Source organism: Weizmannia acidilactici, from assembly GCF_008974225.1.
Lineage (GTDB): Bacteria > Bacillota > Bacilli > Bacillales > Bacillaceae_C > Weizmannia > Weizmannia acidilactici.
The window spans coordinates 1-57,671 of record NZ_BKZR01000016.1 but is presented as its reverse complement, the minus strand read 5'-3'; the positions used below and the strand labels follow the sequence as shown (position 1 = coordinate 57,671).

The following is a 57,671-nucleotide window of genomic DNA, read 5'->3' as shown; positions in this document are numbered from 1 at the left end:
AGGGTTGAACCGCGCGGCGTCTGGGGCCTTCCTGGCGGGTTGATGGAGCTGGGTGAGTCGGCGGAGGAAACCGCATTAAGGGAAGTGTATGAAGAAACCGGGCTCCGATTAAACGATTTAACCCTTTTCAATTTATATTCTGGAAAAAATTATTTTGTGCGGCTTAAAAATGGCGACCAGTTTTTTTCGGTTACTGCGGCATTTATTTCCCGATCATACAGCGGCGAGCCAAGCGTGAACTTGAAGGAAGGCATGGATATCGGATTTTTCCCTTTAGACCAATTGCCTGCAAAACTTGTCGGCAGCCACCGGCGGATGATCGAAGAATATAAGCAGGCAAAAAACCCCCATCCGCCTTCAAAATAGGCAGTTGGGGGTTTCCTTAAGCCAGATAAATAAAGTAAGCGATAAAGGCAACAAATAATACATACATGAGCGGGTGGATCTGTTTTGCTTTCCCGCACACGAGCATGGCAATGGGATATAAAATAAACCCGAGGGCGATCCCGGTTGCGACGCTGTAGGTGAGCGGCATCATCATGATAATCACAAAAGACGGGATCGCAATTTCAAGCCGGCTCCAGTTGATCGATCTCACCTGCATCGCCATCATCGCCCCGACAATTATGAGCGCAGGGGAAGTGACTTCCGTCGAAATCACCGATAACAGTGGAGAAAAGAACAGGGCAACTGTAAATCCGGCAGCGATAATGATTGAAGTAAATCCTGTCCGGCCGCCTGCTGCAATGCCGGAGCTCGATTCCACCATTGTTGCCGGGGTGGACGTCCCGAGGATGCTGCCGATCACGCCGGCTAGCGAATCAGCCAAAAGGGCACGGCCTGCATTCGGGATTTCATTATTTTTCATGAGCCCTGCCTGTCCGGCGACAGCAATCAATGTACCGGCTGTATCAAAGAAAGCAACAAATAAAAATGTAAAAATAACGGCAAGCATATCCGGGTTCCACAAGTCATCCAAATGGAAGAACACTTTCCCGAAAGTCGGGCCGAGGCTTGGAATGGATCCGACAATGGCATGCGGCACCGGCACAAGTCCGAAAATCATGCCGATGATGGTCGCGATGACGATGCCGAAGAAAATCCCGGCCTGGACGCCGCGTACAAGCAAAAGCATCATCACGATAAAACTGAATACCGCAAGCAATACTTTTGGAGAAGTAATATTTCCGAGCGCAACAAACGTATCCGGGTTGGAAATGATTATGCCGGTATTTTTTAAGCCGATAAAAGCAACAAAAAAACCGATTCCGGCTACAATTGCGTGCTTTAAATCTTCCGGTATCATATTAATGATTTTTTCGCGTATTTTTAACAGGCTCAAGATCACGAATAATACGCCGGAAACAAAAACCCCCGCCAATGCAACAGGCCATGGAATATGCATGCCGAGGCAGACGGAAAAGGTGAAAAAGGCGTTCAGTCCCATGCTCGGCGCAATCCCGATCGGGAAATTGGCGAGCAGGCCAATCAAAAGCGTCCCGATGATTGACGCCAACGCCGTCGCGGTAAAAACGGCGCCTTTATCCATCCCCGACTGGCTTAACACCAGCGGGTTGACGATCAAAATATACGCCATCGACAAAAAAGTGGTGACCCCGGCAATGGTTTCCTGGCTGTAAGAAGTGCCGCGCGAATGAAATTGAAAAAATCTCTGCATCATTTTCCCTCACTATTCCAGTTGAAAAATCATAGGATGAATCCGCCCGTGTTTTTCTTTGGTCTTTGTCCAGTTTTCCCTTTTCTTTTCCCCAATATCAAAAAATCGGGCAATCCGCAAGTGAAAAAGGCAAAAAGTCCCTCCAAACACTGCGGAAATGCCCGGGTGTATGTATGAATGGCAAGCATGACGGAATGTCTTAGGTTTACCATTGTAGTCAAGCTTTTTACGGCAGCTTGGTAGAGACGTTTAGGCCATATTTCTAAACTTATACAAGGTACACGGTATAAAAACGAATGGTTACTATTATACAAGAATTGCATTCCAAAATCAATAGATTTCGTAATGGATATAATGTGGGCAACTTTAGCGTAAATCGCGTATAATTTGGTTGAAAAGCTCTATTGCGGACAATACACGGGTTTTCTGCAGCAGAGCCGGTTGAAAAAAGGAAGGCGGTTATGTCTATGAAAATCGGCGTTATTGGTATCGGGGATATTGCAAAGAAGGCTTACTTACCTGTTTATGCCCATACGAAAGAAGCGGAATTCCATTTTTTTACGAGAAATCAGGAAAGTTTGCGGTATGTCAAAGACCATTACCGGTTTGAACATCTGTATCCAAGCCTGGAAGCGTTAATGGAGAGCGGCATTCAGGCGGCTTTTGTACATACTGCAACAGAATCCCACTACGAAATTGTCCAAAAACTTTTATCAAACGGCATCCATGTTTATGTGGACAAGCCGGTGACTTATCATTATGGACAGACAAAAGCATTGGCGGATTTGGCAAAAGAGAAAAATATGCATCTTTTCACAGGCTTTAACCGGCGCTTTTCCCCCGTCTATCAAAGATGCCGGGAACTTAAAAAACCAAATCTGATTTTGATGCAAAAAAACCGGTTCAAGCATCCGGAAAATGTCCGTACATTTGTATACGACGATTTCATCCACGTCATCGATACTTTGTTGTATTTGGCAGATGAACCGTATGAAAAAGTGGTTGTAAATGGGAGGAAAGAAGGCGATTTACTGTACCATGCAAATGTCCAGTTAATTTTTCCTTCAGGCGTTGTCGCAATCGGTATCATGAACCGGGACAGCGGTACATCGGAAGAAATCCTTGAAGTAATGGGTACGGATGAAAAACGGACCGCCCGCCAGGTTTCAAGCCTCACAATCCAACAAAATAAAACGATTACGCAAATTGCCGCAAATGATTGGGAACCGACATTGTGCAAAAGGGGATTCGAACAAATTGTTTCCCATTTTATCGATGTCGCATCCGGCAAAGCACAACCGAAAATCACGTTGGACGATGCCCTTAGGACCCACGATCTGTGTGAATATATTGTCAAAAATCTTGAAGGGTAAAATTCTGATAGTTTCATCTCTCATTTTGCATGCTCCGGGGGGATTTGTCCTTTGCAATTTTTTCACCCTCTCATACTTTATATTAGTGACCATTGGGGGGGTGAAAAAATGTCCGGAGGCGGTGGAAACAACAATATGTTTCCGTTAATTGTTATACTGTTTATTTTGCTGATTATTGTCGGGTCTGCATATGTCTATTAAGGCAGCGTAGAAAAAATAGAAGCACTTTGAAACGGAGCGTTTTTTTCCAAGCCGGAAAGTTTACGGGTGAACGTTTCGGGGGGGGCCGGGAAAGCCGGTTTATATGCGCTTAAATATGGACGCGGTATTGGACGGTGTATCACAGCGGGGTCCAACCATCCCCGTTTGGACGATCGAAATGGAGCCGTGGGAGGCAGAAATGCTGCGCTTTGCATACAAAAATATCAGTTCAAAAAAATAGAAAAGGATGTTGACTTTGCCGGCTTTTTTAGGAGACGTGAAAATATGGAATGTGGCAGGCACCGCAACTGTTATTTTTGGAGATGCGGCAGCGATTTCCCCAATGAATGTTTCAAAGACTACGCATGGATCAGGAAGCGGAAGCAATGGTGCGTTTATGATGAACAACAACTATTTTAGCATGAATACCACCGGAACCATAAGCATGGCAGATCAGCCATATGTGGTCAGGTAATAAAAGCAGCCTTCCAATGTCCGAGAGAGGCTGCTTTTTTCAATTGGCTCTGTTCAATTTTTGTTGATAATGTCTAATTTTTGAGACTCCTGCGGGATAGCGGGCAAGTAGAGCTCCCCGTGCTGAGGTATCGAGCGAGAAGGCGCATGGATGCTTCATGAGAGAAGTGGATTTCGCGATCATCAACATGAATCACAAACATATCCTTTCATGAAATGAATGAATGGACCAGAAGAAATATATTTAAGCAGATCACAAATCCTGCGACCATCCATGCAACAACACTCGTTACTTTATGATTTACGAGCTCGCCCATGATTTCCTTGTTGCTCGTGAACAAAATCAGGGGAATGAGCGCGAAAATAATCCCGAACGAAAGGATAACCTGACTGATGACGAGCGCGCTTGTCGGGTTGACGCCCGATATAATGATTAAAAGCGGGGGCACCATCGTGATAGCCCGGCGCAGGTAAAGATTGATCCGTTTGTTGATGAACCCCTGCATGACGACATCCCCGGATAACGTGCCGACAGATGAACTCGAAAGCCCTGCTATCAGCAGGCCCAGCCCGAAAGATAGCGCGGCGGCTGGTCCGAGATGTTCATGGAACCGGCGGAATGCCACGCTGAGGTCTTCGACAACCATGCCGTTTTTGAAAAATACGGCAGAAGCGATCACGAGCATGCTGATGTTGATAGCGCCGGCAATGACCATCGCGATAACGATATCGATCAATTCAAATTTGAAAATTTCTCTTTTTTCCCGCTCATTTCTGCCGATAATTCTGCTTTGCGTTAATGAAGAGTGCAAATAAATGGCGTGGGGCATGACGGTTGCACCAAGAATACCGGCAGCAAGTAAGATGCTTTCGATACCGTTGAATTTCGGTGTGAGCATCCCGCCGAATACTGCGCTCATATCGGGTTTTGCCAAAAAAGTCTGAAAGGCAAAAGCAAGCACGACAATCATAACGAGGGCGGAAATGGCGGCCTCAAACGAACGGTAACCGCGGCGCTGCAGCTCAAGGATGGCAAAAGACCCCGCGGCCGTGATCAGTGCAGCCGGCAGCATCGTAATCCCGAAAATTAAATACAGCCCTAAAGCAGCCCCGATAAATTCTGCCAAATCTGTCGCGATAATCACGATCTCGCTTTGTATCCACAAAAAAATGGAGGCAGCCTTTGGAAACCGTTCGTGGGCAACTTCCGGCAGATTTTGCCCCGTCGCAATGCCGAGTTTAGCGGAAAGGGATTGGATCAAAACGGCCATTAAATTCGAAAATACGATTACCCAAAGAAGCATATAGCCGTATTTTGACCCCGCCGTTATGTTTGTAGCAAAGTTGCCGGGATCAATATAGGCAACGCCCGCAATAAATGCCGGCCCCAAAAAAGGCAGAATTTTTTTTAATCCCTTCACGTCCCCCCTCAGCACTGCCTGGGCGCTTAACGTATTCGAAGGTGTATGATTTACCATTTTTTTGCTGATTGTTTTATCGCTCATATAAATGTTTCCCCCTCCTTGGATTTTAAACCTGAATCAAAAAAGTTTCCATAGGGAAAATTCTATCTGGTATTATTGTATTCAATGAACACAAAAAAGTAAACTATTTAAAATGCATTTTTCACTAAATATTTTGTTGAAAACGTTATTTTAGTTATTCGCTTTTTTCAGCCGACACAGCCGGAAAGATTAGCGGAAACTTAGGGGCATTAATATACATGCAGGGAGGCAATTTTTTCCGCGTTATGCTGAAAACTATGGTATATATAATAGTAAAGAAATAAACGGCTTTACCATGCCGGAAATGTTGCCGGCACGGATACAAAAAGGGGGGAATGCTTTGGATGAAGAAAAGATTTTGGCGAAATTTAAGAACCGGCAGCCATCTGTATTGGGGATGGAGCGTTTATCCCGGTTTGCAGTACTGCTGCCGCTTATCAAGATGGGCGACGGGCTCCATGTTTTATTTGAAGTAAGGGCGGAACATTTAAAAAAACAACCGGGGGAAATTTGTTTTCCCGGCGGCAGGATTGAAAGGACTGATAAAGATGCGCAGGCGGCCGCCATCCGGGAAACAGCCGAAGAACTGCGGATTGATGGGTCGATGATCCGGGATGTGGTGCCGCTTGACTATGTCGTCTCATCTTACGGGAACCGCGTCGTTTTCCCGTATGCAGGATTTTTACCCCATACGGAATTTCATCCGAACTCGGACGAAGTGAAAAAATTATTCACTGTACCGCTTTCGTATTTGGCAGAAACGGAGCCGGAGTGCTACCGTCTCCAATTCAAGGTGGAACCGGACCAGGATTTTCCATTTCATCTTATCCGGGGCGGAAAAGCGTATAAATGGAATACGCATAAGATGGATGAATATTTTTATTATTATAAAGATTATGTCATATGGGGGTTGACCGCAAGCATCCTGAAAAATTTCTTGGATACGGTAAAGCGGTAAGCCTTCACGGAAAATTAATTCTGTTCTTTTCAGGTAATTTATTATAGAATGGTGTTTATAGCCGGCCCCTCATAGATCCAACCTGCTTGCGGCGGGGCCGTGCTTTATTTCAGTTGAGAGGTTTTTGGGCTATGATACATAACAGCATCGTCAGAAACGCGGATGTCCGGGATTTGCCAGCGATTTTAGACATATATAATGCATACATCGGAAACGGCATTATCACTGCCGATACAGTTCCGGTAACAGTGGAAGAAAGAATGCCGTGGTTTAAGCAGCATAACCCGGATGCCCGGCCGCTTTGGGTGATGGAATTGGGCGGCGAAATTGCAGCATGGATCAGTTTAAGCGATTTTTACGGAAGGCCCGCTTATAGGTCAACTGCCGAAGTGAGCATTTATATCGCCGAAAAATATAGGGGAAAAGGAATCGGAAAATTTTTGATGAAAAAAATGGTGAATGCCTGCCCCAAGTTACAGGTTGAAACATTGCTCGGCTTTATTTTCAGGGAAAACCAAGCCAGTTTAAAACTGTTTGCCCATTTTGGTTTTGAAGAATGGGGAAGTCTCCCGAAAGTCGCAGAACTCGGCGGGCGCATGCATGATTTGTTGATTGCTGGTAAAAAAGTATAAATCTGGTAATAAAAGAGGCAATAAAGGGAGCAATGGAGATATGAAAGTTGAATTATGGTCGGATTTTTCTTCCCGGGACTGTTATCTTGCTTTCTTAAGGCTGGGACAGGCACTGGAACAATTTGGCCATCAGGAAAAAGTACAGTTTGAAATCCGCAGTTCCATATCCATCTTGGATGGGGAAAAAGAGAGAAGCAGGCATATCATGGACAGCCTCAGGCTTTTGCATTTTGCACAAGAAAATGGAAAGCAATTTGAAATGGCGAGGGCCTTATTCGAAGTATATGCCGGACATCCTGCGCCAAACAGGGGATTTTTGGTAGAAGTTCTCCAAAAATCCGGCTTCGATCAGGCTGGAATGGTACAGTTATTAAACTCGGACGCATACATGGAGAACATGAAACAAGATGAATCGGAAGCAAACATGCTCGGTATCGACAGTGCACCGGTCATTGTCATTAACCGGAAGTATGCCATTTCAGGAGTGCGTACCGTTGACATTATTCTTCAGTCCCTTTACCAGGCGTGGAGGGAAGAAACTTACGTGCCGGCTCTTGAAAAGCAGGCTTAACGTGTATTGCAGAACAAAAAAGCGCCCGATCCGGGGCGCTTTTTTAAACATTCGATGCGGCGGCAAAGACTGCACTCCACATTATGCACCCTGTAACAGGGCCTTGCCGGCTTACGCATTTCAGCTCATCGCTTCACTACTATATCATGACAAACAAAGAAAAACAAGGGGACAAATTAAAAAACCGGATTTTTCCGTCCCAAACAAAAAAGCCGGGCAAACCACCCGGCTTTTTTTGTATCCTCACCAGCGATGCGCTTTTGCATTGCTCCTCAAGATGATCGTGTTTTGGGTGACTTCCGTTTGTCCGTTCACCTGGGATTTTGTATGCTTGCGCCGCGTCCAATTATGGTGGAACAACTCGGAATGCGGGTCCAGCTGATCTTTGTAGCTCATACCATCACCTCTTGGAAGGATTTGGATACCCTATTGATATTCTTTAACGAATATCAAATTTAGGTTGTACAGATGTGAGAAAAATTACACATCTTACTAATCACAATGTGCAAAATAACAATCATCTTACACATTGCGCTAAAAGAGAATTATCACACTAAACTCTTGGTACAAAACACGTCATCATACTTATAACACAATGTGCTGATAACACACATATATATATATATAACAGTTAAGGATAAAGGCGAAATGAAAGAACATTGATACGGAATACGGTTTTCATTCCCCAGACGTTGAATGAAATCAAGGAAACACACATAAAAATTGCTACGGAATTGGCACAAAATCGGGCCCGATTAGGCATTCAAAATAATCATCCAATAAGTTCAAACATAATATATAGAAAAAAACAGCCGGTTTAAAGGAAGGGAAGTACCTCGACATCGACACCTTTTCCGGCGGACTGATGGGTGAAAAGAGGTATGGCGGAAAAAATTCTTATTTTTGAAAGCGCTTTACATAGGGGGAGTGACGCAGATTTTGAAATGGTTATAAATGGTAACTTTCTTGCCAACACTAATGGTATGGATCAACTTTTGGAGGTGAAAAACAGTGAACATCGAGAAAGCCGTTAAGGTCATTGAACGCATGCGACTGCCGAACGGCGCCTTTACCGCCAGCCTGTCTCCGGAATACCATTATGTGTGGATCAGAGATGTTGTTTATACCGTACTGCCTTTTTTAGCTACGCCATCCCCGTATTATGAAAAAGCTTACCATGCATTGCTGGATATGTTTATCCGCTACGAATGGAAACTCGATATCCATACGAAGAAAAAACCGCGTTATTTGTTCGAATATATCCATGCACGCTATTCCACAGACCTTGAGGAACTCCCGCAGGAATGGGGCCATGCGCAAAACGATGCGGTCGGCGCTTTCCTTTGGGGGGTGGGCGAGGGCATCCACCACGGCCAGAAAATCATCCGCAGCCAAAAAGACCTGGATGTGATCCAAAAACTTGTCGATTATTTGGAATGCCTGCAGTATTGGCAGGCAGAAGACAATGGTATGTGGGAAGAAAACATGGAAGTCCATGCTTCGAGTGTCGGGGCATGTGTAGCCGGTTTAAAAGCTGTTAAAATGCTTGTTAATGTGAAAGACGAACTGATCGAAAAAGGGGAAGAAACGCTCGAAAAGCTGTTGCCGCGGGAAAGCGCCACTAAACCGACCGACCTGGCCTTATTGTCCTTGATCTATCCTTACCGGCTTGTTGACCGGCAAATGGCGCTCAGGATACTGGAAGATATTACAACGACGCTTGAACGCAAATACGGCTGCATACGCTATGTGAATGACAAATATTACAACGAAGGCAGCGAAGCCGAGTGGTGCTTCGGATTTCCATGGCTCGGTTTGTGCTTCTACGAATTGGGTATGTATGATAAAGCGAATGAATATGTGGAAAAAACGAAAAGCGTCATTACGGAAAATTGGGAAGTGCCGGAGTTGTACATTGGCGGAAAATACGAACCGAATGCGAACAACCCGCTCGCCTGGTCGGTTTCGTTAGCGTATCAGTTTTTAAAAACAATGAATGTTAACTAAAAAAAAACCACAATTCCGGGAAAAATAAAAAAGCTGTTTTAAAAGTGCCTGCATATTCTTTTACATTGAAAATGCGGCGCGGAATTTAAAACAGCTTTTTTATTTTTCCCAACAATCCCCCAAAAAAATGTGAAAACGGAAATATTTGAATAAATTTGTAAATATCATGAATTCGACAAAACTAGACTGCTTTTTTTTGCAGGATTCATAAAATTCCTAACGAATATAAACAAATATGCTGATTAGGCGGAGGTGTGACATTGGTAAAGACAGTGAAAGATTCGCAACAAATCGCTCCTACTGATTTTGAGCTTTATTTGTTTCATGAAGGAACACTTTATGAAAGTTACCACATGCTTGGTGCGCATGTGGCGGAAGTGGGCGGAGAAAAAGGCGTACGGTTTGCAGTCTGGGCCCCGCATGCGAAAGCTGTGTCCGTTGCCGGTGATTTTAACGACTGGGACGGCAGCAAGCACCGGATGCAGAAAGTAAAGGATTCGGGTATTTGGGTATTGTTTGTTCCCGGGCTCCGGGCGGGCGAACTGTATAAATATGAAATCACCGGGCCAAAAGGGGAGAAATTTTTAAAAGCCGACCCGTATGCTTTTTATTCAGAAGTCCGTCCGCGCACCGCTTCCATTGTTCACGACCTTGGAAAGTATAAATGGCACGACCACAGGTGGATGGCCCATAAAGCGAAATACGATCCGTACCATGAACCGATGTTGATTTACGAAATGCATTTCGGCTCATGGAAAAAGAAGGAAAACGGCGATTTTTACACCTACCGCGAAATAGCGGACATGTTAATTGGCTATGTTGCGGATCACGGCTACACACATATTGAACTCATGCCGATCATGGAACATCCTTTTGACCGTTCCTGGGGTTACCAAATCACGGGGTTCTATGCGCCTACAAGCCGCTACGGGAAACCGGATGATTTCATGTATTTCATCGACAAATGCCATCAAAACGGCATTGGTGTGATTTTGGATTGGGTTCCTGTCCATTTTTGCAAAGATGCACACGGCTTGGGGCGTTTTGACGGGACGCCGCTTTATGAGCCCGCTGATCCCGATAAAGCGGAAAGGCCGATTTGGGGTACATATAACTTCGATTTTCAAAAACCCGAAATATCCAGCTTCTTAATTTCAAATGCCATTTTTTGGATGGATGTTTACCATATTGATGGATTTCGGGTGGATGCTGTTTCGTCTCTTATTTATTTAAACCATGACAGGGGGGACGCGAAAAAAATCACCAACCAATGCGGCGGCGATGTAAATTTAGAAGCTGTCGCTTTTTTGAAAAAATTAAACGAAGCCGTTTTTAAGAAATTCCCCCACGCGCTGATGATGGCGGAAGAAGCGACGGCCTGGCCGCTCGTCACAGCGCCTACATACGCAGGCGGCCTCGGCTTTAATTTTAAATGGAATATGGGCTGGGTCCATGATGTGCTCCGCTATATGCAGACGGCGGAGGAAAAACGGCAGGAAGTCCATGACTTTTTGACATTTTCCATGCATTACGCTTTTTCCGAAAACTATGTGCTGCCTTTTTCGCACGATGAAGTGGTTTACGGGAAAAGATCGCTGCTAAACAAGATGCCAGGAGATTTTTCGCAAAAATTTGCAAACTTGCGCCTATTATACGCTTACTTTATGACGCATCCGGGAAAAAAATTACTATTCATGGGCAGTGAGTTCGGCCAGTTTGATGAATGGAAAGACTTGACGCAATTGGATTGGAACTTGTTTGAATTCGAAACCCATCAGAAATTTTTCCGGTTTACAAAAGATTTTAATGATTTTTATAAAGAAATGAGAAGTTTGTGGCGGCTGGACCACGAGCAGGAAAGCTTTGAATGGATAGACCCGAATAATAGCCGGCAAAGCATCATAGTTTTTATTAGGAGAGGGAAACGAAAAGGTGACTATTGCATTGTTTTATGTAATTTTTCAAAAGTAGCATATGAAAAATTCAGGATCGGCGTCCCTTCGTATGGAAAATATATTGAAATTTTTAGCACGGATGACGAACGGTTTGGTGGCGGGGGGCTGCTAAATAAAAATGCAATTCAAGTGGATAAAAAGCCTTTCCACAATCAGCCTTACAGCATGGAAATCAGCATTCCCCCATTAAGTGCGGTCATATTCAAAAAACTAACAGCAAAACGGCGAAGGGGTGGCAAAAAATAATGGAAAAGAAATGGATGGCAATGTTACTAGCAGGCGGGCAGGGGACAAGGCTTGGCGATTTGACTTCCCAGCTTGCAAAACCTGCAGTACCTTTTGGAGGAAAATATAGAATTATAGATTTTTCGTTAAGCAACTGCATGCACTCAGGTATTGACACGGTCGGGGTGCTGACGCAGTATGAACCACATATTTTAAATTCCTATGTCGGGAACGGCAGGGCATGGGATTTGGATCGGAATTACGGCGGGGCAGCCGTATTGCCCCCGTATGTGGGAAAAGACGGCGGAAAATGGTATAAAGGCACGGCCAATGCGGTTTACCAAAATATCCATTATATTGACCATTACAACCCGGAATTCGTGCTGATCCTTTCCGGCGACCATATATATAAAATGGATTACCGTAAATTATTGAAATACCATATTGAAAAAGGGGCACAGGTGAGCATCGCTGTCATCGAAGTCCCTTGGCAGGAAGCTGGCCGCTTTGGCATTATGGTGACCAACTCCGAAGGAAAAATCGTAGAGTTTGAGGAAAAACCGCAGTTCCCAAAAAGTAATCTCGCTTCTATGGGCGTCTATTTATTTAATTGGAAGCTTTTGCGCCAATATTTGGTCCAGGACGAGAAAAACAGTGGTTCATCTAATGATTTCGGAAAAGATATTATTCCAAAAATGCTGAAAGATAAAAATAAAATATATGCATATCAGTTCAGCGGCTACTGGAAAGATGTCGGCACAGTACAAAGCTTCTGGGAAGCCCATATGGATTTATTGGAAGACGAGCCGGCTTTTGAACTGGACGACCCGGATTGGAGGATTTTTACCGGGGATGCGAACCATCCGCCCCAGTATATTGCGCCGGAAGCGAATATCAAAAATTCTTTAATCAACGAGGGCAGCTGGATATACGGAAATATATGCCACTCGGTGATCTCGCACATTGTTTATGTCGGAAAAAACAGCTTTATTAAAGACTCGGTGATTATGCCGAATGTCACAATCGGAAATAATGTCACAATAGAGCATGCCATTATCGCAAGCAATACGATTATCGAAAGCGGAAAAAAAATCGCGCCGTTAAAAGCAAACGAAGTACGGCTCTACAGCTGCCCGCAAACGATGGAAGAAACAGACATAAAAGAAGTTTTATAAGAAAAGGGACGATGGATATGACGAATGTGCTAGGGGTTATCAACTTAATCAACGAAAAACCGATTTTAAAAGAATTGACGCTTCACCGCTGCCTCGCTTCCGTTCCTTTTGGGGGGCGCTACCGTTTCATTGATTTTGTGCTTTCCAATTTTATTCATGCCGAAATTTCGCAAGTTGCCGTTTTTACGAAAGATAACGGCAGATCGGTCTTGGACCATCTCGGTTCAGGGAAAGAATGGGATCTGGACCGGCATAATGGCGGGCTGTTTATTTTGCCGCCCGTTTCAGATGATGCCAAACTAAGGGGCGATATCCAAGGGTTTTATGACCACAGGGAATTTTTTGAACGGACATCGGCAGATCTTGTCATTATTTCTCCAGGGCACCAAGTCAGCAAACTGGATGTAGCCGCTTTACTAGAGTTTCATGAAAAAACGCAGGCGGATATCACGATCGTCTACAGGGAATATGACGGGGATCCGATCCAAAAGCCGAATTACCACCAGGTTACTGTGGACAAGAAAGGGAACATCCTGGATATTGATATGTTCACGGCGCCGCAAAAAGGCGACTGTGTTTGCCTCGAGACATATGTGCTGCCGAAATCATTGCTCATGGACTTGATCCAAACCTGCTATGAAAACGGCGAAGTCGACTTTTTAAAAGACGCGATTAAAGCGAATGTCCATAAATACAACATAAAAGCTTTTAATCATAAAGGAAATATGATTTTCATCCACTCGATGAACAGTTTCCATGCCGCTAACATGGCCCTGCTCAATCCGGATACGATCCGCGCTTTCTTTTATGAAGATTGGGAAGTGTATACAAAAATTAAACATGAACCGCCGACAAAATACGGACAAGCTGCCCGTGTCACAAATTCTTTTATCGCGAACGGCAGCGATATTGAAGGGACCGTGGAAAACAGCATCATATTCCGCGGCGTAAAAATCAAAAAAGGTGCGGTTGTCAAAAACAGCATCGTCATGCAAAAAACAGAAGTGGAGGATGACGCAGTGCTGGAAAATGTCATCGCCGACAAACAGGTGGCCGTCACCCAGCATAAAGTTGTTGTCGGAACACCGTCGCACCCTAAAGTTTTGAGAAAAAAAGAAATCATTTGACGGAGGATCAGCCATGAACGTATTGTTTGCAGCATCAGAATGCGCACCATTTATTAAAACAGGGGGGTTGGGCGATGTGATTCACGCATTGCCTAAATCCCTGAAAAAACTCGGCGTGAACACATCTGTCATCCTGCCGAAATACGAAGATCTAAAACCGGAAGTGAAAGAACGCCTCTCTTTCATGACCAGCATCACGGTCCCAGTCGGCTGGCGGAACCAGTATTGCGGCATTGAAACGCTGGAAGAAGGCGGGATCCGTTATTATTTTTTGGATAACGAGTATTATTTTAAAAGGCACGGCAGTTACGGATTTTTTGATGACGGCGAACGGTTTGCATTTTTTTCACGGGCGGTGCTTGAAGCCCTTCCGTATCTGCAGCAAAAACCGGATATCATCCATTGCCATGACTGGCAGGCGGGGCCGATTCCCGTCCTGTTAAAAGCACATTTCAACAGCCACCCTTTTTATAAAGGAATCAAAACGATGTTTACAATCCTTAATTTGCGCTACCAGGGTGTATTTCCGAAAAGTGTGCTGTCTGATCTGCTTGATTTGAGCGAGTTGTATTTCCATGTTGACGGGCTCGAGTTTTACGGCAATGCAAGCTATTTAAAAGCAGGGCTTGCCTATTCGGACTATATTACGACCGTCAGTCCGGCATATGCTTCCGAAATCCAGATGCCGTATTACGGGGAGCATCTTGACGGCTTTTTGCGGATGAAAAGCAACCGGCTGAAAGGGATCGTAAACGGAATCGATACGGATACATACAATCCGGCAACCGATCCGGCGTTGTTTTCTACATACAATGATTATACGGGCAAATTGGAGAATAAAAAAGCACTGCAGGAAGCGCTACATTTGCCGGTTGATGCCAATATCCCCGTTGTATCAATGGTTACGAGGCTCGTGGAACAAAAAGGGATTGACCTGGTGCTGCGCGTCATCCATGAAATATTGGGGCAGAACGTCCAGTTTGTGCTCCTCGGCACTGGGGAATGGCATTATGAAGAAGCATTCCGGCATCTTGCCGGCGAGTATCCGGATCAAGTGTCCGTACATATTTATTTTGATGAACCGTTATCCCATAAAATTTATGCAGGCAGTGATTTGTTTTTAATGCCTTCCAAATTTTAACCGTGCGGCATCGGGCAATTACTCGCGATGCGATACGGCACTTTGCCGCTCGTGCGCGAAACGGGGGGGCTAAAAGATACCGTTCAGCCTTACAACGAATTTACGGACGAAGGCTATGGTTTTTCATTTGCGAATTATAACGCCCACGATATGCTGTATACGGTCGAAAGGGCGGTCTGGTTTTTCCGTTACCAGCCGAAAAGATGGCGTTCGCTTTCGGAAAGGGCGATGAGCCTTGATTTCAGCTGGAAAGCGTCCGCAAATGAGTATGTTCAGCTGTATCAAGAAATACTTTCATAAGCATGGGAAAAGACGCCCAGTTCTAAAGGCGCCTTTTACTGTTTTCTCAGCATATTTCTCCGGCTGATTGCTTTTATAATTGACATCATATCTTAAAAAGTTAACATTTTCCAGCTTCCTGCTTTGATTATTATCATGATCACTCCCAATAGGATGATTTATGGTGGCGTTACCGTAATTGCATCTGGATAGTACCACTTTTTCCTATTTACAAACACGGAAAACATCTACAAAAATTGCGTATTTCTTGCCCTCTTTTTCTGCAAACATTAGAATAAGAAAGGAATATTCCCCGAAGCATGCTGTTTTGGGGCCAATCGTGTCCATATTTGGAGGTTTTTGAAATGAAAATTGGCTGGATCGGACTGGGCCATATGGGAAGCCCAATGGCCAAACGTATTTTAAATGCAAAGTTCGAGTTATTTGTATACAACCGCACGCAATCCAAAACGGAAGAGCTGGCTTCATCTGGGGCAACGGTATGTACGTCACCGCAAGAAATTGCAGAAAAAGCGGATGTCATTGTGACAATGCTGACGGATAATGCGGCGGTGGAAGAAGTGTTGCGGGCAGAAAACGGTATTCTTTCCGGTTTATCGGAAGGAAAAACGGTGATCGATATGAGCACTGTTAGCCCCGACGATTCCGTTCGTTTTGCCGAATGGGTTAAAGCAAAAGGCGGCCACTTCATGGATGCGCCTGTTTCGGGCTCTGTCCAGCCGGCGAAAGAAGGTAACCTCGTGATTCTCGTCGGCGGCGAAAAAGAACAAGTAGATGTTTGCCGCCCGATTTTTGATGTACTTGGAAAAACGGTCATTCATTTTGGAGAAAACGGGAAAGGCAGCGCCGCGAAATTATCGATCAATTTGTTGCTCGGGCTGATTATCCAGGGCGCATCTGAAGCGCTCCTGCTCGGGGAAAAACTCGGGCTGAAAAAAGAAAATATCATTGAAATGATTTCGGCTTCCGCATGCAACACGCCGATTTTCCAAATGAAGAAGAATGCTTTCCTTAACGAAACGTTCCCTGCCACTTTCATGCTGGAACTGATGTCAAAAGACCTTGGCCTTGCCAAGGCGGAAATAGAAAAAAACGCCATGTCGCTTCCGCTTGCCGGTGCAGTTGAAGAAACATACCGTAATGCAAAAGCTAACGGCGCCGGAAAAGAAGATGTTGCTGCTGTTTACCGGGAATTAAAACACCTTAATTTTTAAAAACAGGAGGGAGTTTATTGGGAGTGGTGCCGGATTATATCTCCAAAAATTTAGATATTTTATTCGTCGGATTCAACCCAAGTTTAAAATTGGGGAAAAACGGCCACCATTACGCCAACCCGAATAACCGTTTCTGGAAAATCCTCTATTATTCCGGGTTGATGCCGAAACAATACAAACTGGAAGAAGATGCTGGGCTTCTCGAGTTGGAATACGGCTTAACGAATATCGTTGCACGCCCGACGAAAGCTGCTGATGAAATTACTAAGAAAGAATATGAAGAAGGCCGCAGCATCTTGAAAAAGAAAATTGAACAGTACCAGCCTAAAATCGTCTGCTATGTCGAAAAAGGCGTTTACCAGCAGTTCAGCAAAAAAAGGCGGCGGGCTGGGGGGCCAAAATCCGCTCGTTGTGCCGGGAACGATCGATTTTGTCGCCCCTTCATCAAGCGGCCTCGTCCGGATGAAATTAGAGGAAATGGTTAAGATATACCGGCCGCTTGTACAATTAAAAAACAGATAAAGAAGGGGAGAAACAGGGGATGAAACTTATTTCATGGAATGTGAACGGGCTGCGCGCCTGCGTCAAAAAAGGGTTTCTAGACTTTTTTGAACAGGCGGATGCCGATATTTTTTGCGTACAGGAAACGAAGTTGCAGGAAGGGCAGATCAGCCTTGATTTGAATGGATATTTTCAATATTGGAATTACGCTGAACGGAAAGGCTACTCGGGGATAGCTGTTTTTACAAAAAAACAACCGCTGTCAGTGCATTACGGCGTCGGGGAAAAAGATACGGAACCGGAAGGCCGGATCCTGACGCTGGAATATGAAAACTTTTATCTGGTTAATGTATATACACCCAATTCACAGCGTGATTTGTCCCGCCTCGGTTTCCGTCTGCAATGGGAAGATCAGATGCGAACGTATTTAAAGGACCTTGACTGCCGTAAACCGGTGATCATGTGCGGGGATTTGAATGTCGCCCACCAGGAAATTGACTTAAAAAACGCAAAAACAAACATCGGAAATTCAGGATTTACGGATGAAGAACGCGAAAAAATGACCGATTTGCTGAACAGCGGTTTTATCGATACGTTCCGTTATTTTTATCCTGATCTTGAGGGGGCCTATACGTGGTGGTCGTACATGAATAAAGTCAGGGAACGGAACATCGGATGGCGGATTGATTATTTTATCGTTTCGGAAAGGTTGTGCGATGATTTAAAAGATGCCGGCATTTATCCGGAAGTAATGGGGAGCGACCACTGCCCAGTTTTTTTGAAAACGAAATTTTGAAAAACGGAACCGGCCGCAAATTCCGGCCGGTTCCGTTTTTAGCTTGGGGCAGAAACGGCGATATGCTGAAAAGTGACAGAATCAAACAGCCCCAAATCAGTGATTTTCAATTCCGGGATCACCGGCAAGCTTAAAAATGATAGCGTCAGCAGCAGATCAAATCCCTTGTCCTCACAAATTTCCCGTAAGGCTTCCTTGACCGCGGCAAATTGCGCGGCTGCCTTTTCGGTGCTTTGTCCGGACATTAACCCGGCAATTGGAAGCGGCATCGCAGCAAGCAGCTTCCCTTGATCCGCCACAGCCAGCCCGCCGCCGATTTTTTTCAACGTTCCAATGGCGAGCAGGATGTCTTCATCATTCACACCCGCCACAATGAGATTATGGGAGTCATGGGCGATGGTGGAAGCAACCGCACCTGTCCTGATGCCAAGCCCTTTGCAGATGGCCAGGCCGATATGCCCGGTTGCCCGGTGGCGTTCGATCACCGCCAGCTTTGCAAGATCCTGTTCTGTTGATGGCATAAAAGCCCCGCCTGCTGATGGAACTTCCATCACCTTTTTGCGTGTTTCAATCTGATTCGGTATAATTTCAATCACATTGGCTTTTCGGCCTTTCCTGACCGGGATGCACAAATCTTCCTCCGTGATTTCCCGGATAAAAACGGACGAGGAAATAGTTCCGGCCAGTTGATCCAGGCTAACTTCTTTTAACAGTTTTCCATCTCTCGCCACGCACTTTCCGGCTTTATACACGGCTTTGACCGTAAACCGGTCCAAGTCTTCCACAAATATCAAGTCTGCATCATAGCCGGGGGCGACGGCGCCTTTATGTTTCAGGCCGAAACATTGTGCCGCATTAATGGTTGCCATCTGCACGGCTGCCAATGGATTAAATCCTTGTTCCACAGCTAGCCTGATATGATGGTCAATGCTCCCTTCTGCAATCAGATCGTCCAAATGTTTATCATCTGTGCAAAACATACAACGGCTGCGGTTACTGTCATTCACCGCAACAAGCAGGTCTTTTAAATTTTTCGCTGCGGAACCTTGTCGGAGCATGACGTACATTCCGTTGGAGAGCCTTTCTTTCACCTGTTCCGGCGTGACACACTCATGGTCCGTTTGTATACCCGCTGCAGCAAAAACATTGATACCGGCCCGGTCCAGCCCGGCACCATGCCCGTCAATTTTATACGGGGAAGCAGCAACAAGTTTTTCGAGCATTTGCGGATCCAAATTTTTCACACTTGGATAATCCATTACTTCTGCAAGGCCGAGCACCCTCGGATGTTTGTAAAAGGGGGAGAGCTGTTCGTTCAATAAAACGGCGCCCGCATGTTCAAAAGGTGTGGCGGGCACGCATGAAGGGAGCATAAAAAACACATCCAAATCCAGCCCTTCGGAATTTTCCAGCATAAAAGTAATGCCGGCTTCCCCGAGCACATTTGCGATTTCATGCGGATCCGCCACAACTGCAGTCACACCGTGCGGCAAAACGACTTTTTCAAATTCAGAAGGGCATACCATAGAAGACTCAATATGGACATGGGCGTCAATCAGCCCCGGTACGACAAAGCAATCCCCCGTATCAATTGTTTCTTTGCCTTCATAAGTGCCGATTCCGGCAATGGTCCCATCGGTAATGGCAATATCCCCGGATAAAATTTCAAGGTTAAACACATCGATGATTTTTCCGTTTTTAATGACTGTATCTGCAGGGATTTCCCCGACCGCCACCAGTATCCTTTTTTTCAATAGTTCCATTTCCACCGCCATTACCCCTTTCTTTCGCGAATGCATGGCGTTTGTTGCATTTATTTAGTAGTTTATTATAGAAACAGGAAACTGCGGAAGCAAGCAGATTGTAAGAAAAGATACCGAAGATAAACTTTCTATTTTTGGTTCTATTCATGTTCCAGCCGGAATAGGATAAAAAACGGAACCTGTGCAGTGATAAAACAGCTTAAAGCAACAGGGAGGTTCAAAATGGCAGTTGTAAAAGCAACGAGTGCAGATATCGATTTATTGGCGCGGCTCTTAAGGGCAGAAGCAGAAGGGGAGGGGCAGCTAGGTATGCTGCTTGTCGGCAATGTCGGCATTAACCGGATCAGGGCCAACTGTTCAGATTTTATCGGCATACGGACGATCCCGCAGATGGTTTATCAGCCGCACGCTTTTGAGGCGGTAATCCATGGCTATTTTTACCAGCGGGCAAGGGAAACTGAACGGCGGCTCGCGAAGCGTGTTGTGAACGGGGAAAGGTACTGGCCGGCAAAATACAGTTTATGGTATTTCAGGCCGGAAGGGGACTGCCCGCCCACATGGTACAACCAGCCGTTCGTTGACCGGTATAAGCTGCATTGTTTTTACGAGCCCACTGCAGAAACATGCGTTAATGTTTATATGACTTTTTAAGAAGCAAGTTTTTTCTCATTCGGCAGGAACCAAGAAAGAATGGCCCCGATCATCGGCAAAAACGACAGGATGGTAAATACAGCCGCAACGCCGAACAGGTCGGAAATGCCGCCCATAAACACAGAACCGATTCCGCCCGCGCCAACGCCAAAGCCGATTGACAGGCCAGACGCCAGGGCAATATTTTTCGGCAGAAGCTTCTGCATATAAACCACGCCGACAGAAAAACTTGATAAGACGCTGAAGCCGAAACAGAGCAAATCCAAAACGGAAAGCCAGCCGCTTAAATGCGGAAGCAAAAGCGCAAACGGCGTGGCTAGGAACATGGAAACAACAAGCAGCCGTTTCATCCCGACCCTGTCCGAAATCATCCCGCCAAAAAGCGTGCCGAGCGCACCGGCCCCGACAAACACAAAATTCAGCAGTTCAGTCGTTTCCAAGCTTGCATGTTTCAGATAAAACGGCAGGAAAATAACGACGCCAACCTGGCACCAGGAACGTAAAATGATCACAAGGACGAGTAGAATGACGCCGGGAATATGGTTTTTTCCGGCCATTTCTTTTTTAGTGCGTTTGATATTCTGGACTTTGCCGTTCATCCAGCCGAGCAGCGGAACTGTCAAGATGAGCGATAAAAATGCGACCGGAAGCAGCCAGATGAGGCCGTGGATGCCGGTATGGGCCAAAAAGAGCGGAATCATTAACGGCCCGACAGCCTGGCCAGCATTTCCGCCCACCTGGAAAATGGCCTGCGCCAATCCTTTTTTCAAGCCGGACGCAAAATGCGTGCCCCGTGAAGCTTCAGGATGAAAAACACCCGAACCGAATCCAGATACGGCAATGCATACTAAAAGCCATCCAAGGGACGGCGCAACCGCAGTAAAGGCAAGTCCGGAGATGGACAAAAAGACCCCAAGCGAAAAAAGCCAGACGCGCGGCCTGCGGTCTGTCAGCATGCCAAAGACCGGCTGTGTCACGGACGAAGCAAAATAAGAAACGAGCACGATTAACGTGGATTGCGTATAATTTAAATCCAACGCATGCTTATACATGACGACCAGAGCGGGCACCATGCCGGTAGTGACCAGGTCGTTCAAAAAGTGTGCTCCGCTGAACGTATAAAGCGCACGCCGGTAAAGCAGATTTTCAGCCTGTAGCGGCGCCGAAGAAAAAGATTGACTTCCCATACATACTCCCGCTTTCCTAAAAATTCTTCCAAACCTCCAGAAGCAAGGAGGCCGACAGCCTGGCAAAAAGTAAAAATGAGAGCTGTACGAATATTGTAACATAAACCGCCACAAAAACGTCAAAAATGGTGCAGGAATACAGTTGTTTAGAAAAGCAGGAGGGAAGGTCATCCGTTTATTCTCTTCGTACCTTGTAGGAGGTACATGAATTGCTGAAGGGATTTTCCGGTTAAAAAATATCAAAAGGCTGATTTTGCATTTCTCCATACTGCAGGGCCACTAATTTTCATCGATTTCACCCCAAAAAATATGGTGTGCCGCGGCTGGCCTGAAACAAAACACAACCGTCCAAAAGGGAAACGGGTCCTTCTGAACGGCATGATGAGGGGAATATTATTTGTTTATTTAAACGATGCATAGCCGTCATCGAGCATAACAACGCTGCCATTGATGACATCCGCTTCTTCGAGGGTCAGCAGGTAAACTGCATTGGCGATTGCTTCCGGCCGGATCAATTCTTTCCGCATTTGCTGTTCTTTCATTTTCTGCGTCATTCCGGCATCTTTATAGGCCTGGATAATCGACGTATCCACGCTGCCCGGGGCAATGCCGACTACCCGGATGCCGTATTGGGAAAGTTCCAATGCCGCGTTTTGGGTCATCATCCGGACCGCGCCTTTGGAAGCTTGGTAAGGGAACGTCCCGAAATTGGCCAAATATCCGAAAACAGAAGCGGAATTGATGATCACACCTTTTATATCAAGGTCACGCATTTTCCTGCCGGCAGCAATAATGCCGTACGCCACTCCGTGCTGATTGACATCAATCACGTGCAAATAATCTTCTATATTTAAACTCAGGACATGTCCCATCTTCCCGATCCCGGCGTTATTAAACATAATATCTATAGATCCGTACGTTTCCACAGCCTGGTCAACAAGCGCTTCCACTTCTTCAAATTTCGAAACATCTGTATTGACAAAAACAGCTTCTCCGCCTTCCGCTTTGACCAGCTCGGTCGTTTCAAGCCCTTTTTCTTCATTAATATCAGCAACGACGACTTTTTCGCCTTTGCGCGCAAATGTTAAACATGTTTCCCGGCCTATCCCGCTGCCGGCGCCTGTAATGACTGCTACTCTGCCTGACATGGTGCATTCCTCCTGGTCTTAAAGATTAAAAACCCCAAAGATTAGTAAGCGCTTACCATTCTTTGCAATCTTTAGTGTAGCACCACAAAAAAAGGTTTACAATATAAGAGGGTACTTTTCAAAAAAATGCCTTACATCAATTTCCAGTTTTTAAAACATCCATAAAGTGTAAAAGCGTAAGAAAGGATATAAAAGAGGGCCGTCCTTTTGTCATTCCGGCGGCAATTATGATTTATACTTCAATAAAATTCTTAAATAAGACGCTTTTTGTTGGAGGGATAACGACTCATCTTCTAAAATATGTAATAAGAGGCGGTCAAGAATCCATTGATTGCCATTATATTTATCGAGAATTTCCTGAATATCCTTTTCGAATTGTTCCAATGAATACATGTTGAAAACTCCTGTGACACATTCATAGTTGGGTGCAAACAGATGCAAAATTGATGCATCATGTAAGCTATTTAAAAACATTGTAGCAATCCCATCGTTACACTTACATTACACAATCAGGTTGGAGGGTGCTTGTGTATGCCGTACGTTCAAACCGGATACGGGCAGGTCTATTGCTCAATTAGACAGAAACAGCCAAACAGCAGCGACGGTGTCATGGTCCTTGTCCATGCGGCAATGTGCGACCACCATCTATTCGATGACCTTATTCCGCATTTAGAACAGCATTTCCAATTGATTTTATATGATTTAAGAGGGCATGGGAAAACACAGGCGGAAAGGGGGGCGGAAGATTATACACTTGATACATTTGTGGAAGATTTAAAGGTTTTATTGGAAACCCTCCAATTAAACAAAATCCGGCTTGCCGGCATCGGCTTTGGGGCATTAATTGCAGCAAAGTACGCCAGATTATACGAATCGTCCGTTGAACACCTGGTTTTGATGTCACTGCCTTGCTATCCGCCGCATATCGGAAAGCAGGTAAGGCAGTTCCAAGTACAAATCAGCAATAACGGACGTTTTTTCCCTGCCATGTATTTCGTCGAAAACATGACCATGCTTTTCCCGGAAGATCCCGCAGTCCAAAAACTGAAAAACTGTCTGGAAATACAAAAGCCGGAACTATTCATCCGTCTGGCCGCTATTATTGCGGAAGCTTCGCCGGTGGAAGATTTGCGTGCCATCAAAATTCCGGTATTGATTTTATCCGGCGACATGGATTGCATATTTCCGCCGCATTATTTGTTCCTCCATTTATATGCGAAGCCAAATATATTTTTTCAAACAGTAAATGACGCTAAAATGCTGGTCACATTAGACAACCCGAAAACAACCGCATCCCGCATTTTATCTTTTATTCTGCCGGATACCAGCAAGGTTGCGGCAAGCCCGTTTTTTTCAAACATAAGGGATCAGACCATAAAATTCACTAAAGTGATATACAAACAGGCCGCCAAAAAAGCGCAATGGTATAAGCAAATCCGGGTCGAATTTCTAGACCGTTTTCGGGTCTTCATTAACGGGAAAGAAATCGTGGACGGATGGAATCGCAGAAGTGCCAAGCAGATCCTGATTTATTTGGTTTTTCACCAAACCGCTTCCAGAGAGCAAATTTGCGAGGCGTTATGGCCGGATGTACCGCTGCAGCAAGCGAGAAAGAATTTAAGGGTATATTTGTCTTATTTAAAAAAATTGGTAAACATTAAAGAACAATTTATTACAATGGATCGGGAAAATGTTTTCCTGTCAGGCAATATTACAAGCGACACGCTCGACTTACAGGACTTGATTAAAGAAGCCAAAAACGAGCCAAACGAAGGGATAAAATGGCGTAAATGCCAGCAAATTATGACAATTTTAAAGCCCGGATTTTTAACGGCCATTTATGATGATTGGTTCATGGAAATTCGTGAAACCATTGAAAACGATTTAATCAATTTAGTATTATGGTGTGAATATTATTTGGACAAACATTATGATGCGGAAAAAAGCATCCAATTTTTAAGTGAGTGTATGTCGGTGATTGATAAAAATGAGAAAATTTATGACCGGATCATTGAGCAATACAGGCGCTTGGATGATGATAAAAATATGAAAAAATGGATGAAAATGAAATATGACGTACTCTGGCTCGAAGATTAATGCTATATGTGTGATCAAGTGAATAGAACGAACAATGCGTTCTATTGCAAAAACCCGTTTCTGTCTCATTATTAAAAGTAATCTCTTGTTTTGAGACAGAAACGAACCTTTTTTGCAGAACTGTTTATAATATATATTATGTAAACTAATTTATTTCTTCGTAATGTTAGGGGTTCTTCCCTTCAAGTTCCTATAAAAAAATTATTAGGCACTTCCTCTTCTAAGTTCCTCATAATTTTTCGCCAGTTTTTTGTTGAACAAATTATCTATTTTTTAGACGATAATGAACATCTTTTGAACTAGTTATCAATAATCGTTTATTATCAGCGGTTGGCGCCTTAATTGAGTTGCAAAAACGCATGACATTTTTTCGTGTTATGCGTTTTTTGATAAGGCGTGATGTATTATTTCCGCCAAAAATTCGTATATTCTGCTTTATCCTGAATATTAAATTCAATCATTTTCTCAAGCAATTCGTAATTTACCGGCTCATTCCACGGAATTCGAAACAAGCCTTTGGTAGCGGTGTAGCCAGCTTGTGCAATGTCATCGGCAAAGTGCGCAATGCCTACTTCTTCGGGTGAAACGCTCAAATGATGCTTCGCTGTGGAAAAGCCGATGATAAATGTGCCGTGATCGGCAAACATTGGTGTATTCCATTTGATTTGCGGTTCCAAATTTAGGAATTTATTAGCAACCCACGCCAAAATTTCCTCTGTTCGGTCGCGGTGGTCGGGGTTATCGATACCTGCTAAATATTTTTCAAAAACTTCCATGTCTTCCTCCTTCGATATTATGCTATTTCCGCCAAAAATTCGAATTCTCTGCCTTATCCTTGATATTAAATTCAATTATCTTCTCTAGCAATTCGTAATTAACTGGTTCAGTCCATTGAATTCGGAACAAGCGTGAAGAAGCGCTGTAGCCAGCTTGGGCGATTTCATCGGCAAAATGCACCATTGTCTCTTTTTCGGGTAAAATGCTCAAATGATTTTTTGCTGTGGCAAACATAATGATGTATGTGCCGCGATCGGTAAACGTGGGTTTGTTCCACTTGATTTGCGGCTCCAGGTTTGGCAATTTCTCAAGCATCCACGCAAAAATCTGCTCGGCTCTCTCTTTTTGAGCAAATACACCTTCCTTTACGGATAGTGCTTCGTTGACTCCCCCGGAACTGAAAGCACTGCCACGTCCTCTATAAACATATTCTATCAGAATTGCCAGTAATAAAGGCACCAAATACTTTAATAAAGTCAAAATGTTACTCAACAATCTGGCCCTTTAATGGAATAAGGAATGATTATTTGTTCCCTTCCGGTAGCTTTCTATATAATGAAGCTCTAGATCCATTTGTAATTTCACAAATTTGCTTTACAGTCGTACTCCCTTCTTTATATAGCTTTACTGCATAATTCATACCTGCTGATTTTTATGACATTTCTTTAATCGGCCTTTAAACTTTCCTTCTATCTTGGCCAGTTCAATCCCTTCACGTTGACGCATACGAATAAGATCTTGTTCTAATTGGTTAACACCAGCCATTATCGTAATTAAGAATTGGCTGTTTGGATTATCTTCTGATAAATCTAACCAGGTATCCTTTAATGATTTTAAACTGGCCTTTTTCCCCCGTATGTAATCAATCCAAATAAATCCTGCGTAATTCGAGTGATCCGAGTTAAGTCTGCAACATAAATAATGTCACCTTCCTGTAAATCCTCTAACATTTTTGAAGTTGCTCACGATCCTTTGTTGCTCCAGAAATTTTTTCTTCAAAAATAATATCCATTCCGATTTAGTTCAATTGCTGAAATTGCCTTGAAGGATTTTGGCTAGTCGAACTGACACGGTTTTTGAGACAAGTCTTATGAGACACTCTTAACTATGATTTTATCAGTCTACTACACTCTATTGATATATAAAATAATTGCAGAATGAGATGATACTGTATGAAAATTGCGAGAGGTAAAGAATTGCTTACACCGGAACAGCGACAGGCCTTTATGCAAATTCCTAAAGATTAGTGGGTACAAGGAACCTACTACACTTTTTCCAAACGAGATTTAGAAATTATAAATAAGCGAAGGAGAGAAGAAAACCGTTTAGGGTTCGCCGTTCAATTAGCCGTTCTTCGGCATCCCGGTTGGCCATACACTCATATCAAAAGCATCCCAGATTCATCATACATTATATATCGAACAAATCGGTGCCACTCCATCTTCGCTTAGTCTTTATCCTCAAAGAGAAAATACACTTTGGGATCATTTGAAAGAAATTCGTAATGAATACGACTTTGTAACTTTTACACTAAAAGAATATTGAATGTCATTTAAGCATCTTCATCAATTAGCTTTGGAAAATGGGGGTGCTATTCATCTACTACATGAATGCATAGATTTTCTAAGAAAAAACAAAATCATCCTACCTGCTATCACTACACTTGAAAGTTACCTGGCTTCTGTCATGGACTTGCATACCAGAAAGATTATCGGCTACTCTTTTGACCGCCATATGACGACTGATTTGGCCCTTAAGGCAGTAGAAAATGCTTATCAAGCACAACGGCCTTTTGCATTCTGATTTGGGGTCCCAGTATACAAGCGAAAAATTTGCTGAATACATGGAAAAGAAGCAGTTTAAGTACTCCTTCAGTAAAAAGGTTACCCATATGATAATGCCTGCATTGAGTCTTTCCATGCGATTCTGAAAAAAGAAGAGATTTACAGAGTTAAATATTTGAACTTTTATTCAGCGAAAAGAGCCTTATTCGAATATATAGAAGGCTGGTACAACCGGAAACGGATTCATAGCTGTCTTGGTTACATGGCACCACAGGAAGTAGAAGATCGTATCAAAGGGGCATCATAAATCTTTGCATATAGTTACAAGCGTCTGCTTTACATGGAGTGGCGGGCGTGGTAGGCTGGTGCCTATGCGAAAGAAATCATGTGTCCCTTTCGCCCTTCGCAAAACACCACGTCCGCAGAGGCTCCATGTCAAGCAACTAAAGATTAAAGGAAAAATATGGAATGGGATCATAATTTAAATTTCATTTTTCGGTGTCCAAAATATTGACTTAAAACCAGGTTGGCTTTTTATTATAAAGTTTGATTCACTCGTAACACCCGCATGGCATTTAGAACGGCTAGTACTGTGACACCTACATCTGAGAAAACAGCTTCCCACATTGTTGCAATCCCCAAAGCACCTAATAGAAGGAAAATTCCCTTCACTCCTAAAGCAAACATAATATTTTGCCAGACAATTTTACGAGTTTGTCTTGCGATTCCAATGGCCGTTGGGATCTTAGAAGGTTCATCTGTCATAATGACGATGTCTGCCGCCTCAATGGCTGCATCAGAACCTAATCCCCCCATTGCTATGCCTACGTCTGCTCGTGCCAGAACAGGTGTGTCATTAATACCATCACCGACAAACACGAGTTTTTCCTTTGGAGATTTTTGTACATCTAACTTCTCAATTTCTGCTACTTTATGTTGCGGCAACAATTCGGCATGTACTTCATCCAGTCCTAACTTTTTGCCTACTATGTCTCCGACTGTTTTGGCATCTCCCGTCAACATGACTGTCTTTTTAATACCTAGTTTCTTTAATGAACGGATAGCTTGTGCTGAATCTTCTTTTACTTCATCTGAAATAACAATGTATCCCGCATATTGTTTATCTACTGCGACATGAACAATGGTTCCAATTTCATTTGGCTCTTTGAACGAGATTTGTTCTTTTGTCATGAGCTTTGCATTTCCAACTAAGATTTCTTTTCCATTGACTGTTACTTGAATCCCATGTCCAGAGATCTCATTATAACCTCGGATAGCTTCTTCTTTAATCACTTGTCCATATGCATTTCGAATAGATTGGGCAATCGGATGGTCGGAATGAACTTCTGCAAACGCTGCATATTCCAACAATTCTTCTTTAGACATTGCACCCGTTGGATGGATACTTGTTACGTTAAATACACCTTTGGTTAACGTACCCGTTTTGTCGAATACAACATATTTCACATCATTTAAAGCTTCTAAATAGTTACTACCCTTTACAAGGATACCCGCTTTGGATGCAGCACCAATTCCCCCGAAGAATCCGAGTGGGATGGAAACAACAAGCGCACATGGACACGAAATAACCAAGAATACCAATGCCCGATACACCCAATCTGAAAACGTCGCTCCACTTATTACAAGTGGTGGAATGAAGGCTAATGCAACTGCAACGATCACAACTACAGGTGTATAATAACGAGCAAATTTAGTAATAAAGTTTTCTGTTGGTGCTTTTCGACTACTTGCATTTTGGACAAGGTCTAAAATCTTAGATACAGTTGATTCTCCAAATCCTTTTGAAACTTCAATCGTTAAGACTCCATTTTTATTAATGAAACCACTTAACACATCACTTCCAGCTTCCACTTCCCGTGGGACTGATTCTCCTGTTAAAGCAGATGTGTCCACCATAGAGCTACCTTCTACGACTTTTCCGTCTAATGGAACTTTTTCACCGGGTTTTACCACAATGAGATCTCCAATTCTCACTTCTTCTGGAGACACTCGTTGAATATCATTACCGACCTTTACATTAGCATAGTCTGGCCAAATATCCATCAATGCACTGATAGACTTGCGGGAACGATTAACCGCAATCCCTTGAAATAATTCGCCTACTTGATAGAATAGCATAACAGCTACTCCCTCTGGGTACTGCTTGACGGCAAATGCTCCGATAGTTGCTAGAGCCATTAGAAAGTGCTCATCAAACACTTGCCCTCTCAGAATATTTTTAACCGCTTTAAGAACAATGTCTCCCCCTATAATAATGTAGGCAATAAGAAACAATCCGAGCTGTACAGTACTGGAAACAGGTGCGAACATCCCAATTCCGGCTATTATGGCACTAATTCCTAATCGAACTAACAATTTTTTCGTGTCTTCACTTCCGGTATCATTGCAATGATCACGTTCATGATCGTGCGATTCTGACAAGACTTCTACTTCCGGTTCTAATCGTTTAATAATCTTTGTCGCTTCTGTTTCTAATCGATCTATGTTAGATGGATTAGAACTTACAAAAATTAGTTTTTTGGAAACAAAATCAACAATGGATGATGTAACACCCTCTAGCTGTCCCACTTCTTGTTCGATTTTTGCAGCACAATTCGTACAATCTAATCCTTTTAAGTATAAAGTTCGAGTAATGATTCCTTTTTCTTGTAGGTTAATATGCGGTTCTAACAATTTTACTTTTTTCTTTACTTCGGATACAACAGTTTCCTCTTTTGTTTGTTCTGTTTCCAACGTAAGTGTTTTGGTTGCAAAATTAACAGAGCAAGCTGAAACACCTGCTATTCCTTTTACACCATTTTCAATATTCATGGCGCAATTCGCACAATCCAATCCTTCTAACGTAAATTCTCGCTTTATCTTCTGTTTTTGCTCTTCCATCCGTTTCTCGTCTCTCTTCCCTTTTATATTTTATCTTCATTAACGTGTTGCAATATTTGATCAAAAATCTGAATGATATGACTATCAGCAAGTGAATAATACACTACTTTTCCTTCTTTTCGATTTTTTACTAGCTTGGCTTGCTTTAATACCCGCAACTGATGAGAAATAGAAGATTGCGACATACCGAGTAAATACGCTAAATCACATACACACATTTCCGATTCAAATAAAGCGTATAGAATACGTGTTCTTGTTCGATCCCCAAGTATTTTAAATAGATCCGCCATCTCAGTTAAGATTTCTATACTTGGGATCTTTTCTTTAACTTTTGCTACGACTTCTGCATGAATAATCGTTCTGCCACAAGTTTCTTCACATACTTCTACTGTTATCATTTTGTTTTTCATTTTGTCACACCCTTTTATATATGAACAATAATTCATATGTTCATACGATTGTTTTAATTATATGAAACATATCTACGTAATGTCAATAAATATCCGCTATTACAGAGGAAATATTTGGGAACAAATCAACAATCTACTCATTTACATCACAATGATAACGAGATACAACTGATTTACATTCATATTTAGTTGCTGAAGGCAGATTGATTTTAGATAAAAAGTCAATAAATTAATTAAAGGTTCTTTATCTGATGTCATATTCCATACTGAATAAGATTTGGGATCAGTTATAGCAAAATAACCAAGTATAATGAGTTATGGTTTGACACGAAAATCCTGCTTTCAAAGTCCTGATCCGGCTTCTTTCAAATTAGCATGCTTTGACCACTTGTTCAATTATCCATCACAAAATGCTGTTCCATGAATCAAAATGTTGTCTCATTCATATGTATAAAGAAACAGTTTATGGGAGAGATTTTAATGGCTGTCGTGCATTATTTTGAAGGCCGGCTGCTTGTGCTGAGCCGGCTGATGGATGAAATTCCCACTGCTGGCCAGGATATTAAAATAAAAGGCCGGAAAGGAAAAGTGGCCGGTGTATCAGAAAAAGGAGAAAACATCTTTCATGTTCAGGTCACATTCGAACCGGTAGTGAAAAGACAAGCGCTTCTTTCGGACAATAAAAAGAAAAGGCGGTAAAACAAAAACTTTCCTAAATCGGCGGAAGGTTTTTCTCCTCTTACGCTTGACATGTAAAAGGGATGACCCAGGCAGGACATCCCTTTTACATGATTTGATTCAACTCAATGTACGGCAGCTTCTTTCGGGAAAAACTGCGGCAAGTAATCTTTATGCGCTTCCAACATTTCGTCCAAAACAGTTTTGGCGATATCGCCGCTGGGTACGAGCGGATTGAGCGTGAACGCCTGCAATGCCGTTGCGTAATCTCCGGTCACAGCGGCTTCAATCGTTAATTCCTCCATCGCTTTCATCAATTGCAGGAGACCGCGCTGGGCCGGCGGAAATTTACCGAAGTTGACTGGTTCTGCCCCGTGTGCCCGGATAATGCTTGAAACTTCGACCGCACAATCATAAGGAAGGTCATCGATGGCACCGTTGTTTCTTGTCGACACGACCATTACGGTCCCTTTATTATTGTAGATGGAATTAATGATTTCACATGCTGCATCGCTGTAATGCGCCCCGCCCCTTTTGGACAGTTCTTCCGGTTTATGGTCGAGATTCGGATCTTTATAAAGTTCAAACAATTTGGCCTCTATCCTTTTAACGACTTCCCCGCGCGTTCCTTCGTTATGGAAGGCTTCCAGCTCCTCTTTCAGCATGTTATCCGTCATGTAGTAATAACGGTGATACGGGCATGGCAGCATTTTTAAATTTTTCACTTGTTCGTATAAGAAACGCATGTTTTTAATGTTTTCGACAACTACGGCCGGGTCGGCATTCGGCCCGTACAGCGCGTCAATGACTTTCTCCGTAAGTTCCGTTCCATCCTTGTCAAATACCCGGTGCCAATGCAGATGGTTGATCCCGGCAAATTTAAAGAACAGGTCTTCTTCTTTTTTATTTAAAACCTCGGCCGCACTTTTGACGGCACCAACTGGCACATTGCACAAGCCGATCACCTTTTCCCATTTTCCGTAACGAAGAACAGCTTCCGTCACCATGCCTGATGGATTGGTAAAATTGATCAACCATGCATCCGGGCAAAGTTCTTTCATGTCTTTTACAATATCCAAAATCACTGGAATCGTACGGAACGCTTTAAACATTCCGCCGGCGCCGTTTGTTTCCTGGCCGATCATCCCGTGGCTGAGCGGAATCCGTTCATCTTTAATGCGAGCATCGAGCAACCCGACGCGGAATTGGGTTGTGACAAAATCGACATCTTTCAACGCTTCACGGCGGTTTAGCGTTAAATGAACTTCGCAGTCAATGCCTGCTGCCTTGACCATTCTTTTCGCCATATTGCCGACAATCTCAAGTTTTTCCCTCCCCTCTTCTATATCAACGAGCCAAAGTTCTTTCACAGGCAGTTCATCATAGCGTTTAATAAAACCTTCTACCAGTTCCGGCGTATAGCTGGAACCGCCGCCGATCGTTGCAATTTTAATTCCTTTTTTCATGTGCGCACCCTCCAGTTAAGTTTTTTCATAATTTAGCTTAATTGGTGGAATGCATTCCATGTCAAGCGTTTTCTTTGCTATACTAGAAACAAAAAGGGGTGGCAACAGATGGCCAATATAAGAGAGATTGCCAAACTTGCCGGGGTATCACCTTCCACGGTTTCAAGGGTGCTGAACAACAGCGGCTATGTCAGTTGGGAAACGAGAAAAAAAGTGCAGGCGGTTATGGAAAAATTGGATTATGTCCCGAATCTGAACGCCGTTTCATTAAAAAAAGGCGCAACGAAGCTAATCGGCATCGCAGCACCTTATTTAGGAGACGAGATTAATACTTTTTTGGGCAATTTTGCGCAGGCAGCCCAGGAGAAAGGCTATAATATTACTTTATTTTTGACAAACGCAGATCCAAAAAAAGAACGGGATGCGCTTGAGTCGCTCCGCCGCAGACAAATAGACGCGCTGGCGGTCGTCATTCGGGCAAATGACTGGGACACGATTGCCCAGTATTCAAAATACGGGCCGATTGTCACCTGGCAGCGGGTCATCATGAAAGAAATTCCTTCCGTTTTTATGGATCAGTACGAAGGATATATGCTCGGCCTTGAACACCTCCATGCAAAAGGTTACCGCAAAATTTCAAATGTTTACGGAAACCCCGGCCATTTAAACACAATAGGCAGAATGGAAGCTTTCCGTGATTTCTGCCGGAAATACTGTTTAAATGAACACGCCCTTCCCCATTTTTATCATAAAGGATCAATCCGAGATGGCGAAGAGATGGCGCACTGGTGGAAAAATACCGCCGACAAACCGGATGCTTTTATGGCGCCGAACGACCGTTTTGCTGCCGGCCTTGTATCCGAAGCGAAAAGGCTTGGCTTAAACGTGCCCGGGGATTTTGCCGTCTGCGGATTTGATAATACGGATATTGCCCGTTTGTTGGATATCACCACGATCAATTACCCGATCGGCGGGCAGGCTAGAAATGCTTTTTCCATTATCCAAAACCGGCTTGAAGGAAAAACAATACCACTTACGGGCTTAAAATTTGAACTGATTGAGCGAAAGACAACATAAATTCAGCGGAAAATAAATTTCTCAATCAGTTCCGCGACAACCCCTTCATTATTGTCGGCTTTCGTCGTGTAGCTGCACACCTTTTTGATTTCCTCGACAGCATTTCCAGCGGCAACCGGCAATCCGGCCGTTTTGAGCATCGCCAAATCATTGTAATTGTCCCCGACAGCGATGGTATCTTTTAAATCGATCCCGAGTATTTTTGCCAAATCTCTCAGCCCCTGCCCCTTGTCCACGCCAATCGCATTAAATTCCATATAGCGGTTTGAGGAATAGCTGACGGTGCAATATCCGTCCGTAATATGGGCCATTTCCGGTTCCAGAGACCGAAGATACGGTATATTTAAATTTTGATATAAAATTTTTGAAATCGGTTCGTGCTCAAGAAAATCGACGGTGTTTTCCTCCATCACGGTGTATTCCAGTTTGTGGTTTAAAAGGCGTAACTTTTCGCTCTCCGACAACTGGTATACATAAAGCTTATCTTTCGTGTACACGTGCATGCATACATCCTTTTTCAGGCCGAACTCAAAAATTTCTTTCATTTTATAAAAATCAAGCCCCCTGAACTGCAGCAGGCGGTTTCCTTTGTTTTCGGTTATGGCACCTCCGTTAAAAGATATGACATATTCTCCCGGTTCATCATATAAGCCAAGCGTTTTTAAATCGTGCTGGATCGATAAATAGCCCCTTCCCGTTGCCGGCACAAATTTGATACCGTATTGTTCTTTTGCTTTTTTGATAGCCTCAATGTTTCGTTGGCAAATTTCATGGTTGTCGTTTAGAAGTGTTTCGTCCATATCGAATGCGATCAGTTTAAATGCCATGTATTTTTCTCCTCTATGAAAATAGGTTTATAAAATCTATTATAATCGATAAAAACGGAGCAGGATACAAAGTTTATGAAATTTTTCACAAAAGCAATGGTCTGTAAAATCCGCTGCCCTGTCTAGCAGCGGATTTGGTTCCGGATTAAGCGCCAATAAAGGCTTTTCCGGTTTTCACCGTTTTCATCGTTTCCTGTATGGATTTTGCTGATTCATGCAGCCATGCTGTTTCCTGCTCATCGAGCCCAATTTCGAGCTGCCGTTCTACCCCGTTCCGGCCAATCACACAAGGGATGCTGAGGGCGACATCCCCGTTATAGCCGTATTGGCCATGCAAGGTTGTTGAAACCGGATAAACGCTTTTTTCATCAAGCATGACGGCTTTTGCCAGCGTTACAGCGGCTTGGGCAACGCCGGCATTTGTCCAGCCCTTTCCGTTAAAGACGTCAAAAGCGGTTTTGATGACTTTTTGCCGGAAAGTTTCCCTATCCAGCGGTTCTTTTCCGCCAAAAACCTTATCCAGTTCTTTTTCTCCGAATCCTTGCACATTTAAGCGGCTGAATACCGGGAAAGCCGTGAACCCGTGTTCCCCCATCATATAACCGGTCACGCTTTTCGGATCAATGCCGTAATTAGCGGCAATAATTTGACGGAGACGGGCCGAGTCAAGCATAGTTCCTGTGCCGAAAATCCGTCCCTTAGGATAGCCGAATTCATTTTCGGCAATGTAGACAACCGTATCGAGCGGGTTTGTGATAAAAATAATGACGGCTTCTTTTGTATATTTCGTAATGCCTGCCATCACTTCGCGGATTACTGCGGCATTTGTCACAGCAAGCCCTGCCCGGTCCGGCATTTCCTCCTCATCCGAAGGGATCACACTCGGCCCTGCTGCGCAAATAATAACGTCAGCATCCCCACATTCCGCGTAATCCCCTGCTTTAACGGTTATATTGGTCATATATGTAAGTGCTGTGGCATGTTGCTGGTCGAGCGCTTCGCCAAAAGCCACCCCTTCATCTTTATCGATCACCGCAATCTCAGAAAAGAGACCCAGTTTCATGGCATCTGCCAGTACATATGAACCAACATGACCGACGCCGACAATGGCTAATTTATTCTTTTTCATGGTATCCCCTCCTTGTTTATTTAATTTTAACATTTTAAACCATAAAATTGTAAAGAAAATTTCGCGAACCGCAGTATCAGGAGAAAGATTACGAAAAACCAATTTTGCTAAGGGCATCAAAGCACAAAAAAGCTGCCATAAGCCTTTTTTCAGGCATTTGGCAGCCTATTTTACCGATTTTTGAAAATTGTTGAAATCACTTCATTATAAGACATTGTACTGTCGACAACATAAGTGCCCGGGCGCAAATTGTTTTCAACGCCCTTCTTTTCCACATCTTTGGAGAATTTAAAAGCATCGTCCACAATTTTCGCTTTCTCAAGCAGTCTGCCGACATCAATGCTTGTCATGCCGTCCGTCACTTTGAAGACGACACGGTTTACTGTTTTTGTGTGATGATTTGTAGCAGAAGATTTTTGTGCAGATGATTTGGCATCTGCCAAGTTTTTGTCATATTCAGCTTTTGTCTGCACAATATAACCGGCGCTTTCCAGTTTATCCTTCATTTGTTTTTCGGTAAGCTGCGTGCTTGCTGTTGTTTTTGTTTTGTCAGTCGTTTTGTTCGCTGCTTCACCTGTTCCGGAAAAATAAACGGCTCCTGTAATGGCCGTGGCGATCAAAATTCCAGCGGCAAAGCTGCTCAATTTATTCATTCCCACCGACAACCTTGCTCCTTTCGTTTTTCTCCGCCATATATGGTGCCAAAATGTCCTGGATTTGGCTTACAGATACTTGTTTTTTCCCTGCAATGCTTTCAATGGAGTAGTTGCGTCTATATAAATCCAGCACTTCACGCTTAAATTGTTTTTCTGCCATAGAAAGCTGGATACCGGATTCTTTTTCAAGAATTTCCATATCCAGTTCAACATTCCGGATGCTGTCTTTTAAACTATTGATTTCATCCATTAAGGATAAATGGACCATTTCAACTTCCCGATGCTCATCTTTAGCATGGCTGCGCGCTTTTGCCATCGACATGATAAACAACACCGCGGATACTGCAAATAGTATCGCCAATATCCATCCCATCAGTTGATTCCTCCTTCTTAAAAGTTTTCACCCAGTTTCCTATTATACATGTACAATCCTTAATTTTCGATAAAAATCAAGGATTTGTGACGAAAGTTGTATGGATCCGCACCTAAAAAACACCAACCCGCAAGGAATGGTTGGTGTTTTTCTATTAATAATAAGGCGCCATCATTAAATAAACAATGACACCGGTGATGCTGACGTACAGCCAGATCGGCATCGCCCAGCGGACAATTTTTTTATGCTTTTTCACCTGCATTGTCCATCCCCATACAAGTGCGAACAAAGCTAGCGGCACAATGATTGCAGCGAGGATGCTGTGTGTGGTCAAAATGAAAAAGTAAATGGTGCGGATGGCTCCTGTACCGCCATAGTGTATATCTTTAGGAGCAAAATAATGGAATGTTAAATAAGAAAGCAAAAACAGGAAAGTAGACGTAAACGCCGCTAAAATGAATCCCCTATGGACTTGAATATTTTTACGTTTAATAGCAAACAAAGCGCTGATGAGAAAAATAAACGTAAAGCTGTTAAAAATGGCATTCATTCTTGGAAGAATATAAATATCAAAATTTACTTTTCCTTTATACCCAATGTTTGTAAAAAATAAAAGCAAAATAATAATATTTGCGATAATCGAGACGGTGATAATCAGCGCAGTAAAATTTTTATCGCTTTTCGGTTGATAAGATTGATGGTTTCCTTTGTCCATTTTTATTAGCACCCCGTATATTATTTTATGGATGGTATCCAGCTGTTTAACCCTATCATAACATGAAAAATTACCGGCAAACAATTACAAAGGATTTTCACATCTTTTTGATCATGGTAAAGTATGAATTGTAAATTCTTACATATTGGAGCGAAATGATGGCACAATATCAAGCATTGTTTTTGGATATTGACGGAACGATTTTAACACCTGATGACACGGTCCAGCCCTCAACAAAGCAGGCTGTTGCCGAAGTACAGAAGCAGGGAGTGGAAGTATTTCTTGCAACCGGAAGGCCGATCCATGAAATTTCCTGGCTTGCGGACGAACTGAATATCCAATCCATGATCGGGTATAATGGCGCGTTAGCAGTCCACAGGGGCAAAAATCTTTTTAAAACCGTGATGGACAGCAGTATGGTGGATGAATTTATCGAAATTGCCGCAAAGCACAGCCATGAAGCGATTTTGTATACGGACCGGCAAAATTTTATTACGTCTTTTGATTCCCCCGTCCTGGACAGCTTTTTGAAAAAACTGCATCTCCGCCAGAATGTTTTATACACACCTGAGGTACATGACCAAATATTGGGAATTACGTTCGTAAACATCCACGGGGATGAAGCATCGCTGTATGAAACATACCCTGGGCTGCATTTATCCCAGGTCAATCTCGAAGGGTTCGGGCACTGTTATGATGTCATTCTCGATACGGTCAACAAAGGGATCGCCGTCACAAACGCACTCGGCTTGCTTGGCATCCCGAAAGAAAATGCAATAGCATTCGGCGATGGCATGAATGACAAAGAAATGCTGCTGGCTGCCGGCGAAAGTTTTGCCATGGGCAACAGCGACCCTGAACTGTTTCCTTATGCGAAACGGCGGACGGCAAGTGTAACAGATTCCGGCATTTATAATGGATTAAAAACACTCGGGCTCGTAAAATAACGGAAGCCGGCAGGACACCCCAACCGACTTTTTTATGGAAAATTATCGCGGATTGCTTTCCGCAAAAGCTGTTCGCACCGTTCCAAATCGGCTTTCACGAGCTTTTTATAAGCTTTCGCTTTTTCACTGTCTTTAATTTTATATACTACAATCTCTTTTCTTTTCGCCCCGTCCTGTTTTACTTTCATTTTTGTTAAAATTTGCTCATCATCTTCCAGTTCATGAAGCGCCCGGTAAATTTCGGAATGCTGCGGTTCGAACCCGAACGGTTTGAATTCTTTTTTCAATTCGTCCAATAATTGCAGCCCGTACCAGCGCCCGTTTTCAATATTGGTGATGATATATAATTTTAAAAAAGCACGCTGCTTGATTAAAAAACCGGTGCTTTCCCTTTGCCGCCTCTCTGCCATTTCGATCACCTCTTTTTCTTTTATTATAGTAAAGTGTGTTCCTGGCACACAAAAATTTTGAATCGAACAGACGTTATCTTAATTGTGTCTTTGTTTTTTTTAGATGTGTTGTTAGCACATAGTACTGTTTGAAATTATTCCTTAATCAGCGGATTTCTGCTGCCGATTTTTGCACTGCATGCTGTATCTTTTAATAATTTTTGTGTTATTAGCACATAAAACAGTTAGATATTATCTTGTCTGAAAGGTTGATCCACTCATTTTGGGCGCCATGTGAAAGTTTGTGTTGTCCGCACATAGTGTATTTTGGTTTATCTATTCGCTAAATAAACCGGCATACGCCGGTTTTCAATTTTTTTAATTTACTTTTTTCGGTCCCTTCCAATGCATTTCCCGCAAGCGATATTTCTGGAGTTTACCTGTTGCCGTTTTGGGCAGCGAATCAACAAATTCAACGGCTTTCGGCGCTTTAAAATGTGCCATATTGTCCCGGCAGAACCAGATGATTTCTTCTTCCGTCACCGTTGCATTTTCCTGCCGGACGATGATGGCTTTCGGCACTTCTCCCCATTTCTCGTCCGGTATGGCGATCACGGCTGCCTCTAGGACATCCGGATGCTTATAAAGGATGCCCTCCACCTCGGTTGAAGATATGTTCTCGCCGCCTGATATTATCATATCTTTTGCGCGGTCGCGGATTTCGATATAACCGTCCGGATGCGTTACCGCCAAGTCACCGGTATGGAACCATCCTCCCCGGAAGGCAACCTCCGTCATTTGCGGATCTTTATAATAACCTTTCATTACCACATTTCCACGCGTCACAATTTCCCCCAGTTCTTTGCCATTCCATTCGACCTCTGTGCCGTCCTGGCGCACCACTTTCGTTTCACCGTTAAAAGCCAGTTCAATGCCCTGTCTTGCTTTAATCGCGGCCTGTTCCTCCGCTTTCTTGGAATCAAACGTTTTTTTCCATTCACAGTATAAAATGAAAGGCGTCGTTTCAGTCAGCCCGTAAACATGCATCATCGTTAATCCGAGAATTTCCTGGGCTTTTTGGATCAATGCCGCTGCCGGCGGGGCACCGGCTGTCGCCATGCGCAGGCTGTTCTTCATCTGAATTTCTATTGCTTTCGGATCGTTCACAAGCATATTGACAACTGTCGGCGCGCCGCAAAGCATCGTGATGCCTTTCTTTTCAAACATATCAAGAATTACAGGCGGGTCAATTTTCCGCAGGCAGACATGAGTCGCACCCGCTGCCGTAATCGCCCACACACCGCCCCAGCCGTTTGCATGGAACATCGGAAGTGTGTGCAAATACACATCATCATGGCGGACATTGAGATGGTACAGAAAATCAGCTGCGTTGATATAATTATTCCGGTGCGTCAACATCACGCCTTTTGGTTTGGAAGTTGTGCCGCTCGTGTAGTTTATCGTAAGCAGTTGATTCTCATCAATTTCAACGGACGGCACGACGGCATCATCCGGCACCTGATCGATAAACGCCTCGTAATCAATGCCTTGCAATGAAGTTTGAAATCCATCAACCGAAACTATTATGATTTGATCAAGCGAAAGTTCATCCTTCACCTGCTCGATCGGTTTGCAAAATTCCTCATCCACAATTAAAATTTTGGCATCGCTGTGGTTAATGATGTATTTTAGATCGTCCGTCGACAGACGATAATTTAATGGCACCATGACAACGCCGAGCTGCCCTATACCGTAAAAGCACTCCAGCATGTAATGTGTATTCGGCAGCATCACCGCTACATGGTCGTGCGCGCGAATGCCGGCCCGATACAACGCAATAGACAGCTTGTCAACACGCATCCCGAAAGTTTTATACGTAAATTGCTTTTCTCCGTCAACCACCGCCACTTTGTCCGGATAGTATTTGACAGCCCTGCGTTTCCAATCCAACGGCGTTAAGGCAGATAACATACAGATCATACACTCCTTTTTATGAATTTTGTTTTCGTAAAACATGTTTCATGACTTTACCGCTCGCATTGCGGGGAAGCGCGTCCAAAAATTTCACTTCGGCAGGCCATTTATATTTCGCAAGCTTCTTTGCGCAATAAGCAAGCACAGCTTCTTCGCTAAGATTTCTCCCTTCTTTCAGAACAATATAAGCTTTCGGGACTTCCCCATATACTTCGTGCGGGATGCCGATCACTGCAGCTTCCAATATTTCCGGCATTTCATACAGCACTTCTTCCACTTCAACAGGATACACATTTTCTCCGCCACGAATTAGCATATCTTTTTTACGGCCAACCAAATACAGCAATCCGTCTTCATCAAAACGGCCAAGATCCCCGCTGTACAGCCAGCCGTTCTGCAGCGTCCGACGGGTCTCTTCGTCATTTTTCAAATAGCCCTTCATCACTTGCGGACCTTTTACAACAATTTCGCCAACCTCTCCAACTGAGACCGGATTGCCGTAGTCATCCACCACCCTGATCTCCGTTTGCGGCAGCACTTCGCCGACAGAACCGATTTTTTCCAAGGCATAATGGTCTTTTAATGTGGAAGCAGCAGGCGAGTTTTCCGTTTGGCCGTAAAGGTTTTGCACTTTCACTTCTGGAAAACGCGTCTTCAGCTGCCGTACGAGTTCATACGGCATCGGCGCAGCCCCGTAACAGAACAGACGCAGACGGGATAAATCGGCTTGTGCCATTTTCGGCGTGCCGAGCAGGATGCTGTACATCGCCGGCACACCAAAAAAAACCGTCACCTTCTCTTTTTCCATCGTATCGAGCGTTTTCTCAGGCGAAAAATGTTCTTCTATGATAATTGTGCCACCCTGGTAAATGACCGGTATGCTGAAGACATGGCAGGCCGCACAATGAAAAAGCGGCGTTACAATATGCACGCGGTCTTTGGCGGATAAATCCATCGCTTCCGACCAAATTTGCGCTGCAGCACGGACATTCGCAGCAGATAGCATCACTCCTTTTGGTTTTCCAGTTGTGCCGGAAGTATAAAAGATGACAGCCGTATCTTCAGCATCCGTATAAGGTCTCTGATAATAGTTTCCATATTGCCCGGCAGCAGCTGAAAAAGTATTTTCGCCGCCGACTACCAAACGGTCATGAAATTTCTCAAATTCTTGCTTGTTTTCCTGTAATGCATCGTGAAAACGATAATCATAGATGAGGGCTTTTGCTTCGGAATGTGTAAAAATATATTGTACTTCCGGCGGGGCAAGTTTCGCGTTGACGGGCATGACTGTAAAACCTCCGAGATGGCAGGCATAATAAGAAATTAACAGCTCATCGTGAAGGAAAAGGGCAATAATGTCGCCTTTTTTGTAACCTTTTTGCTGAAAATACGCGGCTAGGCTTTTCGCCTGTCCGAAAAACTGTGCGTATGTCAATTCCTTTCCCCTTTCCCTGGTAAGATGTAATGATACGGTCGGGCTGTGTTTTCGCGTGTAGTTCCAGCCGCTCTGCTACTAACATGGCCGCCACTCCTTTTCGGATATTTTCTATTCATGTAACGTCCGGGAGTCCCCCAGTTTTGGTGCTTCGAAACGAATTTTTCCCGGTGTGTCGGATAACTTAATCGGAATGCCGATTTGCTTTACTTCGCCAACATTTTCAACCGGAACCGTCTGGATCATTTTCCTGGCGACGACTTGCTGATGATGCTCCATTTCGGAAAAATCCAGTACCGGGGTAACACAGGCTTCCGTATCTTTAAAAATCTCCATCCATTCAGAAAGTGATTTCTGAAGTTTAATTGTTTCGATTTCCCGTTTTAATTTTTCCTGTACAATTGGTTCGTTTTGCAGCGGGATCAGATCCGGTCTCATAATGCCATTACAAAAATTGGCCCAAAATTTCGGCTCCAAGGCGCCAACTGCCAGCCATCGCCCGTCCTTTGTTTCATACACCCCGTAGCAGGCAAGCGCACCGGATAGCATTTGCTTCCCGCGTTTCGCATCAATCTTTTTCATCAAGTAGTTTGGGAGTGTTGCCTGCATGAAGGAAAGCACCCCGTCCATCATTGAAATATCGACAAACTGGCCTTTCCCGGATTTTTCCCTTTCCAAAAGCGCGAGCAGAATCCCCACCACTGCCGGATAAGCCCCGCCCCCGATATCCGCGATCTGCACCGCAGGGACAACAGGTTTCCCGCCTTTTTCTCCCATGAGATTCAGGAGGCCGGCATAACTAATATAATTAATATCGTGACCCGGCATTTGGGCATAGGGGCCGGTCTGCCCATACCCCGTGATGGCGCAATAAACAAGGCTTGGATTTGCTTTTTTCAATGTTTCATAATCAAGACCGAGCCGTTTCATGACCCCGGGGCGGAATGATTCCACCACTACATCGGCTGTTTCCGCCATTTTTAAAAATTCCTTTTTGCCTTCCTCAGACTTTAAATCGAGCACAATGCTTTTTTTGTTCCGGTTCAAGGAATGAAACATCGTACTGTTTTCATCGAGCTTCGGTTCAAAATGGCGCGCGTAGTCTCCAGCCCCTGGCGCTTCTATCTTGATCACTTCCGCTCCGAAATCAGCAAGGATCATTGTACAGAACGGGCCAGGCAAAAGCCTTGACAAATCCAATACAACAATATCGATTAATGGAAAAATACAACTCCCTCCTCTCAATGAGAAAAAAGCACCTTTAATCCAATCTTTCAATTATGGTGACATTTGCCATTCCATGCCCTTCGCACATCGTCTGCAGGCCATATCTGTCGCCTGTCCTCTCCAATTCAAGCATCCATCAATTTGTCATCAGCCTGGCCCCGCTTGCGCCAAGCAGATGCCAAAGCATGATCGCACCCCCATTCGGATTCAGCTTCTTAGCATCAGCGTCAGTTTCGGCCAGTCAGGGAAGGGGTACGGAAGCAAAAGCCTCATTCACTTCAAACACATCAATATCCTGGATCGTAAGTCCCGCTTTTTTCAGCACTTTTTCGGTCGGGTCCGTCTGCATCAATGTCAGATCAGACCCGACAACAGAACGTGCTACCACCCTGAACCGGGGTTTCAGGCCAAGGTCTTCCGCTTTTTCGCGCGACATCAGCAAAATCGCCGCTGCGCCGTCGCCGATTTGGCTCGAATTTCCAGCCGTAATATGTCCGGCTTCTTTAAACGCCGGCTTCAATCCTGACAGTTTTTCTAACGATGTATCTTCCCGTGGCCCTTCGTCTTTATCCACGATCGTATTCATACCGCCCGGTAAAACGACCTCAAGCGGGCATGATCTCACGGTTGAAACGGCCTTCTTTTTGCGCCTGCAGTGCGCGCCGGTGGCATCCCAGAGAAATCAAGTTTTTTGGCTTCGCCGCTCCCGGCACAGTTTACTAAAATGTTAACGCTTTCAATTCGTTCCAAGGTGGCGTGCACACTTTCCTCATCGGCCACATTTGCTTGGATAAAGCGAACTTGATCCCCCAGTTCTTCTGCGAGCTTCTCTCCTTTTTCTTTCTGAAGGTCCAAAATATATGCCTTCACGCCACTTGCGGCAATCCTTCTTACCGTTGCTTCGCCGAGTCCTGACGCCACGCCCATCACGCTTGTTCAGTTTCCGATATCCATTTCCCAAACCCCTTTGCGAAAAATTGAAAGCCATTCAGTGATTTGTAAACTGGCTTTCTATCATGGCGACCAATCCGTACTTAAAATTCTAAATGTTTGATTTTTTTGTGTCAAGCTGATTTTTTTCAGAAAAAACGCCGCTATTTTGAGCGGCGTTTTTAATGTTCAAGCAAATTGGTTACGGATACACTCATCTTTTCATCCGGTTTATCGAGTAGATGGACGGTTGCTGTCCCTTTCTGCCGGTCGACATGTTCAATATAAATTCTCTCGCCATTCAAGGTAACATTCACCATCTCCGAAGAATTCATAATTTCTTGCGCGCGTTGTATGTCCATATAAGGTGCCTCCCGTTGTATTTTTACAATAAAAGTATGGATGTAAACGTTTTTTACTATACCGGTTATTTTGGAAAAGGTGTGTTCCCCTTGCCTGTGGTAAAATAGTACAAGGAAGACACGGGGAGGTCGGCAAATGAAATCTTTTCAAATAATGCTTGGCGATATTACGACGGTTGCTGCAGATGCGATTGTTAATGCGGCAAACACGACATTGCTCGGCGGAGGGGGTGTTGATGGGGCAATCCATCGGGCAGCAGGGCCTGAACTGTTGGAAGAATGCCGGAAATTGAACGGCTGCCCAACCGGAGAAGCAAAAATTACAAAGGGCTATCGGCTGCCGGCAAAATACGTAATCCATACACCGGGTCCGGTATGGCAGGGAGGCGACCATCGTGAAGCCGAATTGCTGGAAAACAGTTACAAAAACAGCCTGAAACTGGCGGAATTGCACGGATGCCGAACCGTTGCATTCCCTTCCATCAGTACCGGCGTTTACCAGTTCCCGCTCGATCAGGCCGCCAAGATCGCTGTCCGTACAATCCATCGGTTCCTTGAAACATCCGAACGCGTCCAGGAAGTTTGGATGGTTTGCTTTGACGAACGGACAAAACAGGCATACGAAAAAACGGAATCAGATTTCTCCTCATGATTCCGCTTATTTTTTTGAAGTACCTCACGCACAAACATACGTTCTATTATCACATATATCCGGTATAATAAAAACTGGCGAGATATGAAACATACGATCGGACAGCGACCCCTTACAGACCGGGGATGGCGTATTCATGCTGTTGGACGGAAAAAATCGTCCACTTCATATGCCATGGTAGTGGCTGTAATTGAAGCGGATTACTTAAAAACAGTTTTCATTCATGCGCTGCTCTGCACTATATGTTGCCTTTTCCTCCGGTGTTTAGCCCACTGGCGTTTTTATTCACATTCGGATGATTACGCTTTTCCCGGTACCCTGTTAGTCTTTACGTCTGCAATAAAAGCCCGCACCATATCCTCTTTCGCCGCCCATGAAGTAACAAGCCGGATGGCGGAATGCCCGCCATCAACTTTTTCCCATACCAGAAACGCATATTTCTTCTCAAGCTCAGCGATCAGCGCGTTCGGAAAGATCGGAAAAATCTGGTTGGTAGGGGAATCAGTAAGAAATTCAAAACCCGCTTCACTGATTCCTTCCCGAAGCAAGGCCGCCTTTTGATTCGCTTGCATGGCCAGTTCAAAAAAAAGATTGTCCCGGAAAAGCTCCACAAACTGGATTCCAATCAGCCTCCCTTTTGCCAGCAGCGCTCCTCTTTGCTTCATCAAATAACGGAAGTCTGCTTTCAGTACATCATTGCAAATCACCAATGCTTCACCGAGCAACGCGCCGTTTTTTGTTCCGCCAATGTAAAAAGCATCAACAAGATCGGGAATCTCTTCAAGCCTTAAATCACTGCCGTCCGCGCATAATGCCGATCCCAGCCTTGCCCCGTCCATATACAAGAGCAAATCATGCTCTTTGCAAAAAACGCTCAATTCCTCAAGTTCTCGCTTATGATAAACTGAACCGATTTCGGTTGATTCTGATATGTATACAAGCTTTGGTTTTACCATATGTTCGTCGGGATGACCGTCGAGAATTTGCTGGATATGGGCAGGGGTCAATTTCCCATCGGCCGTTTTCATTGCAACAACTTTATGGCCAGTTGCTTCGATCGCACCTGTTTCGTGGGTAAAAATATGGCCGGTTTCAGCTGCAATCGCCGCTTCGTGGGGCTTTAGGAATGAAGAAATGGCCGTCAGGTTGGTTTGCGTCCCACCCGATAATAGGTGAATATCCACATCATTGCGCCCAAGCCTATTCTTCAGCAGTTCAACCGCCTGCTGTGAATACCGGTCTTCCCCGTATCCGGCTTCCTGTTCAAAATTTGTTTTCATTAACGCTTTCAAAATACGGGGATGTGCCCCTTCGCTGTAATCATTTTTGAAACTGTACATGCGATCAACTCCAAATTCTTTTAAAATCTATTAAGTCAATTATAGCAGCAATTTTTTGATTTCTTGTCAAACTGTAAAAAAATAATCTGCTTTAAAATCCATTGCAGCGGATTCCAAAGCAGACCATTTGAAAAACTACTACCGGATAAAATAAAAAATATTCCCGCCAACCATCTCACTGGAAATTTTCCCGGCCGATTCAAGATAGATGCATCTTGTAACCGTTGCCATAAACGGTGAAAAAAATTTTTTGATCCCGACGTCGCCATAGACTTCGCGGCAGATTTGGGCAGCTGTTTTCCGGCCCGTTTCCAGCGACTCCAGAATTTGATCCAACCGGTGCTCATGGCGCATACGGATACTTTCCGCCCGCTCCTTTACATCGCCAATCAAACCGCCGTGCCCCGGCAGTGCGACATTTGCCGGCAAGTCTTTGATCCGGTCCAAGGAGTCAAAATAATCTTGTAACGGATTCTCATCTTTTTCCGACCATGCCGCCACAATCGGAGACAGGTCTTTTAATACATGGTCCCCGAGCACCATGATTTTCTTTTCGCGGTTGTAAAAACAAAAATGGTCCGGTGCATGGCCCGGCGTCCAAATCGTTTCATATTCATCGTCCCCTAAGAAAATCATTTCACGATTCGTAAAAAGTCCATCCGGCTCAAAGTCGTATTTCGGGATTTCCCTTGCGTAATTCCGCTTCGGCAAGGCAGGCCCGCCGTGTTTTTGTAAAATATGGTCATACTTATCATGCGAAGCTGTAAACCGCGCTTTTGTTTCCTGCACCACCTGCCAGCTTAAATCCGACATGAAAATGGGCACATGATACTGTTCTTTTAGCCACTTCGCAAGCCCGAGATGATCGGGATGCGCATGGGTCAATACAAGTTTTTCAAGCGGGAAGCCAGGTTCAAGCAACGCTTCCCAGGTGTTCATTGCGCCTTCATGGTAATCCCCTGTATCGACAACGGTATATCCTTTTTCCCCTTTAAACAGATAACAATTGACCGCCCGCATACCAAACGGAAAACGGACAACCAGCTTGTAGACATTTTCTGCCACTTTCGTTAATCTATCCCCGGCACATCTTTCCGTTTTCTCTGCAAAATTTGCCAAATCCATCCCTCCTCACATTTAGAATACCTTTTCAGGAGAAAATCGGCAAATGATTTTTATAATTTTTCAAATATACTGCCTTAGTGTTCCGCAATAGACGGTCCCTGAAACTTTAGGTCCGACGAATCGAAACGAACCATAATCAATAGCATCCAGCAAAAATCGGTCAGGCGCCAGCGGAAGTTCTTTTATTCTATGTTTCGCGGTTTCCACCTTAAATTCGCCTGCAGTAATATAAAAGCAATGCAATTTTTTATAAAAAACTCAAAATACGTATACCTTTGATCTCTTTCTATATCATACATCAAGCAACTGAATCACCCGGTTTCTTCACTATATATGTTTCTACCCCCTGAAACGGGGCGTCAAACCCTTATCACAGGCCGTATTTCCGCAGTTTCCTGTAAAAAGTGCTGCGCGGAATGTCCAGTAATTTCGCCGCAGCTGCCGCTTTACCTTTCGTATGCTTTAACGTTTCAATGATCATATCGCGCTCGATTTTCTCCCTGGCGCTCAGTTCCGGTGCCTGTTTTTCCGCTTCGGGCAACCCTTTTTGGGCGGAAAAATAATTGCGGACGTACCGCTCCACTTCTTCCTCACCTGCCATGTTGAGCAACTGCATATTTTCAAGAACGTTCATAAGTTCGCGGATATTGCCCGGCCAATCATAATCCAGCATCTTTTCCATGGCGAATCGCGGCACAACAAAATCCCAATTCCGCTGCTTGCATAAATACCTTATGAGTGCCGGGATGTCTTCTTTTCTCTCCCTCAGGGGCGGCACATGGATCGGAAAGACAAAAAGGCGGTAGTATAAATCCTCGCGGAACTTTCCTTCTTTCACGAGCTTCGGCAAATCCCTGTGGGTGGCGGCCACGATCCGGACATCGACAGCTACTTCTTTCGCCGCGCCGACCGGAACCACTTTTCTTTCCTGCACTACGCGTAATAATGCCGTCTGCATCGAAAACGGCAGTTCAGCCACTTCATCCAAAAATAACGTACCGCCGTTTGCCTGTTCAAATTTCCCTTTGTAACCGTGCTTTTTTGCGCCGGTAAAAGCCCCTTCCGCATAGCCGAAAAACTCGCTTTCCATTAAATCCCGGGGAATGGCGCCGCAATTGACCGCAACAAACGGCCCGTTTTTCCGCCTGCTGTTTTCATGGATAGCGCTCGCAATAAGCTCTTTTCCAGTGCCTGTCTCCCCCGTGATAAAACAGGTGGTATCGGATAATGCCGCGAGCTTTGTTTTTTGTAATGTATCTTGAAAACTTTTATTAATGCCTGCTGCACCTTGAAAATGGAATGTTTCTTTTTGGTTTTTACGGATTAACTGATTTGGATATTCCGATAGTAAGAAACATGTACCAATTTTTTCCTGATAGGAAGACAAAAGTGGAGACTGTTTTAAAATGGTGAATGCTTTAGAGGTGATTTCTTCAAGCGGTCTCCCGAAATAACCCGGCACCTTTTCGCGGACAGGCCGGCTTGCCGCAACGGCTTTTCCTTCCTGATCCACAATCACAAACGGCTGATCCGTATATTGTTCCGCCAATTTAACAGCCTTTTGGACCAATACTTCATGCCGGAGGGAGGCAAGACGGAATGTTTCCTGTTCCACGGCATAAGCCAATGAAGAAGCCATGCCGAGCATAAAAGGATGAGACTGTTCATACGGGCAGGATAAATCAATCACACCCAATAAATTTTTGCGGCTGTCGTAAATCGGTGCGGCAGCGCAGCTCCATTGGTGGGAAGCAATCGAAAAGTGCTCGGTGCCATTGACCATAACGGCTTCGCCTGTCTGCAGCGACGTTCCGATCGCGTTTGTCCCCACCTGTTCTTCCGTCCAGCAAACGCCTTCGACAAAATTAATTTTTTCGGCTTCATGGATCGTTCTCAGGCTTCCTGAAATCGACAATACATAGCCTTCGGGGTCGATGATCAGCGCCATCATCCCGGCTTCACGAATCATATGCTCCATTTGCTTCAGGTGTTTTGCCATAGTATCCAAAAATACTTTATGTAATTCCCGCTTTTTTGCAAGTTTATAGTCCGGCAGGATATGCTGCCCTTTCCGCAAATAAGGGTTGACATCCCGCTTTTTGCAACGGTACCATGATTCTGCGATTCTTTTGTTCAGCCTGGCCGGATCCAATGTTCCTTCCTGTACAAACCGTTTCCAAGTATTCAAATAACATACCGCCATCTTTCATCCCTCCCGATTTATAATAGAAATGTTTCGAAACAGGAATGAAGTTCGTGGTGACTACTTTTCTATTATAAACGAATCTAGAAAGCGTTTTCAATATAACAAAGTGGCTAATCGTTTTTATAAAAAAAATTGAAATAGATTTCCCGGCAGTTTTCCGACTGCCGGGAAATCATAATATATGCACGGCCTGGCCTGTTGCATTCAGCAACGCTTCATGGATCGCTTCCGAAACAGTCGGGTGGGCGACAATATACTGATCAAGCATATCGGCCGTCATTTCCGCATTCAGCATCAGCGCCCCCTGCCCGATCAATTCCGTTGCATGCGGGCCCGCAATGGACAAACCGACCACTTCTTCATATTCCAGTTCAATTACGACTTTGACTTTTCCCGCCTGCTCCCCGGAAATCATCGCTTTTCCGTTTGCCGAAAACGGGAATTCGCCGATCCGGACCGAACCATACATCTCTTTTGCCTGCTTTTCAGTCAAGCCGACGCCGGCAATTTCAGGAAAAGTGTAAATGCAGCGTGGAACGGCCCGGTAATTGGCTGAAGTTTCGATGCCGCACGCATTTAACGCGGCAACTTTGCCTTCGTGGAAGGCGACATGGGCAAGCTGGATGCCGCCGATGCAATCTCCACATGCATAAATATCCGGATGGGTCGTCTGCATTTTTTCGTTCACCATAATCCCAGTTTTTGAATACTCCACACCGGCGTTTTCCAGCCCCAGGCCTTGTGTATTCGGTTTTCTTCCGATGGAAACAAGCGCGTAATCCGCATACATCTCAACATTTTGACCTGCATGTTCTACAACAGCGCAATTCTTTTCCGGATCCAATTCCTTCACCGCTGCAGACTTGTAAATGTTCACCCCGTCTTTTTCCAGCTGTTCCTTTAAAATTGCCGCGATATCGGCATCTTCACCCGGCAAAATCTGGTCCGCCATTTCCACGATTGAAACCTTTACGCCAAGCCGGCTGTAAATGCTGGCGAACTCGCACCCGATTACACCGCCGCCGACAATCAATAAGGAAGATGGAATCCCGGGCAGGGACATAGCCTGCGTGCTGTCGATCACCCATTTTCCGTCAAACGGGGCGAACGGGAGCGCGGCTGGCTCCGACCCCGTTGCAATGATAAACCGGTCCGCTTCGATCTCAACAGTGCCGTTCGACGTTTCCACTAAAACGGAGCAGCTCGATTGGAAGACTGCCTTTCCCTGCACCACTTTAATCTTATTTTTCTTCATTAAGTATTGAACGCCCTGCACAAGATGCGAAACAATGGCATTTTTCCTGTCAAGCACTGCCGTCCAGTCAACTGTAACATCCCGACCGTTTAACCGGATGCCGAATGTTTCTTCATGCTGTATGTCCCTGTATCGTCCGGCGCTTTCCAAAAGCGTTTTGGTCGGTATGCATCCTTCATTTAAGCAGGTGCCGCCTAAAGATGCCTGCTCAATCAATATGACACCTGCCCCCTGCTGTGCCGCTGTAATGGCGGCGACGTACCCGGCTGGCCCGCCGCCGATAATCGCGATCGTTGCCAATTTTTCTCCCTCCTTTCTTCACAAAAGCATCGTAATCGGCTCTTCCAAATATTGTTTTACAGTTTGTAAAAAGGCTGCTGCAGGCGCCCCGTCGAGCGCGCGATGGTCAAACGTCAGGCTGAGCGGCAGCCGGCTCCTTTTTTTTACCGTATCACCAATAAACACAGCTTCGTCCGAAACCGCACCGATGCCTAAAATGCCGGCTTCCGGAGGATTTAAAATTGGGGTGAAAAATTCAACGCCGCTTGCTCCGAGGCTTGAAATTGTAAATGTCGAACCCTGCAAATCGTCGGTTAGTAGTTTTCCCTCCCGTGCCGCTAGTGCTTTTTCTTTTATTTCTTTTGACAGCTCGATCAGCGTTTTGCTTCCCGCGTTGCGGATGGCCGGAACAACGAGTCCTTTTTCAAGCGCAACCGCAATGCCTAAATGAACGTCCGGATAGGTGACAATCGAATCATCAATGTACGCGCTGTTCATAATCGGATGCTGCTTGAGTGCCAGAATAACGGCCCTCGCGACAAAATCGGTCATCGTCAATTTGCCGCCGTAACGCTTAGCCACCGTTTCTTTTGATTGTTTTTGCAAAGCAACCAGTTCTGTTACGTCGGCTTTCATTGTAATCGTAAGCTGCGCTGTGCTTTGCAGGCTGTCGAGCATTCGGCCGGCAATCACTTTACGCATGCCGGAAACCGGTGTCCGTTTCGCCGTTTCCGCCGCAGGTTCAGCCTTTTCGATCCGTGTTTCCGCCGAATTTTCTTTTAATGCTTTCATTGCCCGCTGAACATCTTCTTTTGTAATTCTTCCTCCCGGTCCGGTGCCTTGGATGTCTTCCGGTTTAAGGCCCGCTGCTTCCGCCATTTTCCGCGCAACCGGGGAGATTTTGACCTGCTCTTTTTCCTGCCTTAACGGATATTTTCCAATATTATCCACTTTCACGCCCCGTTCTTCGTTTTTCTCCTCGGCTGCCTGCACCGCGGTTTTGCTTGCTTCAACTTTTTCACCTGGGTTTCCGATATAGCAGATCACCGTTCCGGGCGGCACCCCTTCTCCTTCCGGCACATTGATTTTTAAAATGGTCCCATCAGCCGGTGATTCAATCTCCATTTCAATTTTTTCCGAATTGATATTGGCGATTAGATCGCCTTTTTTGACAGGATCACCTTCCGTTTTATTCCATTGTGAAACCGTTCCTTCCTTCATGGCCATCCCCAGCTTTGGCATGATGACTTCAACCGGCATGCCGATCACTCCTTTCTTTCTATCTGTCTGTTATTGTCCGATTGGTTCCCCTAAAATTTCCGATACAGCTTGCACGATTTTTTGCGGTGACGGCAAATACAAGTCTTCCAGCACCGGCGAGAACGGAACCGGCGTGTGCGGCGCAGTGATACGTTTGATCGGGGCATCAAGATCGTCAAATCCTTTATCCGCAACAAGTGCCGCAATATCAGTCGCAACATTGCACCTCGGATTGGCCTCATCGACGACGATCAGCCTGTTCGTCTTTGCAACCGATTGGAGAATCACGTTTTCATCGAGCGGCGATAAGCTGCGCGGGTCTACCACTTCAACTTCTATCCCGTTATTGGCAAGGGTTTCCGCTGCCTCGAGCGCTGTCTGGACCTGCTTTCCGATCGCAACAATGGTTAAGTCGCTGCCTTCACGCTTGATATCCGCTTTGCCGAGCGGGATCGTATAATAATCTTCCGGCACCTCCCCTTTCATGTTGTAAAGCGTTTTATCTTCGAAAAAGATCACTGGATCATTGTCTTCGATCGCAGCGAGCAGGAGCCCTTTTGCATCGTAAGGCGTGGACGGGACAACCACTTTTAAGCCCGGGATTGCGGTAAAAAGCGCATACAGGCTTTGCGAGTGCTGGGCCGCCGCCCGGAATCCCGCGCCATACATTGTCCTCACCGTGACCGGCACCTGCGCTTTCCCGCCGAACATGTAGCGGAACTTTGCGCCCTGGTTCAGCACTTCGTCCAAACAGCTGCCGATAAAATCGTTGAACATGAGCTCTGCAATCGGCCTTAAGCCAGTTGACGCCGCGGCCATCGCAGCCCCCATATAGCCCGCTTCCGTAATTGGTGTATCGAGAATGCGTTCACGGCCGAATTCCTGGACAAGGCCTTTTGTGACGCCGAGCACACCGCCCCATGCTTCCTCGTCCTGCAGATGGTCGACTTCCGCGCCGCCTGCAACATCTTCCCCCATTAGAATGACATTTTCGTCTTTCCTCATTGCAAGTTTAATCGCTTCATTGATCGCCTGTGACATCGTGATTATTCTTCCCATTTGAAATCCCTCCTTTTTCATGGATTAGTAAGATACATATACATCCGTCAACAGCTCGGACGAATCCGGATAAGGGCTTTCTTCGCTGAATTTCACGGCTTCGGTAATCTCGTTGTCTACTTTTTGTTCCAGGCTGTCGATTACCGATTCGGTCATCAAATTTTGCTCAATCAAATATTTTTTAAACTGCAAGATGGCATCCTTTTCGTTCAGCTGCTCTGCTTTTTCTTTTTCCGCTTTATAGGTCTGCGCATCGCCTTCAAAATGGCCGTAGTTCCGATAAGTCACACATTCAATTAAAGTCGGGCCTTCCCCGTTGCGCGCCCTTTCCACCGCTTCCTTCGCAGCTTGGTACACAGCGACAACATCTTTCCCATCGACGCGCACACCAGGAATATTATAGGAAATGGCCCTGTCTGCGATCGTTTTGCAACTGGATGCATAGGAGAAAGGCGTAGCTTCTGCGTAGCCGTTATTTTCTGCAACAAACACAACCGGAAGCTTCCAAGCTGCCGCCAAATTGATGCCTTCGTGGAAAGTGCCGTGGTTGTTCGCGCCGTCGCCAAAGAAGCAAACGCTTACATTTCGGGTCTTTTTATACTTCGCTGTCAGCGCTGCTCCGCATGCAAGCGGAAATCCACCACCGACAATCCCGTTTGCCCCGAGCATCCCTTTATCCAGGTCGGCAATATGCATCGATCCTCCTTTTCCTTTGCACAGGCCAGTTGCTTTTCCGTAAATCTCCGCCATCATCCCTTTTAAATCGCAGCCTTTGGCAATACAGTGACCATGGCCGCGGTGCGTGCTCGTTATCGTGTCTTCATTGTTCAGATGGGCGCAAACTCCGACGGCCACCGCTTCTTCACCGGCATACAAGTGGACAAATCCCGGCAAAATTCCGGTCGCAAACACTTCATGCACTTTGTCTTCAAATTTGCGGATTTCAAACATTTTTTGGATCATCCAATGCGCCTTTTCCCTGCTTAACTGCAGTTCACTTGCTTTTAATGTTTCCATCCAACCCATCCTCCTTGTCATAATTCTTTCGCCTAATATATACGCAAAAAGTATGCCAAATGAAAAAGCCTTGCTGCGGCGGTTTTTTCAAAAATTACAGAAACAAAAAATGAGACAAATTGGGACAACAGTCTCAAAGTGTCTCATTTTGTCTCAAATTTTCCCGATCAAATTATACACTTGTCTCGGTTTCTTTCACATCGTAAGCAGCAGGCGTTTCAACTCTACGGGAAGTGAGGCTATGCAGCACCATTCCGGCAATAACGGTCATGATTCCAATCCAGGAAATTAACGGGGTATTGGAATTGATAAAAAAACCATTTCCCCAAAAAGCGCAAACAGTACTTCTAAAGACTGGGTCGCCTCTACGAGTAATAATTTTGCCATATCACCACGGACAAGATCGGTTGCTTTAAAAAACAGTACCGTTGCGATCACCCCGGAAAAAATTGCGACGATGTCCGACTGGATGATTTGCGTTTCAGCAGGCGGCCCGGATGTATACAGACAGTAAAGGGAAAGGATGAACCAAAAAGGCAGACTTGCAAGCGTCATGCCGAGCACGCGCTGGAATGTATCAAGACGCCCTTCGCAAATTTCCATCATTTTGCGGTTCCCCAATGGATATGCAAAAGTTGCCACGAGCACCGGCAATACGCCCAAAGCAATTTGATGCAATGAAATGCGGCCGGCCTGTTCCAGCTGCATAAGAAAAACTCCTAATAAAATCAAAAGCGACCAGCGCAGCCCCAGGAACGGAATTTTTTTCCGCATTTTTACCTGCCCTTTTTTTGTTTGGACGGTTTTAAAAAAGAAAGGCGCCAGCAGCGACCCGGATAATCGTAATCTGCCAGGTGCCCGCAACAAGCCAGCCCGGCGCAAATGCTGCCGCATAACATAACGGCGCATAAAAAAGCACAAAGCCTGAAAAGCTCCACAACAGCCACTGAAAAGGCCGCTTTCGCATTTCCTTCCAAAGCCCGCTAAATTTCTTCCTCGCGAATACAATCGTCAAAAGAAAAGGCACCATAAAAATATACCTTAAAGAAGCGCTCCAAATCCAGCTGCCCCCTGACAGCTCCATCGAACGGTTTAAAATAAATGTCATCGCAAAAAAGAAGGCGGCACATACTCCCAATATGACCGGGCGCATTCCTCCCACACTCCTGTCCCAGCAGTTTTGGAATACAGAAAAATCGAAAAGTCCCTATGAGGGGGGCTCTCCCCATCAATATTTTATGAAAAGATTAACGTTTGCAGCTCATTCCAATAGGCACAAATTGTTTCCAAACCTTTGCCAAAGTTTTCTAGATGGAAATGTTCGTTCGGCGCATGGGCATTTTCGGTCGGAAGCGCAAACCCCATCAGCACTACCGGCAGTTTTAAAATGTTATCAAAGGCCGCCACGATCGGAATCGAACCGCCGCCACGGGTATACGTCACCGGCACTTGGTACACTTTTTCATACGCCCTGCCGGCAGCCTGGATGGCCGGGTGGTCCAATGGTGTAACATACGGATAGCCTTTATCAAACTCGGTTACCGTAACGGTTACACCTTTTGGGGTATGGGCATGGATATGTTTTTTCAATAGTTCCAGAATTTCATACGGATCCTGCTTCGGCACGAGCCGGCATGTCATTTTGGCAAACGCTTCGGACGGCAGCACGGTTTTCAGCCCTTCCCCGGTAAAGCCGCTCTGCATGCCGTTGATTTCAAGCGTCGGGCGGACGGATGTCCTTTCCGTATACGAATATCCTTTTTCCCCGAAAAGCTCCGGTACGCCAAGTTGTTTACGCAGTTTTTCCTCATCCACCTGCAATTTGGCGAAGGCTTCTTTTTCTTCAGCTGTCAGTTCCTCCACTTTATCGTAAAATCCTTCCACTAAAACTTTGCCGTCTCTATCATGGAAAGACGCCAATAATTCGACAAGTGCCGTTGCTGCGTTTTGGACACCGCCGCCGTACTCACCCGAATGCAGATCGCTTGTCGCTCCTTTCACATTGATTTGAAGGCCGCATAACCCGCGCAGCCCGTAACAGATCGTTGGCTTATCTTTTTCCGGCATGCCAGTATCGGATATGACGATCAAATCCGCCGCCAAAAGATCCTTATGTTCTTCCACAAAGGCCGGCAGGTGCGGGCTGCCGATTTCTTCCTCTCCTTCGAAAAGCACTTTTATATTGACAGGCAGCTTGCCATCCGTTTGCAGGAACGCATCGATTGCTTTGACATGCATAAAAATCTGCCCTTTATCATCGCTCACACCGCGGGCATAAATTTTATCATCGCGAATTTCCGGCTGAAAGGGATCGCTTTCCCATAAGTTCAGCGGATCAACCGGCTGGACATCGTAATGCCCGTAAATAAGGACAGTTGGTTTCCCATCCGCGTGCAGCCAGTCAGCATAAACAACGGGATGCCCTTTCGTTTTCATGACCTCCGCATGTTCCATTCCGGTTTTCTCCAGTTCCGCTTTTAACCATTCTGCCGCATTCCTGACATCTTCTTTATATTCAGATAAGGAACTGATGCTCGGGATTTTAAGAATGTCAAACAGTTCCTTAAGATGCTGTTCACGGTGCTCCTGTAAATACTGTTGGTAAGTTTGTGGCATAATGGTACCTCCTTTAATTTCACATTATTATTGTAAACCAAGTTGCATTGTTTTTCCATTTTTAAAAATTCGGTAACTTATATCATTCAAAAGCGCATGGACTCTTACATTTCTTTCGGCGCCTTT

Annotated in this window: 51 protein-coding genes, 7 pseudogenes and 1 riboswitch (1 of these 59 running past the window's edge); of the genes and pseudogenes, 24 read left to right on the top strand and 34 right to left on the bottom strand. The window is 44.8% G+C overall.

All coding sequences use genetic code 11. From position 1 onward, the window contains the following. Positions 1-366, top strand: the 3' portion of a protein-coding gene (locus GBH70_RS07965; RefSeq protein ID WP_151680543.1) for an NUDIX hydrolase. The gene continues 108 nt to the left of window position 1, outside the view; 366 of the gene's 474 nt are visible here — the last part of the coding sequence; its start codon lies beyond the left edge, outside the window; it ends in the stop codon at positions 364-366. Positions 367-382: 16 nt separating this feature from the next. Here the strand turns inward: GBH70_RS07965 and GBH70_RS07960 are convergent, their stop codons facing one another. After that, positions 383-1,678, bottom strand: coding sequence for an NCS2 family permease (locus GBH70_RS07960; protein ID WP_151680542.1), 1,296 nt, complete (start codon positions 1,676-1,678; stop codon positions 383-385). Positions 1,679-1,872: 194 nt separating this feature from the next. Next, positions 1,873-1,974, bottom strand: a riboswitch (purine riboswitch). Positions 1,975-2,145: 171 nt separating this feature from the next. On the opposite strand from GBH70_RS07960, the gene GBH70_RS07955 reads away from it, so the two are divergent. The 3 genes from GBH70_RS07955 to GBH70_RS07945 all read left to right on the top strand — a co-directional run bounded on the left by GBH70_RS07955 (position 2,146) and on the right by GBH70_RS07945 (position 3,727). After that, entirely contained in the window at positions 2,146-3,051 is a 906-nt protein-coding gene (locus tag GBH70_RS07955) for a Gfo/Idh/MocA family protein (RefSeq protein WP_151680541.1), read from the top strand. A 108-nt stretch (positions 3,052-3,159) separates the two neighbouring features. Continuing rightward, on the top strand, positions 3,160-3,252 hold the full coding sequence (locus GBH70_RS07950) for a YjcZ family sporulation protein (protein WP_151680540.1): 93 nt from the start codon (positions 3,160-3,162) through the stop codon (positions 3,250-3,252). A gap of 256 nt (positions 3,253-3,508) precedes the next feature. Beyond that, a complete protein-coding gene (locus GBH70_RS07945) occupies positions 3,509-3,727 on the top strand; it encodes a spore germination protein (RefSeq protein WP_151680539.1) in 219 nt (72 codons plus the stop codon). A 208-nt stretch (positions 3,728-3,935) separates the two neighbouring features. On the opposite strand, the gene GBH70_RS07940 is transcribed toward GBH70_RS07945, so the two are convergent. Next, positions 3,936-5,231: an Nramp family divalent metal transporter gene (locus GBH70_RS07940; protein ID WP_151680538.1), complete on the bottom strand. Its 1,296-nt coding sequence runs from the start codon at positions 5,229-5,231 to the stop codon at positions 3,936-3,938. Positions 5,232-5,571: 340 nt separating this feature from the next. On the opposite strand from GBH70_RS07940, the gene GBH70_RS07935 reads away from it, so the two are divergent. From GBH70_RS07935 to GBH70_RS07925, 3 genes are all read left to right on the top strand, one after another. After that, positions 5,572-6,189, top strand: coding sequence for an NUDIX hydrolase (locus GBH70_RS07935; protein WP_151680537.1), 618 nt, complete (start codon positions 5,572-5,574; stop codon positions 6,187-6,189). Between the two features lie 131 nt (positions 6,190-6,320). Beyond that, positions 6,321-6,821 carry a GNAT family N-acetyltransferase gene (locus GBH70_RS07930; protein WP_151680536.1) on the top strand — a complete coding sequence of 167 codons (501 nt, stop codon included), beginning with the start codon at positions 6,321-6,323 and terminating at the stop codon, positions 6,819-6,821. Positions 6,822-6,861: 40 nt separating this feature from the next. Further along, on the top strand, positions 6,862-7,392 hold the full coding sequence (locus tag GBH70_RS07925) for a DsbA family oxidoreductase (RefSeq protein ID WP_151680535.1): 531 nt from the start codon (positions 6,862-6,864) through the stop codon (positions 7,390-7,392). Positions 7,393-7,635: 243 nt separating this feature from the next. Here GBH70_RS07925 and GBH70_RS07920 read toward each other — a convergent pair whose 3' ends face one another. Then, entirely contained in the window at positions 7,636-7,788 is a 153-nt protein-coding gene (locus tag GBH70_RS07920) for a YpzG family protein (protein ID WP_151680534.1), read from the bottom strand. A gap of 485 nt (positions 7,789-8,273) precedes the next feature. Between GBH70_RS07920 and GBH70_RS16725 the strand changes: the two genes are divergently transcribed. The 9 genes and pseudogenes from GBH70_RS16725 (at position 8,274) to GBH70_RS07880 (ending at position 17,833) form a co-directional block, all read left to right on the top strand. Further along, positions 8,274-8,426: a hypothetical protein gene (locus GBH70_RS16725; RefSeq protein WP_172968293.1), complete on the top strand. Its 153-nt coding sequence runs from the start codon at positions 8,274-8,276 to the stop codon at positions 8,424-8,426. Continuing rightward, the gene (locus tag GBH70_RS07915; protein WP_151680533.1) at positions 8,404-9,399 is read left to right on the top strand and encodes a glycoside hydrolase family 15 protein; all 996 of its coding nucleotides are present in this window, start codon (positions 8,404-8,406) and stop codon (positions 9,397-9,399) included. Before GBH70_RS16725 ends, GBH70_RS07915 begins: the two co-directional genes overlap by 23 nt. Before the next feature lie 260 nt (positions 9,400-9,659). Next, positions 9,660-11,600 carry a 1,4-alpha-glucan branching protein GlgB gene (gene glgB, locus GBH70_RS07910; protein WP_151680532.1) on the top strand — a complete coding sequence of 647 codons (1,941 nt, stop codon included), beginning with the start codon at positions 9,660-9,662 and terminating at the stop codon, positions 11,598-11,600. Beyond that, entirely contained in the window at positions 11,597-12,754 is a 1,158-nt protein-coding gene (locus GBH70_RS07905; protein WP_151680531.1) for a glucose-1-phosphate adenylyltransferase, read from the top strand. The genes glgB and GBH70_RS07905 overlap by 4 nt, the downstream gene beginning before the upstream one ends. Positions 12,755-12,771: 17 nt before the next feature. Next, positions 12,772-13,881, top strand: coding sequence for a glucose-1-phosphate adenylyltransferase subunit GlgD (glgD, locus tag GBH70_RS07900; protein WP_151680530.1), 1,110 nt, complete (start codon positions 12,772-12,774; stop codon positions 13,879-13,881). 13 nt (positions 13,882-13,894) lie between these two features. Beyond that, positions 13,895-15,322 (top strand): annotated as a pseudogene (gene glgA / locus GBH70_RS07895) (glycogen synthase GlgA). 299 nt (positions 15,323-15,621) lie between these two features. Further along, positions 15,622-16,536: an NAD(P)-dependent oxidoreductase gene (locus tag GBH70_RS07890; protein ID WP_151680529.1), complete on the top strand. Its 915-nt coding sequence runs from the start codon at positions 15,622-15,624 to the stop codon at positions 16,534-16,536. Between the two features lie 17 nt (positions 16,537-16,553). Beyond that, positions 16,554-17,058 (top strand): annotated as a pseudogene (locus GBH70_RS07885) (mismatch-specific DNA-glycosylase). A 19-nt stretch (positions 17,059-17,077) separates the two neighbouring features. Next, positions 17,078-17,833 (top strand): exodeoxyribonuclease III, encoded by a 756-nt coding sequence (locus tag GBH70_RS07880; protein ID WP_151680528.1) that lies wholly within the window; start codon positions 17,078-17,080, stop codon positions 17,831-17,833. Between the two features lie 38 nt (positions 17,834-17,871). On the opposite strand, the gene ade is transcribed toward GBH70_RS07880, so the two are convergent. Further along, positions 17,872-19,608 (bottom strand): adenine deaminase, encoded by a 1,737-nt coding sequence (gene ade / locus GBH70_RS07875; RefSeq protein ID WP_151680527.1) that lies wholly within the window; start codon positions 19,606-19,608, stop codon positions 17,872-17,874. Positions 19,609-19,818: 210 nt separating this feature from the next. On the opposite strand from ade, the gene GBH70_RS07870 reads away from it, so the two are divergent. Then, a complete protein-coding gene (locus GBH70_RS07870; RefSeq protein ID WP_151680526.1) occupies positions 19,819-20,247 on the top strand; it encodes a cell wall hydrolase in 429 nt (142 codons plus the stop codon). Here the strand turns inward: GBH70_RS07870 and GBH70_RS07865 are convergent. The 3 genes from GBH70_RS07865 to GBH70_RS16720 form a co-directional block, all read right to left on the bottom strand. Next, entirely contained in the window at positions 20,244-21,434 is a 1,191-nt protein-coding gene (locus tag GBH70_RS07865) for an MFS transporter (protein WP_151680525.1), read from the bottom strand. The two genes, GBH70_RS07870 and GBH70_RS07865, sit on opposite strands and share 4 nt — an antisense overlap. A 401-nt stretch (positions 21,435-21,835) precedes the next feature. Next, on the bottom strand, positions 21,836-22,582 hold the full coding sequence (locus GBH70_RS07860; RefSeq protein WP_151680524.1) for an SDR family NAD(P)-dependent oxidoreductase: 747 nt from the start codon (positions 22,580-22,582) through the stop codon (positions 21,836-21,838). Positions 22,583-22,807: 225 nt separating this feature from the next. Further along, complete coding sequence (locus GBH70_RS16720; protein WP_172967421.1) at positions 22,808-22,975, bottom strand: hypothetical protein; 168 nt, start codon at positions 22,973-22,975, stop codon at positions 22,808-22,810. Positions 22,976-23,113: 138 nt separating this feature from the next. Between GBH70_RS16720 and GBH70_RS07855 the strand changes: the two genes are divergently transcribed. Beyond that, entirely contained in the window at positions 23,114-24,679 is a 1,566-nt protein-coding gene (locus GBH70_RS07855; RefSeq protein WP_151680523.1) for an alpha/beta hydrolase, read from the top strand. A 404-nt stretch (positions 24,680-25,083) separates the two neighbouring features. Here GBH70_RS07855 and GBH70_RS07850 read toward each other — a convergent pair whose 3' ends face one another. The 3 genes and pseudogenes from GBH70_RS07850 to GBH70_RS07840 form a co-directional block, all read right to left on the bottom strand. Then, positions 25,084-25,455: an iron chaperone gene (locus tag GBH70_RS07850; RefSeq protein ID WP_151680522.1), complete on the bottom strand. Its 372-nt coding sequence runs from the start codon at positions 25,453-25,455 to the stop codon at positions 25,084-25,086. A gap of 22 nt (positions 25,456-25,477) precedes the next feature. Then, positions 25,478-25,948, bottom strand: coding sequence for an iron chaperone (locus GBH70_RS17150; RefSeq protein WP_253693613.1), 471 nt, complete (start codon positions 25,946-25,948; stop codon positions 25,478-25,480). A gap of 31 nt (positions 25,949-25,979) precedes the next feature. Further along, positions 25,980-26,555 (bottom strand): annotated as a pseudogene (locus tag GBH70_RS07840) (recombinase family protein). A gap of 73 nt (positions 26,556-26,628) precedes the next feature. On the opposite strand from GBH70_RS07840, the pseudogene GBH70_RS07835 reads away from it, so the two are divergent. Continuing rightward, positions 26,629-27,128, top strand: a pseudogene (locus tag GBH70_RS07835) (DUF4158 domain-containing protein); the annotation flags it as partial. Then, a pseudogene (locus GBH70_RS17145) lies at positions 27,128-27,547 on the top strand (DDE-type integrase/transposase/recombinase); the annotation flags it as partial. The pseudogenes GBH70_RS07835 and GBH70_RS17145, both read left to right, overlap by 1 nt. A 230-nt stretch (positions 27,548-27,777) precedes the next feature. Here GBH70_RS17145 and GBH70_RS07825 read toward each other — a convergent pair. Further along, a complete protein-coding gene (locus GBH70_RS07825; RefSeq protein ID WP_151680521.1) occupies positions 27,778-30,141 on the bottom strand; it encodes a heavy metal translocating P-type ATPase in 2,364 nt (787 codons plus the stop codon). A gap of 23 nt (positions 30,142-30,164) precedes the next feature. Further along, a complete protein-coding gene (locus tag GBH70_RS07820; protein ID WP_371862154.1) occupies positions 30,165-30,539 on the bottom strand; it encodes an ArsR/SmtB family transcription factor in 375 nt (124 codons plus the stop codon). Positions 30,540-31,031: 492 nt separating this feature from the next. On the opposite strand from GBH70_RS07820, the gene GBH70_RS07815 reads away from it, so the two are divergent. Next, entirely contained in the window at positions 31,032-31,250 is a 219-nt protein-coding gene (locus GBH70_RS07815; RefSeq protein WP_151680519.1) for a hypothetical protein, read from the top strand. Between the two features lie 104 nt (positions 31,251-31,354). On the opposite strand, the gene GBH70_RS07810 is transcribed toward GBH70_RS07815, so the two are convergent. Next, positions 31,355-32,695 (bottom strand): 6-phospho-beta-glucosidase, encoded by a 1,341-nt coding sequence (locus tag GBH70_RS07810; RefSeq protein ID WP_151680518.1) that lies wholly within the window; start codon positions 32,693-32,695, stop codon positions 31,355-31,357. Positions 32,696-32,803: 108 nt separating this feature from the next. On the opposite strand from GBH70_RS07810, the gene GBH70_RS07805 reads away from it, so the two are divergent. Next, a complete protein-coding gene (locus tag GBH70_RS07805) occupies positions 32,804-33,772 on the top strand; it encodes a LacI family DNA-binding transcriptional regulator (RefSeq protein WP_151680517.1) in 969 nt (322 codons plus the stop codon). 2 nt (positions 33,773-33,774) lie between these two features. Here GBH70_RS07805 and GBH70_RS07800 read toward each other — a convergent pair whose 3' ends face one another. The 5 genes from GBH70_RS07800 to GBH70_RS07780 form a co-directional block, all read right to left on the bottom strand. After that, positions 33,775-34,599, bottom strand: coding sequence for a Cof-type HAD-IIB family hydrolase (locus GBH70_RS07800; protein ID WP_151680516.1), 825 nt, complete (start codon positions 34,597-34,599; stop codon positions 33,775-33,777). A 145-nt stretch (positions 34,600-34,744) separates the two neighbouring features. After that, positions 34,745-35,728 carry an L-lactate dehydrogenase gene (locus GBH70_RS07795; RefSeq protein WP_151680515.1) on the bottom strand — a complete coding sequence of 328 codons (984 nt, stop codon included), beginning with the start codon at positions 35,726-35,728 and terminating at the stop codon, positions 34,745-34,747. A gap of 170 nt (positions 35,729-35,898) precedes the next feature. Then, a complete protein-coding gene (locus GBH70_RS07790; RefSeq protein ID WP_151680559.1) occupies positions 35,899-36,381 on the bottom strand; it encodes an aminodeoxychorismate lyase in 483 nt (160 codons plus the stop codon). After that, positions 36,374-36,757, bottom strand: a complete 384-nt coding sequence (locus GBH70_RS07785) for a hypothetical protein (RefSeq protein WP_151680514.1) — start codon at positions 36,755-36,757, stop codon at positions 36,374-36,376. The genes GBH70_RS07790 and GBH70_RS07785 overlap by 8 nt, the downstream gene beginning before the upstream one ends. A 154-nt stretch (positions 36,758-36,911) precedes the next feature. Continuing rightward, a complete protein-coding gene (locus GBH70_RS07780; protein WP_151680513.1) occupies positions 36,912-37,472 on the bottom strand; it encodes a DUF420 domain-containing protein in 561 nt (186 codons plus the stop codon). A gap of 158 nt (positions 37,473-37,630) precedes the next feature. Between GBH70_RS07780 and GBH70_RS07775 the strand changes: the two genes are divergently transcribed. Then, the gene (locus tag GBH70_RS07775) at positions 37,631-38,419 is read left to right on the top strand and encodes an HAD family hydrolase (protein ID WP_151680512.1); all 789 of its coding nucleotides are present in this window, start codon (positions 37,631-37,633) and stop codon (positions 38,417-38,419) included. 32 nt (positions 38,420-38,451) lie between these two features. Here GBH70_RS07775 and GBH70_RS07770 read toward each other — a convergent pair whose 3' ends face one another. The 7 genes and pseudogenes from GBH70_RS07770 to GBH70_RS07740 form a co-directional block, all read right to left on the bottom strand. After that, positions 38,452-38,829, bottom strand: a complete 378-nt coding sequence (locus tag GBH70_RS07770) for a replication termination protein (RefSeq protein ID WP_151680511.1) — start codon at positions 38,827-38,829, stop codon at positions 38,452-38,454. A 357-nt stretch (positions 38,830-39,186) separates the two neighbouring features. Further along, the gene (locus GBH70_RS07765) at positions 39,187-40,779 is read right to left on the bottom strand and encodes a long-chain-fatty-acid--CoA ligase (RefSeq protein ID WP_151680510.1); all 1,593 of its coding nucleotides are present in this window, start codon (positions 40,777-40,779) and stop codon (positions 39,187-39,189) included. A gap of 19 nt (positions 40,780-40,798) precedes the next feature. Continuing rightward, positions 40,799-42,217, bottom strand: coding sequence for a class I adenylate-forming enzyme family protein (locus GBH70_RS07760; RefSeq protein ID WP_308696993.1), 1,419 nt, complete (start codon positions 42,215-42,217; stop codon positions 40,799-40,801). A 111-nt stretch (positions 42,218-42,328) separates the two neighbouring features. Next, a complete protein-coding gene (locus tag GBH70_RS07755; RefSeq protein WP_253693610.1) occupies positions 42,329-43,462 on the bottom strand; it encodes a CaiB/BaiF CoA transferase family protein in 1,134 nt (377 codons plus the stop codon). A 16-nt stretch (positions 43,463-43,478) separates the two neighbouring features. Beyond that, positions 43,479-44,124, bottom strand: a pseudogene (locus GBH70_RS07750) (thiolase family protein); the annotation flags it as partial. Further along, complete coding sequence (locus GBH70_RS07745) at positions 44,066-44,371, bottom strand: SDR family NAD(P)-dependent oxidoreductase (RefSeq protein ID WP_151680509.1); 306 nt, start codon at positions 44,369-44,371, stop codon at positions 44,066-44,068. The pseudogene GBH70_RS07750 and the gene GBH70_RS07745, both read right to left, overlap by 59 nt. Before the next feature lie 185 nt (positions 44,372-44,556). Further along, positions 44,557-44,736 carry an H-type small acid-soluble spore protein gene (locus GBH70_RS07740; protein ID WP_151680508.1) on the bottom strand — a complete coding sequence of 60 codons (180 nt, stop codon included), beginning with the start codon at positions 44,734-44,736 and terminating at the stop codon, positions 44,557-44,559. 136 nt (positions 44,737-44,872) lie between these two features. Here GBH70_RS07740 and GBH70_RS07735 point away from each other — a divergent pair, with 136 nt between their 5' ends. Further along, positions 44,873-45,388, top strand: coding sequence for an O-acetyl-ADP-ribose deacetylase (locus GBH70_RS07735; RefSeq protein WP_151680507.1), 516 nt, complete (start codon positions 44,873-44,875; stop codon positions 45,386-45,388). A gap of 299 nt (positions 45,389-45,687) precedes the next feature. Here the strand turns inward: GBH70_RS07735 and GBH70_RS07730 are convergent, their stop codons facing one another. The 9 genes and pseudogenes from GBH70_RS07730 to GBH70_RS07690 form a co-directional block, all read right to left on the bottom strand. Continuing rightward, positions 45,688-46,728, bottom strand: coding sequence for a threonine aldolase family protein (locus GBH70_RS07730; RefSeq protein WP_151680506.1), 1,041 nt, complete (start codon positions 46,726-46,728; stop codon positions 45,688-45,690). Positions 46,729-46,866: 138 nt separating this feature from the next. Next, on the bottom strand, positions 46,867-47,847 hold the full coding sequence (locus tag GBH70_RS07725; protein WP_151680505.1) for an MBL fold metallo-hydrolase: 981 nt from the start codon (positions 47,845-47,847) through the stop codon (positions 46,867-46,869). A 376-nt stretch (positions 47,848-48,223) separates the two neighbouring features. Beyond that, complete coding sequence (locus GBH70_RS07720; RefSeq protein WP_151680504.1) at positions 48,224-50,056, bottom strand: sigma-54-dependent Fis family transcriptional regulator; 1,833 nt, start codon at positions 50,054-50,056, stop codon at positions 48,224-48,226. Positions 50,057-50,231: 175 nt separating this feature from the next. Next, positions 50,232-51,614 carry a dihydrolipoyl dehydrogenase gene (gene lpdA, locus GBH70_RS07715; protein WP_151680503.1) on the bottom strand — a complete coding sequence of 461 codons (1,383 nt, stop codon included), beginning with the start codon at positions 51,612-51,614 and terminating at the stop codon, positions 50,232-50,234. An 18-nt stretch (positions 51,615-51,632) separates the two neighbouring features. Continuing rightward, complete coding sequence (locus tag GBH70_RS07710) at positions 51,633-52,853, bottom strand: dihydrolipoamide acetyltransferase family protein (RefSeq protein ID WP_151680502.1); 1,221 nt, start codon at positions 52,851-52,853, stop codon at positions 51,633-51,635. A 30-nt stretch (positions 52,854-52,883) separates the two neighbouring features. Further along, on the bottom strand, positions 52,884-53,912 hold the full coding sequence (locus tag GBH70_RS07705; protein WP_151680501.1) for an alpha-ketoacid dehydrogenase subunit beta: 1,029 nt from the start codon (positions 53,910-53,912) through the stop codon (positions 52,884-52,886). Between the two features lie 24 nt (positions 53,913-53,936). Continuing rightward, a complete protein-coding gene (locus GBH70_RS07700; RefSeq protein WP_151680500.1) occupies positions 53,937-54,929 on the bottom strand; it encodes a thiamine pyrophosphate-dependent dehydrogenase E1 component subunit alpha in 993 nt (330 codons plus the stop codon). A gap of 172 nt (positions 54,930-55,101) precedes the next feature. After that, positions 55,102-56,082 (bottom strand): annotated as a pseudogene (locus GBH70_RS07695) (DMT family transporter). An 83-nt stretch (positions 56,083-56,165) separates the two neighbouring features. Beyond that, positions 56,166-57,545, bottom strand: coding sequence for a dipeptidase (locus GBH70_RS07690; RefSeq protein ID WP_151680499.1), 1,380 nt, complete (start codon positions 57,543-57,545; stop codon positions 56,166-56,168). Between the last annotated feature and the right edge of the window lie 126 nt (positions 57,546-57,671).

Excerpts from the sequence above, each read along its gene's own strand:
- GBH70_RS07745 (WP_151680509.1), bottom strand. The coding sequence starts at position 44,371 with ATGGGCGTGGCGTCAGGACTCGGCGAAGCAACGGTAAGAAGGATTGCC.
- GBH70_RS07860 (WP_151680524.1), bottom strand. The coding sequence starts at position 22,582 with ATGTCAGGCAGAGTAGCAGTCATTACAGGCGCCGGCAGCGGGATAGGC.
- GBH70_RS07825 (WP_151680521.1), bottom strand. The coding sequence starts at position 30,141 with ATGGAAGAGCAAAAACAGAAGATAAAGCGAGAATTTACGTTAGAAGGA.
- GBH70_RS07870 (WP_151680526.1), top strand. The coding sequence starts at position 19,819 with ATGGCAGTTGTAAAAGCAACGAGTGCAGATATCGATTTATTGGCGCGG.
- GBH70_RS07850 (WP_151680522.1), bottom strand. The coding sequence starts at position 25,455 with ATGGAAGTTTTTGAAAAATATTTAGCAGGTATCGATAACCCCGACCAC.
- GBH70_RS07720 (WP_151680504.1), bottom strand. The coding sequence starts at position 50,056 with ATGGCGGTATGTTATTTGAATACTTGGAAACGGTTTGTACAGGAAGGA.
- GBH70_RS07820 (WP_371862154.1), bottom strand. The coding sequence starts at position 30,539 with ATGATAACAGTAGAAGTATGTGAAGAAACTTGTGGCAGAACGATTATT.
- GBH70_RS07940 (WP_151680538.1), bottom strand. The coding sequence starts at position 5,231 with ATGAGCGATAAAACAATCAGCAAAAAAATGGTAAATCATACACCTTCG.
- GBH70_RS07770 (WP_151680511.1), bottom strand. The coding sequence starts at position 38,829 with ATGGCAGAGAGGCGGCAAAGGGAAAGCACCGGTTTTTTAATCAAGCAG.
- GBH70_RS07740 (WP_151680508.1), bottom strand. The coding sequence starts at position 44,736 with ATGGACATACAACGCGCGCAAGAAATTATGAATTCTTCGGAGATGGTG.
- GBH70_RS07710 (WP_151680502.1), bottom strand. The coding sequence starts at position 52,853 with ATGCCGGTTGAAGTCATCATGCCAAAGCTGGGGATGGCCATGAAGGAA.
- GBH70_RS07765 (WP_151680510.1), bottom strand. The coding sequence starts at position 40,779 with ATGTTATCTGCCTTAACGCCGTTGGATTGGAAACGCAGGGCTGTCAAA.
- GBH70_RS16725 (WP_172968293.1), top strand. The coding sequence starts at position 8,274 with ATGGCGGAAAAAATTCTTATTTTTGAAAGCGCTTTACATAGGGGGAGT.
- GBH70_RS07790 (WP_151680559.1), bottom strand. The coding sequence starts at position 36,381 with ATGAATAAATTGAGCAGCTTTGCCGCTGGAATTTTGATCGCCACGGCC.
- ade (WP_151680527.1), bottom strand. The coding sequence starts at position 19,608 with ATGGCGGTGGAAATGGAACTATTGAAAAAAAGGATACTGGTGGCGGTC.
- GBH70_RS16720 (WP_172967421.1), bottom strand. The coding sequence starts at position 22,975 with ATGTATTCATTGGAACAATTCGAAAAGGATATTCAGGAAATTCTCGAT.
- GBH70_RS07865 (WP_151680525.1), bottom strand. The coding sequence starts at position 21,434 with ATGGGAAGTCAATCTTTTTCTTCGGCGCCGCTACAGGCTGAAAATCTG.
- GBH70_RS07730 (WP_151680506.1), bottom strand. The coding sequence starts at position 46,728 with ATGTACAGTTTCAAAAATGATTACAGCGAAGGGGCACATCCCCGTATT.
- GBH70_RS07960 (WP_151680542.1), bottom strand. The coding sequence starts at position 1,678 with ATGCAGAGATTTTTTCAATTTCATTCGCGCGGCACTTCTTACAGCCAG.
- GBH70_RS07795 (WP_151680515.1), bottom strand. The coding sequence starts at position 35,728 with ATGAAAAAGAATAAATTAGCCATTGTCGGCGTCGGTCATGTTGGTTCA.
- GBH70_RS07855 (WP_151680523.1), top strand. The coding sequence starts at position 23,114 with ATGCCGTACGTTCAAACCGGATACGGGCAGGTCTATTGCTCAATTAGA.
- GBH70_RS07815 (WP_151680519.1), top strand. The coding sequence starts at position 31,032 with ATGGCTGTCGTGCATTATTTTGAAGGCCGGCTGCTTGTGCTGAGCCGG.
- GBH70_RS07690 (WP_151680499.1), bottom strand. The coding sequence starts at position 57,545 with ATGCCACAAACTTACCAACAGTATTTACAGGAGCACCGTGAACAGCAT.
- GBH70_RS07890 (WP_151680529.1), top strand. The coding sequence starts at position 15,622 with ATGCTGTTTTGGGGCCAATCGTGTCCATATTTGGAGGTTTTTGAAATG.
- GBH70_RS07785 (WP_151680514.1), bottom strand. The coding sequence starts at position 36,757 with ATGGGATGGATATTGGCGATACTATTTGCAGTATCCGCGGTGTTGTTT.
- GBH70_RS07775 (WP_151680512.1), top strand. The coding sequence starts at position 37,631 with ATGGCACAATATCAAGCATTGTTTTTGGATATTGACGGAACGATTTTA.
- GBH70_RS07805 (WP_151680517.1), top strand. The coding sequence starts at position 32,804 with ATGGCCAATATAAGAGAGATTGCCAAACTTGCCGGGGTATCACCTTCC.
- glgD (WP_151680530.1), top strand. The coding sequence starts at position 12,772 with ATGACGAATGTGCTAGGGGTTATCAACTTAATCAACGAAAAACCGATT.
- GBH70_RS07800 (WP_151680516.1), bottom strand. The coding sequence starts at position 34,599 with ATGGCATTTAAACTGATCGCATTCGATATGGACGAAACACTTCTAAAC.
- GBH70_RS07700 (WP_151680500.1), bottom strand. The coding sequence starts at position 54,929 with ATGGAAACATTAAAAGCAAGTGAACTGCAGTTAAGCAGGGAAAAGGCG.
- GBH70_RS07930 (WP_151680536.1), top strand. The coding sequence starts at position 6,321 with ATGATACATAACAGCATCGTCAGAAACGCGGATGTCCGGGATTTGCCA.
- GBH70_RS07920 (WP_151680534.1), bottom strand. The coding sequence starts at position 7,788 with ATGAGCTACAAAGATCAGCTGGACCCGCATTCCGAGTTGTTCCACCAT.
- GBH70_RS07955 (WP_151680541.1), top strand. The coding sequence starts at position 2,146 with ATGAAAATCGGCGTTATTGGTATCGGGGATATTGCAAAGAAGGCTTAC.
- GBH70_RS07735 (WP_151680507.1), top strand. The coding sequence starts at position 44,873 with ATGAAATCTTTTCAAATAATGCTTGGCGATATTACGACGGTTGCTGCA.
- GBH70_RS07780 (WP_151680513.1), bottom strand. The coding sequence starts at position 37,472 with ATGGACAAAGGAAACCATCAATCTTATCAACCGAAAAGCGATAAAAAT.
- GBH70_RS07950 (WP_151680540.1), top strand. The coding sequence starts at position 3,160 with ATGTCCGGAGGCGGTGGAAACAACAATATGTTTCCGTTAATTGTTATA.
- GBH70_RS07925 (WP_151680535.1), top strand. The coding sequence starts at position 6,862 with ATGAAAGTTGAATTATGGTCGGATTTTTCTTCCCGGGACTGTTATCTT.
- GBH70_RS07705 (WP_151680501.1), bottom strand. The coding sequence starts at position 53,912 with ATGGGAAGAATAATCACGATGTCACAGGCGATCAATGAAGCGATTAAA.
- GBH70_RS07880 (WP_151680528.1), top strand. The coding sequence starts at position 17,078 with ATGAAACTTATTTCATGGAATGTGAACGGGCTGCGCGCCTGCGTCAAA.
- GBH70_RS07810 (WP_151680518.1), bottom strand. The coding sequence starts at position 32,695 with ATGAAAAAAGGAATTAAAATTGCAACGATCGGCGGCGGTTCCAGCTAT.